Below are 53580 nucleotides of genomic sequence, written 5' to 3' on the forward strand. Positions count from 1 at the left end.
GATCCCGTTATCGAGATCAATCTGACGCCCAATCGGCCCGACTGCACATCGATCCACGGGATCGCGCGTGATCTCGCCGCTTCCGGTCTCGGCACGCTGAAGACACGGGGCGCGCCGAGCTTCGCCGTCGAAGGTGATACGCCGGTCAAGCTGACGCTCGATCTCGACGATCCGAAACTCTGCCCCGGTTTTTCGCTCCGCCTCGTGCGCGGCGTCAGGAACGGCCCGAGCCCGCGCTGGATGCAGCAGCGGCTCCTCGCCATCGGCCTGCGCCCCATCAACGCGCTGGTCGATATCACCAATTACATGACCTTCGATCAGGGCCGGCCGATGCATGTCTTCGACGCCGCCAAGGTCACGGGCAATCTGACCGTCCGCCGCGCCAGGGAAGGCGAGACCGTGCTGGCGCTCGACCAGCGTGAATACAAGCTCGGTCCGAACAACGTCGTCATATCAGATGAAGACGGCATCGAATCGATCGGCGGCATCATGGGCGGCGAACATTCCGGCTGCGACGAGAACACCGTCGACGTGCTGATCGAATCGGCCCTCTGGGACCCGATGAACATCGCCAAATCGGGCCGCAGCCTCGGCATCATCACCGATGCCCGCTACCGTTTCGAACGCGGCGTCGATCCGGAATATATGGTTCCGGGCCTCGAACGCACGACGGAACTGGTGCTTGAGCTCTGCGGCGGCACGGCCGCACGGGCCGAGGTCGTCGGCTATAAGGGCTATGAGCCGAAGGTCGTCGATTTTCCCTATTCGGAGGTCAAGCGCCTGACGGGTCTGGAGGTCTCGACTGAGGAAAGCAACGCCATCCTCGCGCGCCTCGGCTTCACGGTTTCCGGCTCCGGCGAACGCGTTTCGGTCTCGGTTCCCTCATGGCGCCCCGATGTCGACGGCAAGGCCGATCTCGTTGAGGAAGTCATGCGCATCCACGGCGTCGACAATATCAAGCCGGCGCCGCTCGAAAGCCATGCCGCCGTCAACGGCAGGATCCTGACGACGCTGCAGATCCGCACCCGCGCGGCCAAGCGCGCCCTTGCCTCGCGCGGCATGCTGGAGGCCGTCACCTGGTCCTTCATTCCGGAAGATCAGGCAAAGCTTTTCGGCGGCGGTTCCGCCGCCCTGAAGCTTGCTAATCCGATCGCCGCCGAAATGTCGGATATGCGCCCCTCGCTGCTGCCGGGCCTGCTGACGGCTGCGCAGCGCAATGCCGACAAGGGCTATGGCGACGTGGCGATCTTCGAAGTCTCCGGCACTTATGAGAACGACCGGCCGGAAGGCCAGCGTCGCGTCGCCGGCGGCATCCGCCGCGGCACGGCCTCGCTCGCCGGCGCGGGCCGCATGTGGTCGAATACGGTGAAGGGCGGCGGCAAACCGGTCGACGTCTTCGACGCCAAGGCCGATGCCCTTGCCGTCATCGAAGCCTGCGGCCTGCCGATGGGCAACATCCAGATCGAGCAGGGTGGTCCGGAATGGTATCACCCGGGTCGCTCCGGCACGATCAAGATGGGGCCGAAAGTCGTGCTCGGTTATTTCGGCGAATTCCACCCGCTGACGCTGGAAGCCCTCGATGTCTCCGGTGCTCTCTGCGGCTTCGAAGTCTACCTCGATGCCATGGCCGAACCGAAGAAGAAGGCGACGCGCACCAAGCCGGCGCTCGATCTTTCGCCCTTCCAGGCAGTCAAGCGCGACTTCGCCTTCGTCGTCGACAAGACGGTCGAAGCAGGCGCCGTCATCAAGGCTGCGACCGGCGTCGACCGCAAGCTCATCACCGGCGTCAATGTCTTCGACATCTTCGAAGGCGCATCGGTCGGTGAGGGCAAGAAGTCGGTGGCGATCGAAGTTCAGATCCAGCCGGTCGAACGCACGCTGACGGACGAGGATTTCGAGGCCCTGACGCAGAAGATCGTGGCGAGCGTCACGAAATTCACCGGCGGTGTCCTCAGAAGCTGATCTTTCGGATCCTGATGAAAGCAAGGGACCGGTTGCCGAGGCAGCCGGTCTTTTCATCTGTGCAGATGATAGAGCTTGCTGACGATCACCCAGCGGCCATCGATCTTCAGCAAGGAGAGATAGTCGGTAAAGCGCATGCCGGCGAAATCGTCGGTGACCTTGACGCTTGCCGCGTCGCCTTCGACATCGACGTTCTGGATGTCCATGAAGGGCTGCGTGCCGGGAGGAGCCGGCTCCTCCGCCAGGATGGCGGCGATGAATTCGTCCCGGGTCAGCCATTCGACGGCATTCTGGTAATAGCCGATGATCGAGCTTTGCGGGTGAAAGGCCTTTTTCAAAGCGGCCGCATTGGCGAAGGCCATGCCTTCGACATAGAGATGAACCGTCTGTTCGACTGCCTGCCTGTCCGACATGTTGTCATCCCGTTCTCCGTGATGAGATTAAATAGTTTCGCCGGCCGCGAAGGCAAGCCCGGCCGGTGTAACCGGCCAGGCTCAAGGTTCACAGATTCGTCATGGCAAGCGAGGCATCCGAATAACGCTTGCCGGCTACGTGCCCGGCAGGGATTGCCTTGTTCAACTGCTCAAGTTCCTCGACGCTGAGCGTGATATCGGCAGCGGCGACGTTCTGTTCCAGGTGGTGGATCTTGCGCGCGCCGGGGATCGGCACGATGTCGTCGCCCTGGTTCAGCACCCACGCCAGTGCCAGCTGTGCCGCCGTCACGCCCTTTTCGGCGGCAAGCTCTTCGAGCGTTGCGACAAGAGCCGCATTTGCATCGAAATTCTCCGCCTGGAAACGCGGCACCTGCCGGCGGAAATCGTCGGCGGCGAGATCCTCGACTTTGCGGATCGCTCCGGTGAGAAAACCGCGGCCAAGCGGGCTGTAGGGCACGAAGCCGATGCCGAGTTCGCGGCAGGTGGCAAGCACATCCTCTTCGGGATCGCGTGTCCAAAGCGAATATTCGCTCTGCAGTGCCGCGATCGGATGGACGGCATGCGCGCGGCGGATGGTGGCGCTGCCGGCTTCCGATAGGCCGAGCGCGCGCACCTTTCCTTCCCTCACCAGCTCGGCCATGACGCCGACCGTCTCCTCGATCGGCACGTTGGGATCGACCCGGTGCTGGTAGAAGAGATCGATGGTCTCGATCCCAAGCCGTTTCAGCGAGGCTTCGGCCACGGCCCGCACATGCTCGGGGCGGCTGTCGACGCCGGCGATGGCGGCAGCGCCCGCCTTACTGGTATCGATCTTGAAGCCGAATTTGGTGGCGATCACGATGCGGTCGCGAACCGGCTTCAGCGCTTTTCCGAGAAGAACCTCGTTGGTGAAAGGACCATAGACCTCGGCGGTGTCGAAGAAGGTGACGCCGAGATCGACGGCGCGATTGAGCGTCCTCACCGATTCCGCTTCGTCGCTGGCGCCATAGGCGAAGCTCATGCCCATGCAGCCGAGGCCGACGGCAGAGACGGTCAGATCGTTTCCGAGTTTTCGGGTTTTCATGATGCGCTCCTTTTCTGAGCTGATTTGAACCGCTGAAGGGACCAAAGCGGTACGGACAAACCATATCGGCGCAGCATCAATCAGAAAACACATGCAGTTTATAACAAGCCGTTCTATAATTTCGATCAATGAACAGGACCCAGCTCGCGCAACTTGCCGTTCTCGCCGCCGTCGCGGAGCACCGCAGCTTCCGGGCCGCGGCCAAGGAACTGCTCGTCGCGCCCTCGGCGGTCAGCCATGCCATATCGAGCCTGGAGGAGAGTCTCGGCGTGCGGCTTCTGGCACGCACCACCCGCAGCGTGGCGCCGACCGAGGAAGGCCGCCTGCTTCTCGAAAGGCTGCGTCCGGCGCTCGAGGAGATCGGCATCGCGCTGGAAGCCGTCAATGATGCGCGCGGCAAGCCGGCCGGAAACCTGCGCATCACCGCGCCGCGCTTCGCTTCCGATATCCTGCTTGCCCCGCGCCTCGGCGATTTTCTCAATCTCTATCCCGATATCACGCTGGAGATCGCCAACGAGGATGGCTTCATCGATATCGTCAAGGAGGGTTTCGACGCCGGCATCCGGCTGGAGGAGAGCCTGGAGGCCGATATGATCGCGGTCAGGATCTCGCCCAATCTGACGACCGTCATCGCTGCTTCGCCGGAATATTTCGAGCGCTACCCGAAGCCGGAGCATCCGCGCGATCTCGTCCGTCATCGCTGTATCAAGCGGCGCTTCACCAACGGCTCCATCTATCGCTGGGAATTCGAGAAAGACGGACAGGAACTGATCGTTGCGGTCGATGGGCCGCTTGTTGTCAGCGAGGACCGGCTGGCTCTCCTTGCGGCGCTGAACGGCGCCGGTCTTGCCTATCTCTTCGACATGCGAGTGCATTCTGAACTGGCAGCGGGCAGGCTCGTGCGGGTGCTGGAGGATTGGTGCGCGCCCTATCCGGGGCCGTTCGTCTATTATCCGAGCCGGCGTCAGATGCGGCCGGCACTGCGCGCCTTCATCGATTTCTTCCGGTATGTGGAGAGGGATGCGGGCGGCCGGTAAGGCTGATCGGCCGCCCATTCCCGTCATTGCGTTCAGGCAGCCTTCGCCTTCTGGTTTGCCGCCGTGGTCGCAAGCTGCGAGAGGGTCTTGTCGGTCGCCGTCTCTTCCTGCAGCGTCTGGTCGAGCAGGGCGACGACATCCTTGAGGCCGAGCGTCGCGGCCCAGGTCTTCAGTGTGCCGTAGCGGGCGATTTCATAGTGCTCGACGGCTTGCGCTGCCGAGATCAGGCCGGCGTCGAGCGCCGCCGTGCCCTTGAATTCTTCCATGATCTCTTCGCCTTCGGCGATAATGCCCTGGATTGCCTCGCAGGTCTTGCCCTGGGCGCGCTTGCCGATCTTCTCGAAAACCTGCTGCAGACGCTCGACCTGACCCTCGGTCTCTTCGCGGTGCTTCTCGAAGCCCTTCTTCAGTTCGGGGGACTGGGCGGCGCGCGCCATCTTCGGCAGCGCGCGCAGAATTTGCCGCTCGGCAAAATAGATGTCCTTGAGCGTGTCGTAGAAGAGATCTTCCAACGTCTTTTCCTTGGCCATTTTCTCGATCCTTGTTCTGGGAAAGGCCGCGAATGCGGCGACACATTAACAAGAAAAGATCGCGCAAATTGTTCCGGATCGATTTCGGGTGGACTGGAAATAGGCGCCTTGCCATGGTTCTCCGTCATTCGAGGAGGGCAATAGCCGATGCGAAAACCAGGTTCGATGAAAGGTCTCGAGGATCTCGGGCGCGTGCGGCTGTCGCAAAACTTCTTTTTCCGCGATTTCCTGCATTCCGAAATCGCCGATTTCTACCGCGTTCCCAACATCCCAGAGGATCCCGATCTCGCGATCGAGGCGGGCAGGCGGCTTTGCCAGGAATTGCTGGAGCCGCTGGAAGCGACCTTTGGTCGCTTGCATATCCGTTCCGGCTACCGCTCGTCCGCCGTCAACCGCTTCGGCAACGAGAACAGTCTGAATTGTTCGACCAATGCCGCCACGGCTGCACATCACATCTGGGATATCAGGGATTTTGACGGCTGCATGGGCGCGGCCGTCTGCATTGCCGTGCCGTGGATACTCGACCACTACAGCGATGAAGGCGACTGGCGGCGGCTCGCCTGGTGGATACGCGACCACCTGCCTTATGCCTCGCTCTGCTTCTTCCCCAAGCTTTGGGCCTTCAATATCCAGTGGCACGAACGGCCGAAGCGGGTCATCCAAAGCTATATCAACCCTCGCGGCATCCTCACCAAACCGGGCATGGCCAATTGGGAAGGCGATCATTCCGAATGGTACGAGGGGTTTCACGCAATCAGAAACTGATGCGATAGCGGATGTGGCCGTCGCTTTCGATATAGCTGTCGTAGAGCGCGCGGGCCGTCTTGTTGTTTTCGCTCGTATGCCAGTAAAGCCGCGACCAGCCCTTCGTCTTGCTGAGCGCGATGAGATCGTCCATCAGCGCCCGCCCGACACCCTTGCCGCGCGCATCGGGATCGACGAACAGGTCTTCGAGATAGCAGTCCCTGGTGCGGATCCACGTGCCCTCATGGGTGAGGTAAAGTGCAAATCCCATCAGCCGGCCATCGCCTTCGGCAACGCGCATCGCGATCGCCGACGCCGGATCGAAAACCCGGCGCCATGTCTGGTCGGTGATATCGGCATCGACCGTCACTTCATAAAAGGCGAGATAAGCCGCCCAGAGTTCGCGCCAGCGGACCTCATCCTCAGGGCGGGCATCGCGTATCGTCACAGTCATGGGCGTTCCTTCTTCAGGCGCCGGCTTCGTCGAGCAGCGCCATCGCTTCCTTGGAGAGCGGAAGTGTCGCCGATTTCACCAGGCTTTCAAGCTGCGAAAGACTGGTCGCACTGGCGATCGGCGCCGTCACGCCCTTCTTGCGCAGCAGCCAGGCGAGCGCAATTTCCGCGGGCTTGGCGCCGGTCTCGGTCGAAACCTTGTCGAGTGCTGCCAGGATGCGCAGGCCTTTGGCGTCGAGATATTGCGAAACGCGGCCTTCGCGGGCGCGGCCCTGCGTGTCGGCCTTGCTGCGGTACTTGCCGGTGAGGAAGCCAGCGGCGAGGCTGAAATAGGTGATCACGCCGATATCCTGCCTGACGCAGAGTTCGGCCAGCTGCCCCTCGAAATTGGCGCGCTCATAAAGATTATATTCCGGCTGCAGCACGTCGTATCGCGGCAAGCCGGCCTTCTCGGCGGCGTCGAAGGAGGCCTGAAGCAGCGCCGCATCATAATTCGAGCAGCCGATGGCGCGGATCTTGCCCTGCTGTTTCAGCTTGGCGAAGGCGCCGAGCGTTTCCTCGTGCGGCGTATCGGCATCCGGCCAGTGCGAGAGATAGAGGTCGATGTGGTCGGTTTGCAGCCGGCGCAGCGAATCCTCGACCGCCTTCAGGATGTAGGCTTCCTTGAGCGTTTTTCCCTGACCCATGTCCGAGCCGACCTTGGTGATGATGACGGCCTTGTCGCGGGAAATCCGTGATTGCTTCAGCCAGCGCCCGATGATCTCCTCGGAATCGCCGCCCTTGTTGCCGGGAACCCAGGAGGAATAGACATCCGCCGTATCGACCGTGTTCAGGCCTGCATCGAAGAAGGCGTCGAGAATGGCGAAGGACGTTTTCTCGTCGGCCGTCCAGCCGAAGACATTGCCGCCGAACACGATCGGCGAAATCGAAAGACCTGTTTTTCCAAGCCGGCGCATTTCCATGACGCTCTCCAAATGAATGAAATGATTTGAAATTGCGGATCGGCAGAACGCCGCCCCGGAACATGGTGCCGAAAGTGTCGGCGCTTTTCGGCCGGCACCACACTCTGACTGCCCGGCATAACCTAGCGCGCTTTCCGCATCAGGGAAGCCAAACTTCCGTGATTTCGCCCCGCGCCATTGCGCCGCAGCGGGCGCCTGAATATGGTTCGCGGAAATCAGCTTGGGAGATTGAGATCATGTTGCGTTTTGGTATCATTTCAACCGCAAAGATCGGCCGCGACAATGTCGTTCCTGCGATCCAGGATGCGGAGAACTGCGTCGTCACGGCGATTGCGAGCCGCGATCTCGCGCGCGCAAGGGAGATGGCGGACCGCTTCTCCGTGCCGCACGCCTTCGGCTCCTACGAGGAGATGCTGGCTTCGGATGTCATCGACGCCGTCTATATCCCGCTGCCGACCTCGCAGCACATCGAATGGTCGATCAAGGCTGCCGATGCCGGCAAGCACGTGCTCTGCGAAAAGCCGCTGGCGCTGAAGGCAGCCGATATCGACGAAGTGATCGCTGCCCGCGACCGCAACCGGGTGGTCGTCACCGAAGCCTATATGATCACCTATTCCCCGGTCTGGCAGAAGGTGCGTTCGCTGATCGATGAGGGCGCGATCGGCTCGCTCAAGCACGTGCAGGGCGCCTTCACCTATTTCAACCGCGACGCCGCCAACATGCGCAACATCCCCGAACTCGGCGGCGGCGGCCTTCCCGATATCGGCGTCTATCCCGTCATGAGCACGCGTTTTTCCACCGGCAAGGAGCCGCTCTGGATTCAGGCGATCACCGAGCGCGATCCCGATTTCGGCACCGATGTCTATTCCAGCGTCAAAGCCGATTTCGGCGATTTCGAGCTGAGCTTCTATATCTCGACGCAGATGGCCAGCCGCCAGGTCATGGTCTTCCACGGCACCGACGGCTACATCGAGGTCAAGTCGCCGTTCAATGCCAATCGCTGGGGGCCGGAGGAAATCGAGCTTGCCGACCGCAGCCACAATGAATCGCGCATCTTCCGCTTCCAGGACAGCCGCCAGTACAAGCGCGAGGTCGAGGCCTTCGCCCGGGCGGTAGAGGGCGGCAAGGAAGAGATCGTTACGCTGGAAAATTCGAAGCTGAACCAGAAGGTGATCGATGCGATCTACCGCGCCAGCGAGAAGGACGGCTGGGAGGCCGTCTGATTATTCCGCGCGGAAGACGAAGCGCGAATAGCCGAAGAAGCTGAAGACCATGGCGGCGACGCTGGCAACCACCATCGCCGCAAGCGGCTGCAGCGCCGGCAGCGAAAGCAGAAGCGCGGAATAAAGCCCGTAATTGACGAGCGCCGCCGTGACGCCGACCGAGCCGTAACGGAAGCCTTCGGCGGCGAGCGAGCGGCCGGAGCGATCGAAGGTGAAGTTCCGGTTGAAGACCCAGGTTGACGCCATGGCGAGGGCAATCGCGATGAGCCGCGCCAGGAAAGGTCCGAGCGGCGTCAGCGCCAGCAGCGCCGACAGCACGCCCGCATCGACGAGAAAGCCGATGCCGCCGGCAATCGCGAAACGGATGAGCTTCTTCATGCCGCGTCCGCCTTGCCGCGGCCGGCGCGGGGCGCAGACGCTGCGTCGCTATCCGGCAGCTTGGCCGCGCCTGGCGTTTCCAGGCTCATATAATGGATGCGCAGCTGTTCGGCGCGGGCGCGTGCGACGGAATCGAGAATGACGCCGGCGGTGAACAGCATGAAGGAAATCATCATCAGCGCCATCGACAGCACCCAGGTCGGCATGCGGCTGACGAGGCCCGTCTCGAAATATTCCGCCAGCACTGGCGTCATGAAGCCGAGGCTTGTCAGCATGAAGGCGGCGCTGATCGCGCTGAAGAAAGCGAAGGGCCGCGTCTCCTTCATTAGCATCGCAAACATCCAGAGGATCTTGCCGCCGTCGCGGAAGGTGGAGAGCTTGGAATGCGATCCCTCCGGGCGGCGGCCATAGTCGAGCTCCAGTTCGCTGACCGGCAGCTTCAGCCGGGAGGCATGCACCGACATTTCGGTCTCGATCTCGAAGCCGCCCGACACAGCCGGGAAGCTCTTGACGAAACGCCGCGAGAAGGCGCGGTAGCCGGAGAAGATATCGGTGAAATCAGGGCCGAAGATCGTCCGGTAGAGCAGGTTGAAAAGCCGGTTGCCGAGCGCATGGCCGTGACGGCCGGCATCGGCATGCACGCCGCGCCGCGTTCCCACAACCATGTCTGCGCGCTCCGTCAGCAGCGTGCGCACCAGTTCTTCGGCGTCATCAGGCGCATAGGTTCCGTCGCCGTCGGCCATGATGTAGATGTCGGCATCGATGTCGGCGAACATGCGGCGCACGACGTGACCCTTGCCCTGCCGCCGCTCGCGCACGACATGCGCGCCGGCCAGCATCGCCTGCAGCGCGGTCCCGTCGGTGGAATTGTTGTCATAGACATGGATCGCTGCATCCGGCAGCATCGCCCGGAAGCCTTGCACCACAGGGCCGATCGTTGCCGCCTCGTTATAGCAGGGAAGCAGGACGGCGATATCAAGATTACCGGTACGCGATCGGGCCATGACTTTACTCGTTACACAGAAGCCGTGCCGAGCCTAAACCACTCGGTGTTAATAAGACGCTATGACGCAGGCGAAATCGCCGGCAGCCGGAGGCGGCTTTACACTTTCTTGATCGGCGGGGGCTAAGGTCAGCCATCTGGAAACGAACTGCTAACCACATGAATGCCGTGCAGCCGATCGCCAATGCATCATCCGCGACCGAAGTCCATCGCAGTGGAATGCGCGGCCTGCTGACGCGGCTGTGGCCGGCCGTCACCGCCTACAGCGTCATTCTTGCCGCCATTATCGTCGTCACCAGGCTTTCCGGCGCCACTGATTATGTCGGTCCCGACAATGACGATGGCATGCGTCTCGTCGAGGTTCGCGATTTTCTCGCCGGCCAGGGCTGGTTCGATCTGATGCAATACCGCCTCGGTCTCGGCGGCGGCACGCTGATGCATTGGTCACGGCTGATCGATCTGCCGATCGCCTCGCTGATCTGGTTCTTCGGTCTGTTCGCGCCGCGCGAGACGGCCGAGGCGCTGGCGCTCGCCGTCTGGCCGGTGTCGCTCATCCTGCCGGCGATGCTTGCCATGGCCGTTGCCGGCCGGCGCATCGGCGGTGCCGCCGGCATGCATATCAGCCTCGGAATGACCTGCTTCGTGATCTATACCGGCAATCGTTTCGCGCCCGGCGCCATCGATCATCACAATGCGCAGCTGGCGCTGGTCGCGACGATGACGGCGATGCTGCTGGATCCGCAGCGTCGCGGCTGGAGCTATGCCGTTGCCGGCATCGCCGCAGCTGTCGCCATTGCCATCGGCGCCGAGACGACGCCTTTCGTCGCCGCCGTCTGCCTGGCCGTCGCCCTGCTGTGGGCATGGGAGGGCCGGGATTTCGCCGTCGCCGCCCAATCCTTCGGCTTGGCGCTGGCGATTGCGATCAGCATCCTCTTCTTCGCCACGGTGCCGCCCCGGCTCTATTCCATGGTCACCTGCGACAATCTCTCGCTCGGCTACTACAGCCTGGCGGCAATCGGCGGCGGTCTTCTGCTGTTCTGTGCGGTTTTTGCGAGCCGCCTTGCCCGCCCTATGCGCTTTCTGGCACTGGCCGTCATCGGCGCCGGCGTTCTCGGCTCGGCAATCGTGATCGCGCCGCAATGCCTGAGCGATCCGCTGGCTGGCCTCGATCCGATGCTGGTCGAGCTCTGGCTGAGGAATGTTTCCGAAGCAAAGTCGGTCTTCGCGCTGGCACGCACCGAGCCCTTCGATGTCGGCGCCTTCTATGCGGCCGGCCTCTTCGGCATCGCCGTCTGCATCTTCCGCATCGTCCAGCGGGACCGGGCCCAGATCCATCTGATCCTGCTTTTCCTGCTCGCCATCTGCTGGGGGATCGCGCTGGTGCAGGTGCGCGGCTCGCCCTTCTCCAACCTGCTCTCGATTCTGCCGCTTAGCCTGTTGATCATCGATATCAGGCGCATTTCCAACGGTGACAGCGAGAATGTCGCCGCCGCCTTCGTCTATATAATGACGGTATTTGCGAGCGTCCCGGCCGCCTGGGCGGTCGGTGGCGGGCTTTTATCGATGCAGCTGGGAAATGACGAGCAGAAAAAGGCGGCCGAACCGACCAAGGAGCATTCCTGCAACTCAAGCCAGGCGCTGGCGCCGCTTGCCGGGCTTCCCGCCGGCCTCGTCTCCGCGCCGGCGGAAATGGGTGTTTCCATTCTTCGTTTCACGCAGAACCGGGTTCTCGCGGCGCCCTATCATCGCGATCAGGGCGGCATGCTGACGGAGCTGCATATCGGCATGGCCAAACCGCAAGAGGCGGAATCTTTTCTGAAGGGAGCGGGCGTGACCGCGCTCGCTTTCTGCCCTGACGATCCGCAGACGCGCCAGCTCGCCAAATTGAAGCCGGATGGGCTCTATGCCGAACTCGGCAAGGGCAATATTCCGCCTTATCTCGAGCCGCTCCCGAAGGCGGCGGATGCAGGCGTGCAGTTCTTTCGCTATCGGCCGACGGCGAATTGACGCCGGCAGCGGTCTTTACTGAAAGACGCGCAGTGCACGAAGACGTGCGCTGGCATAGAGGCCGAGCACGAACAGGATCAGGCCGCCATTATAGCCGAGGATGGCATAGAGGAGCGCCAGAAGCGAAACCGGCCCGGGCGAAAATATCGCCGCCAGCGCGAAGGTCATCCCGATCAGCGCGGCGACCAACGCGATCACGGCGGCCGAGCGCATTTGCCCGGCGCTGATGCCCAATGCTGCTGCTGTGAGAATAATCATTTCAGCACCTTCCCAGAGAGAACGAGGGGAAGCATAGGAAGCGCCAACTAACAAAGATTTACCGGCCAAGTTCGCCGAAAAGCCTTTGCTTTACGGTGGTTAGCAATCCCTTTCAGGTAAAACGCAAAGTCTAACGATGCGTTCCGCGCGGAAACAAATTTTTCCCGATTTTGTTGTTCTCAACCAAACTGCAACGATGACATGTATTGAACCCTCAGCCTCGCAGCCGCATTACCCCGGGCGGGAAAACAGGTCTCGGCCGGCATCGCGACCTTCCTGTTTCCCGCGGATGGTCATAGAAAGAAGGCATGAGCAACGTCTTCGACAGCGATTCGCCGACCAACCTTGCCGAATATTCGGTTTCGGAGCTTTCCGGCTCGATCAAGCGCACCGTCGAAACGGCTTTCGACCAAGTTCGCGTGCGCGGCGAAATATCGGGTTATCGCGGTCCGCACTCTTCGGGCCACGCCTATTTCTCCTTGAAGGATGATCGCGCCCGCATCGATGCCGTCATCTGGAAGGGCACCTTCTCACGCCTGAAGTTCCGTCCGGAAGAGGGTATGGAAGTCATCGCCACCGGCAAGGTCACCACCTTCCCGGGTTCCTCGAAGTACCAGATCGTCATCGAGACGCTGGAGCCTGCCGGCGCCGGCGCGCTGATGGCGCTGATCGAGGAGCGCAAGCGCCGGCTTGGCGCCGAAGGCCTGTTCGATGCCGCCCGCAAGAAGCGGCTGCCTTTCATGCCCAAGGTGATCGGCGTCGTCACCTCGCCGACCGGCGCCGTGATCCGCGATATCCTGCACCGCATCTCCGATCGGTTCCCCGTGCATGTCCTCGTCTGGCCGGTCAAGGTCCAGGGGGAGGGGTCCGGCGAGGAGGTGGCGAACGCCATCCGTGGCTTCAATGCGCTGGAGCCGGGAGGCGCGATTGCCCGTCCCGACGTGCTGATCGTCGCACGCGGCGGCGGCAGCCTGGAAGACCTCTGGAGCTTCAACGACGAAACCGTCGTGCGCGCCGCAGCCGAAAGCCGGATACCGTTGATCTCGGCCGTCGGTCACGAGACCGACTGGACGCTGATCGACTACGCCGCCGATGTCCGCGCCCCGACGCCGACCGGTGCCGCCGAAATGGCCGTGCCCGTCAAGGCGGAGTTGGAGGCGCAGGCCGCCGCTCTGGCCGCCCGCCTGCAGGGCTGTATGAACCGGCAGATGGATCAGCGCCGCCAGTCCGTCCGCGCTTTGATGCGGGCTTTGCCGTCGCTCGATCAGCTTCTCGCTTTGCCGCGGCGTCGCTTCGACGAGGCCGCCGCCGGCCTTGGCCGCGGGCTGGAGCTTAACACCATCAACAAGCGCCGCGGCTTCGAGCGCGTCGCCTCGCATCTGCGCCCTGATGTGCTCTCCAACCGCATCGCCGAGCGCCGTCAGCTTCTGAGCGAACGCATGGCGCGGGCCGAACGCACCGTCGAACGCTTGCTTGACCGTTCGAAGTCCCGCATCGACCGCGCCGAGGCCATCCTCGCTTCGCTGCCGGCGCGGCTGAAGACGCAGACCGACCGCGGCCGCGAGCGCCTCGGCAATCTCACGCGCCATGCCGATACGGCGATCCGCCACCAGCTGACACGGGCCCGCGCCGAGCTTTTCGCGCAGGACCGCGTGCTGCAGTCGCTCTCCTATAAGAATGTGCTGAAGCGCGGTTACGCCGTCATTCGCGACGAAGATGACAGGCCGGTCTCGCAGGCCGCGGCTCTCTCCGCCGGCATGGGCATCGCCATCGAATTCGCCGACGGCCGCGTCGGTGCTATGACGACGGAAGGCGGCGCCCCGCCGGCCAGTGCCAAAAAGCGCAGCGCAAAACCTGCGGATCCGACGAAACAGGGAACCCTGTTCTGACGATGCGGATCCTGCTGGTGCTTGCCCATCCGCTGCCGGAAAGCTTTGCCGCCTCGGTGGCGCGCACCGCTCGCGAAGCCTTGGAAGCCTCCGGCCATGTCGTCGATCTGCTCGATCTCTATGCCGAGGATTTCGATCCGCGCCTGTCCGAGGCGGAACGCCGCGCTTATTTCGACGTGCCCTACGATACCTCGGCCGTCGCCGATGCCGTGGCCCGGCTGCGGTCGGCCGATGGGCTTGTTCTTGTCTTTCCGCAATGGTGGTTCAATTTTCCGGCCATTCTGAAAGGCTTCTTCGATCGCGTCTTCGCGCCGGGCGTGGCCTTCACCCATGATGCCGCCGGCGGCCGCATAGTGCCTGAACTCACCAATATCAGGCTGCTCTATGCGCTGACGACGACGGGCTCTCCTTGGTGGCTGGTGCATCTCTACATGGGCAATCCCGTTCGCCGCCTGCTGAAGCGCGGCATCGCCAATTTCTGCTCGAAGAAGCTCGTTTTCCGCATGCTGAGCCTGCACGATATGGATCGCGCGACCGAGACCAGGCGCAAGGCGCATCTGGAGCGCGTCCGCAAGGCGCTTGCCGCCATCTGATTATTCGAAATCCGACAGGAATTTCTTGAGCAGCCGGTCGAATTCGGCCTTGTCCTCGGCTGTCAGATTGCGCGTCAAGCGCTGCTGGTTGGCGACATGGGCGCCGACCGCCTCTTCGACGGTCGCAAGGCCCTTTTCGGTCAGCGCGATCAGCACGCTGCGCCTGTCTTCCGGATTGAGGATGCGCTCGACGAGGCCGGCTTTCTCCAGCTGGTCGATCCGGTTGGTCATCGTGCCGGAGCTGACCATCGTCATCTCCAGCAGTTCGCCCGGCGAGAGCCGGTGCGGCGCGCCGGAGCGGCGAAGCGTGGCCAGCACGTCGAAAGCCGAGGTGGAAAGCCCGTGTTTCATGAGCACGGTTTCCACTTCGCGGCCGAGATGGGTTCCGAGGCGCTTCAGCCGTCCGAGGATGCCCATCGGTTCGACGTCGAGATCCGGCCGCTCGCGCCGCCATTGCGCCAGGATTCTGTCGACGTGATCTTGCTTCTCTTCACTCATGCCGCATCGATAGCAGGAGATATCTTGACGTCAAGATAAATTGCGTTATCGTGGATTTATCTTGATGTAGAGATTCTTGATATGAAGGCAAATTCGCGATATCTCGCCGATGTGCTGATCACCGCCGTCGCTCCAGCCATCTGGGGCAGCACCTATTTCGTCACGACATCCTTGCTCCCGCATGGCTATCCGCTGACCGTTGCAATGCTGCGCGCCCTGCCGGCGGGCCTGCTTCTGCTGCTCATCGTCCGCAAACTGCCGACCGGTGTCTGGTGGGGCCGCGCCTTCATTCTCGGCGCGCTGAACTTCTCGTTCTTCTGGGCGATGCTCTTCGTTTCGGCCTATCGGCTGCCGGGTGGCGTGGCGGCCACCGTCGGCGCCGTGCAGCCGCTGATCGTCATCGCCTTGTCGCGCCTTTTCCTCGGTAAGCCGATCCGCTTTCTCGCCGTCGTCGCCGGCCTGATCGGCATGTCAGGGGTGGCGCTGCTGGTGCTGACGCCGAATGCGGCGCTCGATCCGGTCGGCGTCGCCGCCGGTCTCGCCGGCGCGGTGTCGATGGCCTTCGGCACGGTGCTGAGCCGCCATTGGCAGCCGCCCGTTTCCAGCCTGACCTTCACGTCATGGCAGTTGACCGCCGGCGGTATTCTGCTCGTGCCCGTCGCCTTGCTGCTGGAGCCGGCGCTTCCCACGCCGACGACAGAAAATATTCTCGGCATCGCCTATCTCGGTCTGATCGGCGCAGCCTTCACCTATCTGCTCTGGTTCCGCGGCCTGTCGCGCATCGAGCCCTCGGCCGCAGCATCGCTCGGCTTCCTCAGCCCCGTCGTCGCGACTCTGCTCGGCTGGCTGGCGCTCGGCCAGAGCCTGACGCCGGCGCAGATCGCCGGCTTTGCCATGGTGCTCGCCAGCGTCTGGCTCAGTCAGCGGACGATGATGCCGGTCAGGCCCACTCGCCCTGGCGCATCACCGCAACCCGCGATCCGTCAGGCTTGACGCCGTCGATATCGACCTTGTCCGAGCCAATCATCCAGTCGATATGGATGAGGCTGGAATTGCCGCCCTGCGCCTTGATCTGCTCCTGGCTCAAATTCGCGCCGTCGAGGAAGCACTTGGAGTAGCACTGGCCGAGCGCGATGTGGCAGGAGGCATTTTCGTCGAACAGCGTGTTGTAGAACAGGATGCCGCTCGCCGAGATCGGGGAGGAATGCGGTACGAGCGCCACTTCGCCGAGCCGGCGCGCGCCTTCGTCGGTATCAAGCACCTTGTTCAGCACCTCTTCGCCGCGCGACGCCTTGGCCTCGACGATGCGGCCGCCTTCGAAGCGCACCTGGATGTTGTCGATCAGCGTGCCCTGATGCGACAGCGGCTTGGTGCTTGAGACATGACCTTCGACGCGCAGCGCATGCGGCGTGGTGAAGACTTCCTCGGTCGGAATGTTCGGATTGCAGGTGATGCCGTTCTTGGCAGTGGAAGCGCCGCCATGCCATTCGTGCCCATCGGCGAGACCGACCGTCAGGTCTGTGCCCGGTCCCGTGAAATGCAGCGCGGCGAAGCGCTCGCCGTTCAGCCAGGCGGAGCGCTTGGCGAGGTTGGCATTGTGTTCGGCCCAGGCGCCGACGGGGTCGCTGACATCGACGCGCGAGGCAGCAAAGATCGCCTTGGCGAGCTTGGCGATCGCGATCGGTTCGGGATCGTCGGGGAAGACCACTTTCGCCCAGGAAGGGTTGGGATAGGAGACGATGTTCCAGTTGATGTCGAAATTCGAGATCTTTTCCAGCGCCGGCTTATAGGCGGTGGAGGTGGCGCGGTTGGCGCGGCCGACCTTGCCGGCATCCTGCTCGGACAGCAGCATCGGATTGTCGCCGGCGATTGCAAGACGGGCCGCCCCGTTGGCATAGGCCTTCGCCATGCCCTCGTAGAGCCAGCCGGAAGCGCGGTCGAAACTCTCGTCGCTGCCGTACTGATAGCGCGCCAGCGTCGTTTCCTCGTCGGTATAGAAGGCGTTTACCAACCCGGCGCCGGCCTGATAGGCGTGCTTGGTAATCAGTCGCACGAGCGGCAGCGCCACCACAGGCGCGGTGATCACCAGATCCTGGCCCTTCTGCAGCTGAAGGCCGACCTTGACGGCGACCTCGGCAAGCTTCTCCAGCTTGGCGGGATCAACGGTGTTCTGGGTCTGGGGCATGAAATTCATGGTGCAACCTGCCTCTTGTCGACGGTGGGAGGCTGGAAGACTTAGACCCGTTTGCGGCGAAATTGAAGCGTGCCGCATCCGAATTGACCGCGGCCGGATCTTGTCCGGCCGCTTAGGTGCTTCAAGCGGCGGCGGGCAGCCTGAGCAGGATCGAGTTATGTTTCTCCAGGAACTCCGTCAGCCGCTGCGGGTAGTCTTCGCCGACCGCGTCCCGAACGCTTGCCCGCGCCGACAGCGCCGTGCGCCAGCGCTTGACCCGATCGAGCCCGTCGAAGATGCCGCTGTCGCCGAGCGTGTCGAAGAGATCGAAATAGCGGAAGACCGGCGCAAAGACGGCGTCGACGAGGCTGAAGCTGCCGCCGGCGAAATAGGGTCCGTCCGCCAACGCGGCCTCGATCGTTGCGAATTTGGCCGTGAGCGCCTTGCGCTTGGCTTCCAGTTGCGCCGCATCCTGTGCCGTTTCATAGCCCCAGAGATCGGAGAGCACGGACGAGCCGAATTCCATCAAGCCGCGATGGCGGGCGCGGGCCAGCGGATCGGCCGGATGCAGGGCGGCGCCCGCCTGTGTTTCCTCCAGATATTCGCAGATGACGCTGCTTTCGAACAGCACGTCCTCGCTGCCGTCTTCCTCCTCGATCCTGAGCAGTGGCACTTTGCCGAGCGGCGAGATCTTCAGGAACCAGCCGGGTTTGTCGGCGAGATCGATGTTGATGCGTTCGAAGGGCACGCCCTTTTCGAGAAGCGCGATCGCGGCACGCTGCACATAGGGGCAGAGGTGATGGCTGATGAGGGTAAGCTTGCTCATGAAAAATCTCCTGGCGGTTCGAGAAAAAGATCGGCTGTCTCAAATTACATGCATATGCATCTAATATCGCTTGCGGCGAAATTCAAGATAGATGTAATTGCATTTATGTCCGAGAAAATGCCCAAGCCCAGTGAAACCGTTATCTCAGCCTGGACGCGCATCATGCGCGCCCGCGAGCGCCTGCTCGGTGCGATCGAGGCCGATCTGAAGGAGGCCCGCATGCCGCCGCTTGCCTGGTACGACGTCCTGTGGGAACTGGCGCGTTCGCAATCCGGCCGGCTGCGTCCCTATGAGATCGAGGAGCGGACATTGCTGACGCAGTATAATCTCTCCCGCCTGCTCGACCGGCTGGAAAGGGAGGGCCTGGTCCGGCGCGAGGTCTTCGCCGAAGATGGACGCGGCCGCTGGATCGTCATCACCGAAGCCGGGCGTCAGCTCCGCGAGCGCATGTGGGTGGTCTACGGCAGATCGATCGAGACCCATATCGGCGGCAAGCTTGCCGAAAGCGAGGCGAGGTCGATCGCCGGCCTGCTCGACCGCTTTCTGTAATGCATGTCATCGGGAAGTATGCGGCGGTTTCGGCATCATGCTCCGGTCAGGCGATCAGCGGCGCGGCGACGGCGTTGAGCACCTTCAACGCCTCCTTCGGATCGAGCCGCACCTGAAGCCCGCGCTGCCCGCCATTGATATAGACAAGCGGTTCGGCCAGGGCGGCCTCCTCGATCGCCGTCGACACCATCTTCTTCTGGCCGAAGGGGCTGATGCCGCCGACATGATAGCCCGTCAGCCGCTCGGCATCGGCGGGCTTCATCATATTGGCCGACTTGCCGCGGAAGGCGTTCGCAAGCTTCTTCATGCTCACTTCGCGATCCGACGGCACGACCACGCAGACCGGCTTGCCGTCCACCTCCGCCATCAGCGTTTTCAGCACCCGCTGCGGTGCCTCGCCCAAAGCCTCCGCCGCCTGCAGGCCGACGCGTTCGGCGCCGGGGTCGTAGTCATAGGCGTGGACGGAGAAAGCGACGCCCGCCTGGGAAAGAACCTGTGTCGCGCGGGTGGTCTTGGACATGGCTCAACGCTCGAAAGCACCGGCGTAAATCTCCGGCTTAAAGCCGACGAGCAGCTTGCCCTTTGTCTCCAGCACCGGCCGCTTGATCATCGATGGCTGGTCAAGCATCAGCGCGATCGCCTTTTCCAGCGTCAGGTTCTCGCGTTCGGCATCGGGCAGTTTGCGGAAGGTGGTGCCGGCGCGGTTGAGCACGGTATCGAGGCCGGCTTCGTCGATCCACGCTTCCAGATGGGCGCGGTCGATGCCCGATGCCTTGTAGTCGTGAAACGCATAGGCGACATCATGCGCTTCCAGCCAGCTGCGGGCCTTCTTCATCGTGTCGCAATTCCTGATGCCATAGATGGTAACGGTCATGCCCGATCGATCTCCCTGTGATGACAGCGGGATAACATGCGCGAAGGCCGGCGCAAACGCCGTGCGGCGTTTTATCCCCCGCGCGTCGATCCCGCCGGGCTCAGTTCTCCAGCGCGCCGGCCCTGCGTGAAGCCTTGCTGGGGCTACCGCAGGCGATCTTCATCAGGTCGCCGCGCCGCCGCACCAACCGGTCGGAGGTGCGGGTCAGAACAAGCCCATCCTGCGGCGCATGCAGGTCAAGGCTGCCGCCCGGCTGGCCCGGCCGGGTGACGATCGTCGCCAGAAGTTCGCCTTCCGCAATGCGCTCGCCGATATCGCGATGGAAAAGCACGGCCCCGCCTTCGGGCGCGCGAATGATCTCGATATTGTCGAGCGGCACGGCCGGACCGGAAAATGTCGCTGCCGTCGTCCCACCCCGGACGATTCCCCGTGCCGCGAGAAAATGCCAGAGCCCGTCCGCATCCTTTCTCGCCAGCACCGGATCGACGTCGCGCTTGCCGCGCAGCTCGACGGTGACGGAGAGTTTGCCGGGCAGCCGCGACCGGCGCTCGCCGGGAATTTCATATTTCCACGCAAAACCGACAGCCTCCTCGAAGGCGGAGCTTTCGCCGTCCGAAAACAGCACGGCCTCCATATCGAGCGCGGCGGCGAGATCGGCCGCCTCGGGCCAGAAGGCCTCGTCGATATAAGCATATTGCAGGGATTCGTCGTCGCAATGCAGGTCGAGGACCAGATCGGCGCCGAGCGCCATGTGCAGGAGCCGCCGCTTCAATCTATCGGTAGCCGGATAATCATCGAGATCTTCGATCAGCTCGGCGCGATCGGCAATGGAGATCAGCGGGAAATCCCGGTTGAAATTGGTGCGGGAGCCAAGGTCGAAACGGCCCTGCAACTCGCCGAAATGCGATTGCGCCGCACCGATCGGATTGGCCTGCGGCACGATGGTGATATCGCCGGCGATCCGGCCTTCGCTTTCCGCCTGCCGCAGCTTCTCGCAGAGGAAATGCAGGAGCACCGTTCCCGGCAGCTCGCCGGCATGAAGCGCGGCCTGGATATAGGTTTTCGGCGCCTTCGGATCGTCGCCCGCAAAGCGCAGCACCGGTAGCCGCCATTCCGCTCCCGGTGTGTCTCCCGGGATGATGATCTCTGAAATGTCCATGCTATTTTTGGCTCCCTGCTCGGATCAGGCTTCCCGAGCTTTATGCTCGGAAATCTGTCGAGCGCAAGCCTTGCAAGCTTGCTTGCTTCACCCAAGCAGCGGCCATCGATCGATGATGTGATGTTCGGTTTTTCCAAGGGCGCTGTGAATGAGGAGGAGTTCGTGCGCGGTCCATGAGACCGGGCAATCGAGCATCGTTTCCGGCACGGCCTTCCGGTCATAGAGCAGGGTCATGTGCGGCTTGAAGGTGCCGCTAATATTGTGCGGCAATCCGGCATTATGCATGGCAACGCCGAGCTGGACATGCAGCTTGGTCAGGGATTTCCGTCCTCCTTCGCCGCACAGAACGACGGCCTGCGCTTGCGGAAATCTCATGATCCGATCGAAGCTGATAGAAATCGGCGGGCTCTCGGCCGCAGCACCAGCTTGCAGCGCTGCGAAGATTACGTGTTCCGGCAAGTCGGGGTAATCAGCGACGCGGAGGATCGTCACATGCAGCGTCGTCAGGCGCAGGCGGCCGGAAAGGGAGAAGACATTTTTACAACCGTCGCCGATCGTCGCCACCTGTCGCTCCACGTCGGCTGGAGGGCGGAGGCCAAAGAAAAGTCGATTGCCGCTATCGTTGATCTTATTCCGCCGCCCGCGACCCTTGTGATCACGCGCGAAAGGAAAACTCGTCTGGTTCATAGGCCTCCAAGCCGTCGTGGCCTGCCCCTTATCCCAAGCGGCCAGGATATTTCGCCCGGGTGGAACGTCAAGAACAAAAAAAGAACAAGATGCGCAAGAAACGGGTTGAAACAGCGCCCGCTCCGTACGATTTTGGTGGCAATCGCAAACACGGAGGCTGCATCATGCCCCAGTCAATGCACCACTATCTCATCTTCGAAACCGCCGGCGGATTCTGCGGCATCGCCTGGAGCGAGGCCGGCATTTCCCGCTTCCAGCTGCCGACGAAAACCGCGGAGGCGACCGAACGGCTGCTGCTGCGCCGTCTGCCGGATGCGGAACCCGGCACACCGACCGCTGCCGTGCTCGAAACGGTCGCGGCCGTGAAGCGTTACTTCCAGGGCGAGGAGACCGATTTTTCCGGCGTCGCGCTTGATCTTGCCGGCCAGGACGCCTTCTTCAGGGATATTTATGCGGCGGCACGGCGCGTCGGCTGGGGGCATACGACGACTTACGGTGCGCTGGCGAAGGAGCTCGGCGTGGGGCCGGAGGCCGCCCGCGACGTCGGTCAGGCGATGGCGAAGAACCCCGTGGCGCTGATCATCCCCTGCCACCGCGTGCTGGCGGCCGGCGGCAAGATCGGCGGCTTCTCGGCCCCCGGCGGTTCGTCATCGAAGGCCCGCATGTTGGAGCTCGAAGGCGTCCAGCTCGGCCCGCCGCCGCCCGCCCAGCAGTCGCTGGGTTTCTAGGCGGCGGAGGCCTTCGTGGAAGAAGTCAGCCGACTAATGCGGGCTGGCTGTCGGCCGGATGATGATTTCGCTTACATCGACATCGTCAGGCTGGCTGACGGCGTAGAGGATCGACTTGGCGACGGCCTCGGGGCTGATCGTGACCGCCCTGAAAGCCTTCATGGCGTCTTGGGCGGTCGGGTCGGTGATCGTGTCGGCCAGTTCCGATGTCGTCGTGCCGGGCGAGATGACGGTGACGCGGATACGGTCGGTCTCCTGCCGCAGTCCGTCGGAGATGGCGCGGACGGCGAATTTCGTCGCGCAATAGACGGCGGCCGTCGGCGAGACATAGTGGCCGCCGATCGAAGACAGGTTGATGATCTGCCCCGAACCCTGCGCCTTCATGATCGGAAGGGCTGCGGCGATGCCGTAGAGAACGCCCTTGATGTTGACATCGACCATGCGGTCCCACTCGTCGACCTTGAGGGCGTCGAGCGGAGAGAGCGGCATGACGCCGGCATTGTTGACGATGACATCGAGCCGGCTGAACTCGGATCTGGCGAAACCAGCGAAGGCTTCCACCTGAGCGCGGTCGGTGACATCAAGTTTTCGGAAGCGCACGCTGCCGCCTGCGGCTTCGATTTCGCCGGTAAGCGCCTCCAGCCGGTCGGTGCGGCGCGCGCCGATGACGAGACGGGCGCCTGCGGCGGCCAGCACTTTTGCCGCGGCTTCTCCAATGCCGCTACTTGCGCCGGTGATGGCGATGACTTTTCCTTCGATATCAGACATTTTAATCTCCTTTTCTGTGCTGTCGACGCCGATGCGCCGGCGGATGGGTCGTTGGATCAGCTGGGAAAATCGGCGCTGAGCGTCGTCTCGACCCACCGGCGCCGCAGCACCATGCCGCCGTGATGCAAGGTGTTGTCGTCGACGAAATCGCCGTTTGCGGTGAAGCCGGTGTCGTCCCAATATTCGAGGTGGGTTCCGGTGAGTTCGTAGCGTCCCTGATAGGCGCTCTCCCTGCTGCCGCGGGCCTCGTCGTAACGGCCATTGGGCAGAAGCTCGTGGCGGACGCGGCCATCGTCCGTCACCCACATGCCGACATAGGGATGTTGCTGCATCGTGTTCTCGCTTGATTGTTGATGGGCAGGATTTCGGTCGTTTGCGCCATCTGCCGGGGATGCCGGCGCAGCCGCGCCGACGAGCGCCGTCACGGCCAAAAGATGCAGAACAGCGTTCTTGGATATGCTTCGCATCGTTCTTCTCCAAAGCAGGCCTGCGCACCGCTGTTGGCCGCGCTTGACCGTGAAGGGAAGATAGCGATCGCCACTGAAGTGATTAAGTTGCCAATCCGGGATAGCTTGGTTAATTCTACTAACCAATGATGGATGATCTCGAAGGCATATCGGTTTTTCTGGCAGTGTCGGAGGCGCGAAATTTTCGCCTTGCCGGAGAGCGGCTCGGCGTCACCCGATCCGCCGTCAGCCAGGCGTTGCAGCGCCTGGAGGATCGGGTCGGCGTGGCGCTCGTCCAGCGCACCACCCGCAGCGTCCACCTCACCGAAGCCGGCGAGGTGTTCCTCGAGACGGTTCGTCCATCGGTGCGGCAGGTCAGGGATGCGGTGCAGACCGTGCGGGAAATGCAGGCGCGTCCGAGCGGCTTGTTGAGGATCACAGTTTCCTCGATCGCCGAGAGCTTCCGCTCCGGCACACTGCTGGCCGGCTTCATCGAAGCCTGCCCCGATATCAAGCTCGACATCACCATCACCGATGACGAATTCGATATCGTCGAGGCCGGATTCGACGCCGGCGTCCGGCTCGGCGAGGTGATCGAGCAGGACATGATCGCAGTGCCCGTCTCCAGGGAGCAGCGGCAATGTCCGGCCGCGTCACCTGCCTATCTCGAGCGCCGCGGCCGGCCCCACCATCCCCGAGATCTGCAGAACCATGCCTGTATCGGCTGGCGGCCGCGCCCCGATACGGCGCCCTATCGCTGGGAGTTCACCGAAAACGACCGCGACTTCGACGTCGCCGTCGATCCGGCCGTGACGACGAACGACATGGGAATGATGATCCGCATGGCCTGCGCCGGAGCCGGCATCACCTTCGGCATGGTGGAGACCTTCCAGCCCTATTTCGATCGCGGCGAACTCGTGCCGCTGCTCGAAGATTTCTGCCCGCCCTTTCCCGGCTTCTATCTCTATTATCCCAGGCGCCAAAGGCAGCCGCTGAAGCTGCGTGCTTTGGTGGATTATATCAGGAGATTTGCTGGGCGTTAAATATGGTCGATCCTTGCCGAACGACGCTGTCGGATGGTGCACAGACTGCACAATCTTGCTGAAAGTCTTGCGTCTGGCTATATTACTGGAAATAGGTGGGAGATCATCATGGGAAGCTCACAGAAGCGTGCGATTCAGAACTATAGATCGCGTCTTGGCGAGCGTGGTTTGGCGCGCTTCGAAGTGCTCGGCCGGGACGCAGACCGCGACCTCATCCGATCGCTTGCCCGACGCCTGTCGGAAGACACACCCGAGGCTTCAGAGCTTCGTGCGGCTGTAAGCAAATCGATTGCGGGCGAGCCGTCGAAGCCTGGCGGGATTCTGGCCGCATTGCGTCGTTCGCCTTTGGTGGATGCCGAACTCGATCTTTCCCGGCCTCGTGAAGAGGGACGCAAGGTCGATCTGTGACGCGCTTTCTTCTGGATACCAATATCATCAGCAATATCGTCAAACCGCAGCCATCGGAATCGCTCCTGGAATGGATGTCGATACAGCGCGACGAGGATTTGTTCATCGCTTCGTTGACTGTTGCGGAGATCCGTCGAGGGATTTTGGAGAAGCCGAGCGGCAAGAAGCGCGACGCTCTCGACAAGTGGTTTTCTGGGCGTGAAGGGCCGCAGACGATGTTTGCCGGCCGCATCCTGCCGTTCGACGACAAAGCGGGCCTGATCTGGGCGCGACTGATGGCGGAAGGCAAAGCGGCGGGCAAGCCGCGCAGCGGGCTCGATATGATCATTGCCGCTATCGCCAGTGCCAACGAGTGCGTGGTGGTCACGGATAATGAAAAAGACTTTGCCGGATTCGAGATCGTCAATCCGATCCGCGGAATGACGGTCTAGACTATGTCGCGAAGACCTAAAGCGCGAAGAGCGAATCCGAAAGATCGCGACGCGCTTTAGCTAACCGCTATGCCTCACTCCCACTCGATCGTGCCGGGCGGCTTCGATGTGACATCATACACCACGCGGTTGATGCCGCGGACCTCGTTGATGATGCGCGTTGCGGCGCGGCCGAGGAATTCCATGTCGTAGTGGTAGAAGTCGGCCGTCATGCCGTCGACGGAGGTGACGGCCCGCAGTGCGCAGACGAATTCGTAGGTGCGTCCGTCGCCCATCACGCCGACGGTCTGGACGGGGAGCAGCACGGCGAAGGCCTGCCAGATGGCGTCGTAGAGGCCGGCCTTGCGGATCTCGTCGAGATAGATCGCATCGGCTTCGCGCAGGATTTCCAGCTTCTCGCGGGTGATGCCGCCGGGGCAGCGGATCGCGAGACCGGGGCCGGGGAAGGGATGGCGGCCGATGAAGCTGTCGGGCAGGCCGAGTTCGCGGCCGAGCGCGCGCACTTCGTCCTTGAAGAGTTCGCGCAGCGGCTCGACGAGCTGCATCTTCATGCGCTCCGGCAGGCCGCCGACATTGTGGTGCGACTTGATCGTCACCGACGGGCCGCCGGTGAAGGAAACACTCTCGATCACGTCGGGATAGAGCGTGCCCTGGCCGAGGAAATCGGCGCCGCCGAGTTTCTTTGCCTCTTCTTCGAAGGTTTCGATGAAGAGCCGGCCGATGATCTTGCGCTTGGTTTCCGGGTCGCTGACGCCTTCGAGCTCGCCGATGAAGCGGTCGGACGCGTCGACGTGCAGCAGATGCAGATTGTAGTGCTCGCGGAACATGGCGACGACGTTTGCCGCTTCGTCCTTGCGCATCAGCCCGTGGTCGACGAGAATGCAGGTCAGCTGGTCGCCGACGGCCTCGTGAATCAACAGGGCCGCGACGGAACTGTCGACGCCGCCCGAAAGCGCGCAGATGACGCGCTTGTCGCCCACCTGCTTGCGGATCTCGTCGACCGCCTTCTGGCGGTAGGCCGACATCGACCAGTCGCCCTTGATGCCGGCGATATTGTGGATGAAGTTGCCGATCAGCTTGGCGCCGTCGGGCGTATGCACGACTTCGGGATGGAACTGCACGCCGTAATATTTGCGCTTCTCGTCGGCGATGAAGGCGAAGGGTGCGTTGGAGGAGGTGGCGACCACCTCGAACCCTTCAGGCAGCGCGGTGACGCGGTCGCCATGGCTCATCCACACCTGATGGCGCGAACCGGAGGACCAGAGGCCCTCGAACAGCTGGCAGTCCTTGTCGACATCGAGGAAGGCGCGGCCGAATTCGCGGTGATGGCCGCTCTCGACCTTGCCGCCGAGCTGCATGCACATGGTCTGTTGGCCGTAGCAGATGCCGAAGACCGGCAGGCCGCTGTCGAAAATGATCTGAGGCGCTCGCGGCGATCCTTCCTCGACCGTCGAAGCCGGGCTGCCGGACAGGATCACGGCCTTCGGCTGCAGGCGCTTGAAGCCCTCTTCGGCCGATTGGAAGGGAACGATCTCGCAATAGACACCGGCCTCGCGCACGCGCCGTGCGATGAGCTGGGTCACCTGGCTGCCGAAATCGACGATGAGAACGGAGTCGGGATGTGCTGTGTGGGTCATGGCGAGGCTTTAAAGAAAAGCGCTTCGCCTTGCAATCCGGGAAATCGGCGGCATCAGGTTTTTATTGTTCCGATTGTCCCCGCGCGTTGGGCGCGCGGGTGCTTGATAAGTTCAGAACCAGAAAACCCCGTCTTCCAGCGCCGTGAACAGACTGTCGACGCCATAGGAGAGCTTGCGGTCGACGATGTGCAGATATTCGGTCCAGCCCGAGATATGCTGCAGCTCGACGACGCCGTCGGAAATGCCGCGCAGCCCGATCAGCGGCAGCTTGTAGCCCTGGCAGGCGCGCAGCACCGCATAGGTCTCCATGTCGACCATGTCGGCGCCGATGCCGTTATAGGCGGCCCCCGAAATGACGTTGCCGCCGGTGGAAAGGCTCGCCTCCGGGATCCCCGGGATGCGCAGCGGCAGCTCCAGCGTCACGGGCAAGTCGAGGAAGGGCGTCTGGCCTTTTTCGAAGCCGAGCGGCGAGGCGTCCATGTCGCGATAGGAAACCGAGCTCACCTGGTAAATTTCGGTCTGTTCGAGCTTGGCCGAGCCGGCCGAGCCGAGGGAGACGACGAGATCCGGAAGATCGTCTGCGGCATCGAGCCGTGCCAAGGCCTTGGTCAGCGCGATCGCCGCCTCCACCGGGCCGACGCCGGTCATCAAAGGTTCGATGCGCGAACGCAGGAAAGGGCCGTACTCCGCCTCTGCCGCCATCACGAAAAGAATGGATTTTCCCGCGACCGACTTCAGTTCGAACTTCATCCAGTAATTCCCTCTCTACCGCGAATGACCATCATCGTCCCGGTCATCGAGGCGATGAGCTTCGCCGGCCCGTCGCCGATCGCATAGCCCCGCCCGTCGGCGACGATGATGGTGGAGCCGGGCTTGGTGATTTCCCCGCGAAAGAGGAAACGATCGCCGCGCCCCGGCGACATGAGATTGACCTTGAACTCGATCGTCAGGATCGAGGCTTCGGGGTCGATGACGCTGTAGGCGGCAAAGCCGCAGGCGGAATCGAGCGCCGCGGAAATGATGCCTGCATGCAGGATGCCGTGCTGCTGCGTCAGTTTGACGTCGAAGGGAAGCTCGATCTCGACGACGCCGTGCTCGACGCGCGTCAACTCCGCGCCGATCGTCTGCATCGCTGCCTGGCGCGCAAAGTTGCGGCGGATTCGCGCGCGGAAATCGCCCCTGTCAGTCTCGCTCATGGCTACCCCTCTCGAAGCCGCGAAAGTGGCATGACACGCCGGATTCGACAAGCTGGACATCGCCGAAATCGATCTTGGCGGCGCTGGAAACGTCAAGCCGTGTCGCCCGGGCCACCTTTCGCCCTTCCTGCGGTGCGGACCCGCATCTCGAAGCCGCCGGCTTCGTGCAATGCGATTGCAGCTTCGCGCCGAGCGCGTATTCTCGTGCCGAACCTCGAAATGATGGAGCACCAGCGGCATGACGACGATATCGCAATCGGTCCGGAATTTCGAGGACTGGCTGGCCGGCGAACTCGGCGACGATCTTGTCAGAAAGGATCTGCGCGAAAAACACGAGAAGATGCGCAGCGATGGTTTCGTCTTCCTGCGCGCCACCTATTGGCGCTGGTGCGAGATCATCCTGGATATCTGCCCGGAGCTTGCAGGCGCGCCGGAAGTGCTGGCGGTCGGCGATACGCATCTGGAGAATTTCGGCACCTGGCGCGATATCGAAGGCCGCCTCGTCTGGGGCGTCAATGATTTCGACGATGCGGCCGCGATGCCCTATGCGCTGGATCTCGTTCGTCTTGCGGCAAGCGCCGTCCTGGCGCGCGGCGATAATGGCCCGTCTGTCCGCATGATCGGCGAGCTGATCCTGAACGGCTATCGCAGAGGTCTCGAAAATCCGCAGCCCGTCATCCTCGAGCGCGATCACAAATGGCTGCGCAAGGCGCTGATGCTGCCGAATTCCGAACGGCGGGAATTCTGGGAGAAATATGAAGCCTTGCCTGAAGGAAAGGAGCCGGCGCCGGCCGCCTATATCAAGGCGCTCGCAGACGCGCTGCCGCCCGGCGCGGGCTCTTTCGTGGCAAAGCCGCGCAGCGGCGGTACCGGCAGCCTTGGACGGCCGCGTTTCGTCGCTTATGCCGAATGGCAGGGCGGGCCGGTGCTGCGGGAAGCGAAGGCGCTGGTGCCGTCGGCGTGGTCGCTTCGCCACAGGCCGCAGGACGTGGCGATCCATGCGGGCGAGATTGCCGGCGGCCGGATGCGCTCGGCCGATCCCCATTACCAAATCATTAGGCGTATCCTGGTGCGCCGGCTTTCGCCGAACAGCCGCAAGATCGAGATCGACGAGCATCCGGAGATCCTGCTCTCTCCCACCATGCTCGAATTGATGGGTTTCGAGATCGGCAATTGCCATGCCGACGATGCAGAGGCCGTCGCGGCGATCCTGCACGACTTGCAGGCGCGGGGTCCCGAATGGCTCCATGAAGCGGCGAGGGCGGCCGCCTCGGCGGTCAGTGCCGAGCAGAAGGCCTATGCGCGCGCCGGCTGAGAGATCCGCACGATGTGCTGATCCCAGGCGACGTCGCTGCGGGTCGAGCGGAAGTCGCCGTCATAGGAGGAGACGGCAAAGCCTTCTTTTGCCGGCGCGATGCCGGCCGCATCGGGAACGGCGGTCTCGGCCAATACCTTGCCGGTCCTCGCATCGATCGTCACCGAGGCGCCGCCCTTCGGCGAGGTGACGCCGACGAGACCCTCGCGGCGATTGACGGCGATGGCGCCGACATAATTGGCAAGCCTGCGCGTCGTCTCCTCGGGCAGGTCGACGAAGGAAAGATCCTCGCCCTTGGCGAAATGGCCGACGAGCGGCGGCAGATCGTTGCGATGGCCTTCATACTGGCATGCGAACCAGATGCGGCCCTCGCTGTCGAGATCGACATGGCGGGTGGAGAGCGCCGACCATTGCGCCGGCAGCACGTGTTTTTCGACCAGGGCGCCGGTCGCCGCATCGATCAGCGCCAGCGACGGCTGCATCGCCCCGAGATTGAGCTTGGTACGGCCGAAATCCGGATGGGTCTCGATGCCGCCATTGGCGACGATGAGAAGGCGCCCGTCATCGGACACCGTCATGTCGTGCGGGCCGATGCCGTATGTCTCGAATTCGCCGATGCGGGTGAAGCGGTCGGTGGCGTTGTAGATGCCGATCATGCCGCGATTGCCGTCGAAGTCGTTCTCGCTGGCGTAAAGCAAACGGCCGTCGGGAGAGAAGGCGCCGTGGCCGTAGAAATGCCGGTCTTCCCTGGAACTGATGACGACCGGCTCACCCTTGTTCCTCGGGTCGAAGATCATCGCATAGGTGCCGGGGCGGCGCGCGAAGGCGACGGTCTTGCCGGTGGCGGCACTGAAGGCCATGCCGTGTGCCCGTGCCGGAAGCGCCACCTGATCGATGATTTCGCCGCTCTCGGCCACCGTCGCGACCGCAAACGAGCCGTCGGCGGCGCGAATGCCCGAGGCATAGACCGCCTCGGCCCGTTCGAGAGCCATCAGCGCTCTCGGCGTCAAGCTCGCGAGGAAACCGAGACCTGCCGCCTTGACGAAGCTGCGTCGGTCGATCGCGGCACTTCTCCACATCGCATCAATCTCCGTCGGAAAAGGAAAAGCCGGCCGAAAGCCCGATGGCCGCACCATAATCGTCGCTGATCTTGGTGATCAAATTGCGGCTGTCGGCCAGCAGCGCATCGAGCTTGGCTTTCTCCGCATCGCTGGTTGCGGCCTCGATGTCGGGATTGAGCTTCGGAACGGTCTCAAGCAGCGATTTGAAATCCTCGTCGATCGCGGCGGCGACCGCCTGTTTGTCCGCCGGCAGAAGCTCGGCCATGCCGGCCTTCTGCCAGAGCGTGCGCAGGCCCTCCAGGTTGGCGGCCATCGACTTCCAGGTATTCTTGGAGCGCCAGTAGATCGCCATGCGCGGGCGCGGCGCAGTATCCTTGCCCTTGTAGAACTGCTCCAGCCGCTGATCGCGGACATTCTCCGCGCCGTGGACGAGAATGCCGAGCAGGGCGGTGACGGCCTCCTTGTTATCCATGAAGTCGTCACTCTGCGGGCCGGGATGTTTCCAGCTCGCCTGCACGCCGTCCGGCTTTTCCCAGGCGGCGACCACTTCGCCGGCCTCGCGCTGGATATTGCCGGCGACGGCGGCGCCGTAAAGGCAGCGGAAGCCGCCCTTCTGCTTGATCAGATCGTCGGAGCCGTTGCCGTAAAGCACATATTCCAGCGCCGTCAGGCCCTGCAGCGCCACGCTCTTGCCGGCGATCGCATCGACCGTCGCGTCCTTCGGGTCGGCCTTGGCGATCAGCGCCTGTACCTGCTTGAGGCCGACGCCCTTGCGGTCGGGATAGAACAGGATGTGCTCGAAGAGATTGTCCTGAATGACAGGGCCGGTCTGGACGATCTCGATGATCGACCAGTAGCGGACCGTATCGTCGAAGGCGGATTTCGCCTTGTCGAGCGTCTGCTGCGTGCCGCCGTCGCAGAGGTCCTTCATCGCCGTCGTCAGCCGTGCGGCCGATTGCTGCATGTTGCGGTAGCCGGGACGGATCACCTCGTCGACGGCGCGCTGCATGACGGCAGGAACGGCATCCTCGTTCAGCCCTGCCGGAGGAGCGGCGGTCTGGGCGGCGGCCGATGTGGCGAGGCCGATCAGAGTGAGGCAGAGCAGGGGGTGCCAAAGGCGCATCAAAGTGACTCCAGGAATGTAATCAGGGCCGCCCTGTCGTCTTTGGTCAGGGCGGAGAAAGCGTTGCGGGCCTTTTCCGCTTCACCGCCATGCCAGAGGATCGCCTCGGTGAGATCCCGCGCACGGCCGTCATGCAGGAAGAAGCTGTGTCCGCTGACAGTTCGGGTCAGTCCTATACCCCATAGCGGCGGCGTGCGCCATTCACGTCCGCTTGCAAGGCCGACCTGTTGCCCGTCGGCAAGGCCGTCGCCCATGTCGTGCAGAAGAAAATCGGAATAGGGCCAGATCAGCTGGAAGGACTGCGCCTTCTCAGGCGTATCCCGCCGGGTGACGAATTTCGGCACATGGCAGGAAATGCAGCCGGTTTCATAGAAGATCCGCTTGCCCCGCAGCGTTTCGGCAAAGCTCGCCTTGCGCCGCGCCGGCACGGCAAGGTTTTCCGAATAGAAGGTCACGAGATCGAGGATCGGACCCGGCGCCTCTTCCGCGCCCAGCCGTTTCTGCACGCCGGTCGGCATATCAAGGCATTTTTCTTCCGCCTTGGTGCAGTCGCCATGCGCGTCCGGCTCGTCGGGCGTCGAGATGCCGATATCGTTGGCGAAGGCGTCGGCGCTCTGGTCGCGCACCGTGGCGTTCTGCGCCTTCCAGCCGAAGCGGCCGAGCGTGACCTTGCCGCTGCGATGGTCGCGCACGACCGCCGCCTTGCCCGAGATGCCGTTGCCGTCTGCATCGTCGGGGTCGGCATGGGCAAGAATATCGGCTTCTGGAATGGCCTCGATCAGGCCGAGGCCGATCATGGCGGGGGCAACGCGCGCCGAAATGGTCGTCGCTGCGTCGAGCGGTCCGTAGGCAAGGTTCGTCGCCGCATAATGCGGCCGGCGCAGCGACACCGTTTCGCCGTCGCCGAGCGTCACCGTCTCTTCGTCATAGCGGATCGCCATCTTGCCTTCGGCGGCAAGCCCGGGAACTGCGAGATCCTGCAGCTGACGGCCGTAGACCGGATCGGGGAAGTTGACGACCTCGGCATCGGCGATCGCCTTTTCCTCCTCCGGCGTCCTTGCCGCGCGCGAAAGCCGCAGGAACATCGAGGTGGCGCTCGCGCCTCCCTCCGGCGGTTTGCCGCGGCCGTCATTGACATGGCAGCTCATGCAGGAGCGGGCGTTGAAGAGCGGCCCAAGGCCATCGGAGGCCTGCGTCGAAGAGGGAGAGGAGACCCAAAGCTTGCGGAAGAGCGCGTTGCCGAGCTTGAAATTCTGCTCTTCCTCGAAGGGGATATTGGCCGAAATATGCGAGAAGCTGTCTTCGGTGACGGGATCGACCGAGGTCGCGGCACCCGCCTGCATCGCTTCATATTGTTCGGCCTTGGAAAAATCCTGGGTCGGCCGCGTGACATCCGCGACGCGTTTGAGATCGGCCTCGGAAAGGTCGGCGCGTTTCGTCGCCAGATCGAAACCGGCGGCAATCGTTGCGGGCGCTACCGCAAGGGCAGCGAAAGCGGCGATGCGTAGGGGTAAGCGGAGTTTTGGGAAAAAGCGATGGTGCCTCGCGGCATGTTCGAGGGTTCTGGCGCGCGCTTCCCTTTCCGCGCCCTCATTCCTGTGCTCGTCACAGGAATCCAGTGCGCCCAAGTCCTTGGGCGTGGAAGACCCCCCTTTGACCGAGTCATTCACGGCGCCGACGCGCCGTGGCTGGATTCCTGTGACGAGCACAGGAATGAGGGAGGCAATAGATGGCATTTCAGGGTTCGGGCCGCCCCGATGGAGCGGCCCGCCTTTTTGCTTATTTGAAGACGGCGTTAGGATTATCCAAGCTGTCGGAACCTTCAAGCTGAACCGTGCCGAGATCGAGTGCGGCAATAACGCGCTGGATCGATTTCGTCTGGTCGATCAGCCCGTCGATGGCCGCCTGGACGACGGCGTTGCCTTCCTTGTTGCCCTCGCCGATCATCTGGTCGTACTTCTCGACCGTCTCGCCGCGCTTTGCCATGGCGTTCATGGCATCGAGCGTCTTGTTGAGCTTGCCGTCCATCTCGGCATCGAGCGCCTTGTCCTTGGCGGCAACGAGGTCGTGCAGCGACGGGCCGCTGAGCTTGGTGCCGTCGACGCGGGTGTAGTTGCCGGTATAGGCGGCGGCAATGCCGATCGCGTCGTTCAGATGCGAGTTGTAGGTGTTGTCGGAGAAGCAATCATGCTCTTCCTCGGGATCGTGCAGCAGCAGGCCGAGCTTCATGCGCTCGCCGGCAAGCTCGCCATAGGAGAGAGAGCCCATGCCCGTCAGGATCGCAACGAGGCCGGCCTTCGGATCGGCCTCGACGTTCTTCGTCGCTGCTCCGTCCGGCTTCCAGTTGTCGGTCATTTCCTGCAGGTCGGAAACGAGCAGGGTGGATGCGGATTTCAGATATTCGGCGCGGCGGTCGCAATTGCCGTGCGTGCAATTCTTGAGGTCGTAATCCGTTGCCGGGCGGTTGCCGGCGCCGGGACCGGTGCCGTTCAGATCCTGGCCCCAAAGCAGGAATTCGATCGCGTGGTAGCCCGTCGCCACATTGGCTTCGATGCCGCCGGCTTCCTGCAGCGTGCCGGAGAGGAATTCCGGCGTCAGCTTCGAGGCGTCGACATCCTTGCCGTCGATCTTGATCGTCTTGTTGGCGATGACATTGGCCACATAGAGCGAATTCTCGTCGCTTTCGCTGCCGTAGGAGGCATCGACATAGTCGATCAGGCCTTCATCGAGAGGCCATGCGTTGACCTTGCCTTCCCAATCGTCGACGATCGGATTGCCGAAGCGATAGACTTCCGTCTGCTGATAGGGAACGCGCGCCTTGATCCAGGCATCCCTGGCGGCCTTCAGCGTTTCGTCGGTCGGCGCCTTGAGGAACGCGTCGATGGCAGCGTCGAGCGCCTTCGCCGTGGTCAGCGAATCCTCGTATTTGGCGTGCGCCACCTCGGCATAGTGTTTCACCACGGCGGCAGCATCGGTCTCGGCCTGCGCGGGAAGGGCGAGCAGTGCTGCGGGGGCAATCGCCAGCACGGCTGCGCGGAATTTGCGGTTAAGCGTCATGATCCTCTCCTGTGACGGATATTCCGTCTAATGGGGCTCAGTCTCTTCGCGCAAAAGCAAACTGGTGTCAAATGCTCTAGTTTGGAATGATTTTAAGGACCCGAAAGCGCTTCCAGACCGCTCGTTTGAAAGGCGCCGGCCCAGGAAAATCAGCGGCAATCGCGCGATCGCCCGGCATTCGTCGAACCGCGTCAGCCCTTCCGCTGCATGCGGCAGAAGAAGAAGCCGTCCGTATCGGTAGAGGCGGGCGTCAGCGTCACCGAAAGGCCGTCGGAGGAGTGCGGGCGGGGCGCGTTCTTGCCGAACAGGGCGTCCCAGGCGGGCAGGGCGCTGACGATCTGGAAATCGGGCTTGCCGGCGGTGAAGCGGCGCACCTGCTCTTCGTTTTCCTGAGGCAATACCGAGCAGGTGACGTAGATCAATTCGCCGCCCGGCTTGACGAAGCCGCTTGCCTGCGCCAGCGCGTCCTGCTGCTGGGCGGTGCGCTCGTCGAGGTTCTTTGCCGTCAGCCGCCATTTCGTATCGGGGCGCCGCCGCCATGTGCCGGTGCCGGTGCAGGGCGCATCGACCAGCACCTTGTCGCAGCGTCCGGAAAGGCCGGAGAGTGCTTTGACGTCGTCATGCACCTGGACATTGCGGGTGCCTGCCCGCTTCAGCCGCTCGATGATCGGCGCCAGCCGCTTACGGTCGGCGTCGTAGGCGTGAACCTGCCCCTTGTTCTGCATGGCGGCCGCCATGGCGAGCGTCTTGCCGCCGCCGCCGGCGCAATAATCGAGGATCTGTTCGCCATCCCGTGCCAGCACCAGATCGGCGACGATCTGCGATCCCTCGTCCTGGACCTCGAACCAGCCTTTTTGGAACGAAAGCTCGGCAGTCACGTTGGGAAGACGCGAAGCGCCTTCGCCTGCGGCAATCCGGATGCCGTAGCGGGCGATCTTCGCAGCATGCGCGCCGGCTCTTTCGAGCGCCTTGACGGCCTTGTCGCGGGAGGCTTTCAGGATGTTGGCGCGCAGATCGAGCGTCGGGCGGGCGGCGAGCGCCTGTGCCTCGGCAAGCCAGCCTTCACCGAAGGCCTTTTCGAAGGAGGATTGGACCCATTCCGGGATATCGCCCTGCACATGCGGGGGTGCATCGTCGAGCAAGCGGCTTTGGAAAGCCGCGATGACGTCAGGCGAAAGCGTCGCCGGCGCAAATTTGTCGTCGGCCAGTTCGGCGGCAAGGCTGGCTGGTGTGAAGCCCCATTGTCGGAACATGACAGCATGGGCAATGGCCGAGGCGCTGTCGTCATTCATGAGCCAGGCATGCGAAAGTCGCATGCGCAGCGCGTCATAGACGATGTTGCCGATCGCGGCGCGGTCGCCGGAGCCGGCAAAGCGATGCGCGAGGCCCCAGTCCTTCAGCGCGTCGGCGACGGGTCGCTTGCGGGCATCGATGTCCGCGAGCACAGAAATCGCCCCTTCGAGGCGGCCGCCCAGACGCATTCACATGTCTCCTGTTGCCGTGGCATGTGGACGATCCGCGCGCAGAAGGTCGCGGGACGGATTGTGCACAGGTCTCAACCGCGTGGTACCCGCGATTGGCGGCAAGAGCAAGCGCCGCTGGCGGCGCAGCTGGCTGCGAGGCGTAAGCCTTAGCTGATCACTTGGTAGCAGACCTTCGCGGTGCCCGAGCTCACCATGCCGATATTCTGCGCGGCGGCCCGCGAGAGATCGAGCACGCGTCCCCGGATGAACGGACCGCGATCGTTGATGCGAACGACGACGGTGCGGCCATTGTTGCGGTTGGTGACCTTGACCTTGGTGCCGAATGCGAGCGAACGATGTGCGGCAGTCAAAATCGCAGGGTTCATACGTTCTCCGGAAGCAGTTTTGGAGCGAAGTGCGTACCATGAAGCACCGCCGCAGCCATTTCCAGCAAAACTCTCTGCCGGAAGCAGGCAAGAGGCGGCTGCAATAGTTACGGCAGCGATAATAGAACGACGTATTTTCTTCAAAACAGAGTATCCCTCAACTATTGAACTCACGCCCTTGCAGGCGGCGGGGCTTAAATCTGTGAAAAAGTGGCGAAAAAGTGCCGCATGTGATCACGGAATGTTACAAGATGTAACATTCGTGAGCGTGGTGACAGAATTTCGGAAGCGGGCAGTGATCGTTGAGCCAGAAAAAACGCTGTGAAATCAGCTAAAATCCGAACGAATTTTTCAGTGGAGCGGTTAACATCCCCGCGTTCACAAAAATCGCGAAAATTTTTTTCCGGCTTCGCCATATTTTCTGCCACATTTGCGCAAATTTAAAGGCCGTTAACCATAATATACGGCCAAAATCGTTCCGCCAAATGGGGAAAGTAGGTATTTCCTACTCATTTTGGGTGCTGATGTTGGTTATATGAAACGCTTGGGCTCTAACCCCGCCAGCAGCCGTCCCGCCACAATTGCGCAAGCGACATCGGATAGTTCGGGAAGGAGAATTCGAAGCCGGCGGCCTTGAGTTTCGCATTCGAAACCCGCTTGTTTTCGCCGTAGAAGGAGCGCGCCATCGGCGTCAGTTCGGCGGTCTCAAACGCCTGCTCCGGCGGCGGCTCGACGCCCATCAGCCGGGCCGCCTCGACGATCACATCCTGCGGCGGACCGGGCCGATCGTCGGTGACATTATAGATGCCGCCGAGGCGCTGGTCCGACAGGAAGCGCGTCGCCGCGCCGATATCCTCGACACGGATGCGGTTGAAGACCTGGTCCTTCTTGATCAGGCGCCGCGCCGTGCCCTTTTCCAGATTGCAGAAGGCATTGCGGCCCGGTCCGTAAATGCCGGAAAGACGCAGCACCGCCGCCGGTACGCCGCGCTCCCGGCCCATTGCCAGCCAGCCCTCTTCCGCTTCGAGCCGCTCCTTCGATCGCCCGGAGACGGGAACGCATGGCGTTTCCTCGACGATCCATGCGCCCTTGTGATCGCCATAGACGCCGACGGTCGAGAGATAACCGATCCATTCAAGCCCGGGTGGCAGGCTTGCGCCGTTTTCGCCAAACAGCCGCAGCAGCGGATCGGCCTTCCCCGGGGCGATCGACTGCACGAGATGGGTGACATCAGCCAAGGCTTCGACGAGCCGGTCTTCCATGGTTTCGCCGTCGAACAGGAATGCTTCGATGCCGGCGCGGCGGAGCGCTTCGATCTTTTCCGCCGAGCGCGTCGTGCCGGACACGCGCACATTCTCACCAGCGAAGGCCTTGGCGATCGCCATGCCGGAATAACCGCAGCCAAAAATCATCACATGCATCAGCCCACTCCCGCCAGCCGCCATTCGTTCAACACGTCGTCATCGCTCTCCTCAGCCCTTTGTGCGGCAAAGGACGAAAATTCGCCAGCCTCCATCAGCCGCGAAAGCGCCCACACCGCCATCCCCCGCACCACCGGCGAGGCATCACCGGCGAGCATGCGACATTGCGGGATCAGCGTTCTCTCGCCGGAATTACCGGCGGCGATCAGCACGTTGCGGATGAAGCGGTCGCGGCCGATCCGTTTCACCGGCGAGCCACTGAAGAAGCTGCGGAACGCGGGATCATCGAGGGTCAGCAGAACGGCGACCGACGGTTCCTGCAGATCCTCTCTCGCCTTCAGCTTCATCTCCGAAGCGGCGCTGGCGAACTTGTTCCAGGGACAGGCGGCAAGACAATCGTCGCAGCCATAGATGCGGTTGCCGATCAGCGGCCGGAGATCGGGATCGATCGGTCCCTTGTGCTCGATGGTGAGATAGGAGATGCAGCGGCGCGCATCGATCTGGTAGGGCGCCGGGAAGGCGGCAGTCGGGCAGATGTCGAGACAGGCGCGGCAGGAACCGCAATGATCGATCTCGGGTGCGTCGACGGCGAGATCGGCGGTGGTGAACATGCTGCCGAGAAACAGCCAGGAGCCGTACGTGCGGCTGACGAGATTGGTGTGTTTGCCCTGCCAGCCGAGGCCGGCGGCCGCCGCCAGCGGCTTTTCCATGACGGGCGCGGTATCGACGAAGACTTTCACATCGGCGCCCGCCCGCGCCGCAAAACGCGTGGCGATCTCCTTCAGGCGGCCCTTGATGACGTCATGATAATCGCGATTGCGAGCATAAACCGATATCGCCGCTTTATCAGGCTTGCCGAGGATGCCGCGCGGATCTTCGTCCGGCGCGTAATTGAGGCCGAAGACGACGACGGAGCGAACCTCGCTCCAGAGTGTGCGGGGGTCGCCGCGCCGGTCGCGCGTCTCCGCCATCCAGTCCATCGTCCCGTGGCGCCCGGCGTCGATGAACTCGCCGAGACGTTCCTTGGCTTGCGGAATTGCGTCCGGACGCGTGATGCGGCAGAGATCGAAGCCCTTGGCGGCAGATTCCGCTCTGACGAACTCGGTCAAATTGTCGCGGCGGCGGCGCTCTTTATCATCATTGTCGGGCATGAAGCGCCCTCGTCAGAAATCCAGATCGGCATAATGCGAAACCGGGGTCAGGCCGCGCACGCGCTCCGTCAGCATCGGCCGGAAGGAGGGGCGCGACTTCAGCCGCTGGTACCATTCCTTGACGACAGGCGCGTCGGCCCATTCGATCTCGCCGAGGTAATCGAGGATCGAGATCGAGGCGGCGGCGGCAAGATCCGCATAGCTCATTCGCTCTCCCGCCAGCCACTGGCGCGAGCCGGCGAGCCAGGTGAGATAGCGCATATGCTGGCGGATATTCGCGCGGGCCGTGCGCAAAATCTTGGAATCAGGCGCTCCGCCACCCTGATCGGATGTCATCTGCAACTTATAGACGCGCTCTCGGGCGAGCGGCTTCGTCACGTCATTTTCCATCTTCTGCATGAACCACTCGGTCAGCCGGCGGATCTCCGCCCGCTGGAAAGGGTCCTCGGCAAGCAGCCGCCGGTCGCGCTTCAACACGCCGTGCGTCTCGTCCAGATATTCGGAGATGACGGTCGCGCCGCAGAGCGCGCGCATGCTGTCGTCGACATAAACAGGCAGTGTGCCGGCAGGATTGAGGGCCAGGAAATCCCGGCGCTTCTCCCATGTCTGCTCTTCGATCAGATCCGCCTGATAGCCATATTCCGCCAGGATCAGCCGGACGAAGCGAGATGCGGATGACATGGGATGGTGATAAAGCGTGGGCATCGATACTCGTGCTTTATGATTGCTGTTACAGGACTGTGCGGCAGCTCATTTATAGCGCCCTAGTCATGACTCATTGGTTGAAGCTATAGGAGCTTGGCCGGGGCAATACAAGCGAATCGGATCTCACACCACCTGAGAGGGGATAAAACACGCTTCTTACGCACGCGGATAGAGGCAGCGCCTGATCGGCTCAAGCGCAGCCTGGAGCATTTCCAGCGGGAAATGCCCGGTCCGAACGACCTTTAAACCGGAGACAATTTATGGACTATATCAATGCGATTATCCTCGGTATCGTAGAGGGGATCACCGAGTTTCTGCCGATCTCGAGCACCGGCCACCTCATCATTGTGGAGCAATGGCTCGGGCACCGGTCGGATATGTTCAATATCGTCATTCAGGCCGGCGCCATTCTCGCCGTCACCATCATTTATTGGCGTCGCCTGGTGGATCTCGTGCTCGGCTGGCGGGAGCCGCAGAATCGCGATTATGCCGCCAAGCTGATCGTCGCTTTTCTCATCACCGCAATCCTGGGCCTTGTCGTCAAGAAGCTTGGCTTCGAGCTGCCGGAGACGGCGACACCGATCGCCTGGGCTCTGATCATCGGCGGCATCTGGATGATCTTCGCGGAATGGGCTGCCGCACGCAGGCCACCCCATAAAGAGATTACCTGGCTGGTCGCCATTCTGGTCGGTATCGCCCAGATCGTTGCCGGCATCTTCCCGGGAACGTCGCGCTCCGGCGCCACGATTTTCGTCGCCATGCTGGCAGGCACGGGCAATCGCGCCGCGGCCACGGAATTCGCCTTCCTCGTCGGCATCCCCACAATGTATGCCGCGAGCGGCTATGAGCTGCTGAAGACCTTCAGGGACGGCGGCGCGGCCGGCGAAGACTGGACGTCCCTCGGGATTGCCTTCGTCGCCTCCACGATCGTCGCTTTCATCGCCGTCAAATGGCTGCTCGCCTATATCAGGAGCAACCGGTTCACGTTGTTTGCCGTATACCGGATCATTCTCGGCGTCCTGCTGCTCGGCATGGCCGCCGGCGGCCTGATCCCCTAAAACCGGTTTCTCATCGCATTCGCGCAGCTCCCAGGCGCGAATGCAATATCGGGGCGGCCTCGCGAACGGACACGCGATGAGGGGGTAGGGGGCCGATTTTCAGATGGATAAAATTGAGAGGCAGATGCCTGCCGCCGTCTCGCGGCGGGCAAGATCGAGCATTCATTTGGAAGCGCGCTTTTTCAGGCGCTTCGACCGTTGCTCGTCTCTATGAGGATGCCGATAAGCCCGGCATTTTCGTCAATGGGCGATCGAGGCCGTAGAGCAAGGATCGACGCCGTAAGCCGGCGAGCAGTCGCCCTTCACAGCCGCGACCGAACCGGGCGCAACGAAGGAGCCTGCAAGGATAACCAGCGCCGCACACGCAAACAGGAGCGCGATTGACTTGCCCATCGAGAAATGCCTTTCACAGTGATTGCCGCACGCTTTTCGCAGGCGTTGAGTCCTTTCGAGGACGCGCGGGTTTGGTAGTCAGTGGAATGACAAATAGCAATAAACGTTCCTGCTAAATTTGGCGTTAATTCCACAAAATTTCCGATGCGTCTTTTATGCAACGCCGCTCAATATGGCGGCAGGAAAACATCGCAAACTTGCGCCGGCTTTGCGTGCCGCGACCGACGGCAAAACGCCGCCCGCGGCATGCGCGGACGGCGCTATCAATAACCCAAGGGATGATGATCAGGCGGCCTTGCCGGAGCCCGTATACTGGCCGTGCGGCCGGTACTGCACGAGGTAGGACTCAAGCACCGATGCCGGCATGGTTGGCGTGATGCCGAGGCCGCTCAGCGTGCGGCCTTCCGCCTCGGCTTCCCTCGAGACGATGTTGTCGTGCTTGAGAAGGCGCACCTGGTCCGGCGTGATCGGCGGCGTGATGAAAGGAACAAGCGAAGCGATGCTGCCGATCAGCGAAGCGATGCCGAAGGGCAGGGAGACGAGCGGGTTCTTGCGGCAGGTCACTTTCAGCATCATCTCGAGACATTCGCGGAAGCTCAGCACTTCGGGCCCACCGAGTTCATAGATCTTGCCGCCGGCGACCTTGCCGTCAACGGCGCGGGCGACGGCCTCGGCGATATCCTCGACATAGACCGGCTGGAACTTCGTCTTGCCGCCGCCGACCAGCGGCAGGACCGGCGACATGCGCGCCATGTCGGCAAACTTGTTGAAGAAGCTGTCCTCCGGTCCGAAGACGATCGACGGGCGGAAGATCACCGCATCGGGTTTGATGGAGAGAATGGCTGCTTCCGCGCGGCCCTTGGTGCGGCCATAGTCCGAATCGGAATGCGCATTGGCGCCGATCGCCGAAATATGGGCGAGCGTGGCGCCGGCGCCGCGGGCCGCCTCGGCAACCGCCCGAGCGCCGAATTCCTGCACCGCGTCGAAGGTGTTGCGGCCGGTCTCATGCAGAATGCCGACGCAGTTGACGACGTGGCTCGCACCGTCGACAGCACGGTCGATCGAGCTGCGGTAGCGCAGGTTCGCCTGAACGAAGGAAATCTGGCCGACATTGCCGAGCGGCTGCAGGAAGCCGGCGAGATCCGGGCGGCGCACGGCGACGCGGATGCGATAACCGCGCTTGGCGAGCGCCCGAACCACGTGCCTGCCCACGAAGCCGGACCCTCCGAACACGGTAACGAGCGGCGGCAGGTTGGCAAGGGTCATGGCAGGCTCCTCGAAAGGCTTTGCAGGATGCTGATCGGCCCCGTCTTAGCCGAATCCCGGCGCGACGGGAAGGCCCATCGCGCTGCGAGTTTGCGGGATGTGAAGCCGCCTAACGCATCGTGCTTTCCGAAAATCGGAATCGATTTTCGGAAAGCACGATGCTTGGATTCAAAGTGCTCAAGCGTCCTTTGTGCGTCCGAAAGGACGCACGGCGCTCTAGACGCCTTCGACGACGACCATTTCCGCATCCGCCACTTCCTGGCGGATTTTCGCGGCAATCTGGTATTCCGGTGAATTATAGCAGTCGACCGCATGCTGCATCGAGGGGAACTCGATCACGACATTGCGAGCGCGCGCCTTGCCTTCCAGTTCGGTGAAGGCGCCGCCGCGCGCCAGGAAATTCGCGCCGTATTTTTCGAAGGCGGGCTTTGCCGCCGCCACGTAATCCTTATAGCGCTCGGCGTCGCGAACGTCGACGCGGGCGATCCAATATCCCTTAGCCATGGTTTCCTCCTTCTCTGCTTTTAATTCAGCGGTTTGCCGGCCAGAGCGCGCTCACCATCTCGTTGAGGACCGCGCGGGCCGCCTCTTTCGGATCGGGCGCCTTGACGATCGGCCGGGCGACGACGAGATGCGTGGCGCCGGCCTTCAGCGCGTCGAAGGGCGTCATCACCCGCTTCTGGTCGCCCTTGTCGCTGCCGGTCGGGCGAATGCCGGGTGTGACGATCGCCATGTCGGGCCCGAGGATCTCGCGCACCTCGGCCGCCTCCGCAGCCGAGCAGACGATGCCGCCCATGCCGGCCGCGCGCGCCTGAGCGGCACGGCGCAGCACCAGGCTGTGGGGATCCTGGCTGTAGCCGGCGTCGATAAGATCATCGGAATCCATCGAGGTGAGCACGGACACGCCGAGCAGACAGAGGCCGGAACCGGCCGCGGCCTCGACCGCCGCTTTCATCGCTTTAGGGTAGGCGTGCAGCGTCAGCATCGACATGCCCATCTTGGCGATGTTCTCGACGCCTGATGCAACCGTATTGTCGATGTCGAGCAGCTTCATGTCGAGAAAGATCTTCTTGCCGCTTGCGGCAAGATCGCGGGCGAATTCCAGGCCGCCGGCAAAGACGAGCTGATAGCCGATCTTATAGAAGAGAATGTCGTCGCCGAGCGTGGAAACCAGTCTTTCCGCTTCGCCGATCGTTGGAACATCCAGGCCGACGATCAGCCGCTCGCGTGCGTCCATTTCAACTCACCCCCGCCAGTCTTCGATGGCTGTCCAGTCGCATGATAGGCGGCGATCCGCAAGGCCGAAAGCATAGAGATTGCCGCCTCCGCCCGGCTGGTCGCGGTCGCGGTCGATCGCCTTGCCCGCCAGATGGCATTTGAGCAGCGTACCGACGCCGCCATGGCCGACGAAGGCGATGGGCGCTGTCGCATCATGCGTGGCGAGCACGGCATTCACCGCCCCGACGATGCGTGCTTGCGCATCGATGGCGCGCTCCCAGCCTTTGAAGCTTTCCTCGGGATGAGCAAAGAACCAGTCGGCCGCCTCTTCGAATTGCGGCGGCGGCAGGAAGCCGGTGGCCGAACGGTCGTTCTCGTGCATGGCGTGGACAATCTCGATCGTCACGCCGGAGGCTTCCGCCAGAATCTCGGCCGTCTCGATCGCCTTCGTCTCGTCGCTGGAGATGATGCGCCGCAACTGTTTGACCCAGCCGCTCTCGGCTGCTTTGCGGGCGCGCGCCGCGCCGATATCGGAAAGCCCCCATTTCGGCACGGGGACATCAGCATCGATCTTGACTTGCGGATGGGTGATATAGAGCCCGAACATCAGCCGCGCCGATAGATCCAGAGCTGCGCCGGCGGGATGTTGCGGACGACGAAATCGAAATGCTGAATGTGGTAGCGGTCGGGATTGGCGGCGATTGGCGAAATCGCGCCGTAGGAAATCTGCACCACCGGCCGGCCTGCCGGCAGCCGGTCGAGCAGGCTTTCGAGCAGCGAGATGCGCATCTCCATCGGAAAGTTCAGAAGCGGAATGCACGAGATGACGCAATCGAACGTCTGGTCGCCGAAGGCGCCAAGCGTGGTCTTGAGGTCGAAGGCATCGCCGTTGATGAAGTGCACGCCCGGATAGGTCCGGAGCAGATGCTGGTGGAAATCCGTCGAATATTCGATCGCGACCAGATTGTCCGGCTTCACGCCGCGGCCGAGAATGGCCTTGGTGATGGCGCCCGTGCCCGGCCCGAGTTCGAGCACCGGCAGGCCGGAATTGAGGTTGATGACGCTTGCCATGCGTTTGGCGGTGATGGAGGAGGTCGGCACGATGGAGCCGACCGTCTTCGGTCCCTGCATCATGCCCCGGAAGAAACGGATTTCTTCATCGAATTTCTTCCCGAGGTGTTCCCTCACCTTGACCCTTAAGCGCATTCTCCACCCATCCGCATGTTGATCGACTGTGTTAATATGCTCTTTGTCGCTGTCAGGACAAGAATTTTCGCAACGAAGACACCGGCATCAACAGCTCATGCCGCCTTCCGGTCGGATCGAGGCATGAGATCCGCAAGCCTGTCGCTGAGATGATCGGCGTCGATGGGTGCGCGCAGCTTTTTGTCGGTATTATCGAAATAAAGATAGACGTCCCGGCCCTTGGCTCGCGCCGGCAGCGGCTCCAGCACCCGCGTCGCGTTCTCGGGTTCTCTGCCCTTCGCCCAGGCGCGGATGCGCTCGGCCCACAGATCGAGCGCTTCATCCTCATAGCCACTGACATAGAGTTGCTCGGAACCATGCAGGCGGCAATAGATGAAATCGGCGGTGATGTCCATCAACAGCGGCCACTCCACCGTGTCGGCGCAGACGAGCGCGACGTTGTGACGCCTCAGCATCTCGATGAAGGCGGGCGAGCGAAAGCTGTCGTGGCGGATCTCGAAAGCATGGCGGATCGGCTGATCGGCGTCGCTTTTGAGCCAGGCTCGTCCTTTGAGACGGCCGTCATGGCGTTTCGCAAGCGCTGTCGCCGCATCGTGGTCATGCGGCAGCAGCGACAGGAAATTTTCGAAACGATCAGGGTCGAAGGCCATGTTCGGCGGAAACTGCCAGAGGATAGGCCCAAGTTTGGGGCCGAGCCGCAACAGGCCGGAGGCGAGGAAATTGGCAAGCGGCGTCTCGATCTCCCGCAATCGCTTCATATGAGTGATGAAGCGCGAGCCCTTGACCGCGAAGACGAAATCCTCGGGCGTTTCGTCGCGCCAGCGGCCGAAGCTTTCGGGCCGCTGCAATCCGTAGAACGTGCCGTTGATCTCGATCGAACGGAAGTGGCGAGCGGCGTAGGAAAGCTCCTGCTTCTGCGGCAGACCCTTGGGATAGAATTGGCCGCGCCAGGGCGCATAGGTCCAGCCGGATATGCCGATGCGCACCGCTCCCGTCTTCTTCATTCTGGCATCCTCCTGTTCCACAGGAGGAAAACCGAAAATAGGCGCCTTCGTTCCCGTCAGACGCGCATCGGCATCAGCACGTAGAGCGCGTCGTCGCCGGCGGTATCGCGGATCAGCGTCGGCGAGCCGGCATCGGCCAGCAGGAAGATTGCTTCCTCACCGGAAAGCTGCGCGGTGATGTCGAGCAGGTACTTGGCATTGAAGCCGATTTCCATCGAATCCGTATCGTAGCCGACGGCGACTTCTTCCGTGGCGCTGCCGGAGTCCGGATTGTTGACGGTCAGCATCAGCTGTCCGTCGGAAAGCGCCAGCTTCACCGCGCGGCCGCGCTCGGAGGAGATGGTCGAGACACGGTCGACGGCCTGGGCGAAGGTCGTGCAGTCGACGCGCATTTCCTTGTCGTTGCCGGTCGGGATGACGCGCTGATAGTCGGGGAAAGTACCGTCGATCAGCTTCGAGGTCAGAACGATCGAGCCGATCGTCATGCGGATCTTGGCGTCGGAAACTTCGACGGTCACGATCGCTTCCGGGTTGTCGACCAGCTTCTGCAGCTCTCCGACCGTCTTGCGCGGAATGATGATGCCGGGCATGCCCTCCGAGCCCGAGGGCGCATCGACATCGGCGCGCGCCAGGCGGTGGCCGTCGGTGGCGACTGCCCTGAGCTTCAGGTCGCCCTTGCTCTCGATCGTATGGAAGAAAATGCCGTTGAGATAGTAGCGCGTCTCTTCGGTCGAGATCGCAAACTGCGTGCGGTCGATCAGCATCTTCAGATCGGTCGCCTTCAGCTTGAAGGAATGCGTGAAGGTGCCGGCGGTGAGATCGGGGAAGTCCGATTCCGGCAGGCACTGCAGCGAGAATTTCGAGCGGCCGGACTGCACGGTCATCGAGCCGCCGTCGGTGCTGGTGGCAAGCAGCACTTCGGAACCGTCGGGCAGCTTGCGCACGATATCGTAGAGAAGATGGGCCGGAACGGTGGTGGCGCCGGCCTGCTCGACGCTCGCCGGCGTCGCCTCGGTGATCTCGAGGTCGAGGTCGGTCGCCTTCATGTCGAGGTTCTGGCCGTCGGCCTTGAGCAGTACGTTGGACAGGATCGGGATCGTGTTGCGACGTTCGACCACGCGGTGGACGTGGTTCAGCGATTTCAACAGGTTTGACCGCTCAATAGTAATACGCATGGGATGCTACCGCTTTCGACCGTGACTGTCCGGGCGCTTCGAGCACCCGAAGAATGCCTGTCCCGACTTGAGGCCGGGGGAGTGGACGGGCAAAATGGCAGACTTCAGCACCGGTTTGCAAGAGGCATGGACGGCTCCGTGCCCGCATTTCAGGTTTTCCGGAGCAATCCTCACAGAAATCCGGACCCTTGCCGAAGCAGTGCCGCTCGCCCATAAAGGCCGATGAACCGGCAAGGCGCCGGCGGGACGGAAAGCAATCGGCATGAATGAGGAAACGACAGCGGAAGCCGCCGGCCGGAAAAGCTTCCGCCTGCACAATATGGCAGTGCCGGCGCGGCCGCTGGAGCCGGCGCTCTATCTGGTGGCGACCCCGATCGGCAATCTCGGCGACATCACGCTGCGCGCATTGGAAACGCTGGCCGGCGCTGACGTGCTCGCCTGCGAGGATACGCGCGTCACCCGCGTCCTGCTCGATCGCTACGGCATCCAGAACCGCCCCTTCGCCTATCACGAGCACAATGCCGACGAGGCCGGGCCGCGGCTGTTGCAGGCGCTGGAGGCGGGCCGCTCGGTGGCGCTGGTTTCCGATGCCGGCACGCCGCTCGTCTCCGATCCCGGCTATCGGCTTGCGCAGCAGGCGATTGAGGCAGGTTATCGCGTCATCCCCATTCCAGGCGCCTCGGCGCCGCTCGCGGCCCTTGTCGGTTCCGGCCTGCCGAACGACGCCTTTCTCTTCGCGGGCTTCCTGCCGGTCAAGGACAAGGCCCGCCGTGACCGTCTCGGCGAACTTGCCGCAGCACCCGCGACGCTGATCTTCTTTGAATCGCCGCATCGCATCGGCGCGACGCTTCTCGCCGCGGCCGATGTGCTGGGCGGCGGCCGGCCGGCCTCCGTCTGCCGCGAACTGACCAAGACCTATGAGGAGTTCCGCCGCGGCACGCTGGCCGAGCTTGCCGCGCATTATCAGGAGGTGGATAACGTCAAGGGCGAGATCGTCCTCGTCGTCGGTCCGCCGGAGCCGGCGGAAACGCCCGCAGCCGATGTCGAAGCCATGCTCGCCGATCTCTCGAAGACCATGCCGACGGCAAAGGCGGCGACCGAGGCCGCCCGTCTCACTGGTCTGCCGCGCAAGCTGCTCTATCAGCGCCTGCTGGAGATGAAGGACGCCGATGGGCGATAACAATCTTGCCGCCATCAGAAGGAAGGCGCTGCGCCGCGGCCGCGTGTCGGAATATGCCGCGGCCGTCTTCCTGATGCTGAAGGGCTACCGCATCCTCGCCCTGCGCCACCGCACGAAACTGGGCGAGATCGATATCATTGCCCGCAAGGGCGATCTCGCCGTCTTCGTCGAGGTCAAGGCCCGCCATGGCGAGGCGGCGGCCGTCGATGCCGTCTCCATCGCCTCACAGAAGCGCATAAGGGCGGCAAGCGACCTCTGGCTCGCCCGCCAGACCGATCATGCCCGTCTTTCGCAGCGCTACGATATTGTGGCGATCATGCCCGGCCGGCTGCCGCGGCACTTTCCGGATGCCTTCTAGGGCATGATGCCGAAAAGTGTGAGCGGTTTTCGGACGACATCATGCTCCAAAGCCCGTCGTGCAAAGATCGCGACGTGCTTTCGCCCAGTGCCTTTTCGGTTCAACAGTTCGAGATCGTTAAAATTTTACTTCCGGCTTGAACGGCCTCCTTACGACTCTCTGCTATCTCCCGCCTTGGTAGGGTGGCAATTGGGGGTTGATTCATGGCCTTGAAGATGATGCTTGCAAGCGCGGTCGCCATGGCGGCGCGATCGGTGCCTTATGTCGCGCTGAAGCCGGCCGGGAAATCCTTCGTCGCCCATGCGAGCGACATGCTGCCGCTGAAATCGACGCCGATCAATCCGGACTGGATCATCAGCGGCAATCCCGAGGCCCGCACCGCCGAGCATTCGCGCGGCCATGACGAAGCATCGCTGACGGCGATCTGGGATTGCACGGCGGGCGAATTCCGCTGGTATTTCGGCTGGGACGAGACCGTGATGATCCTCGAAGGCGAGGTCCATATCACCGCCGAGGACGGGACGGAGCGAACCCTCAGCGTCGGCGACGTCGCCTTTTTCGCAGGCGGAACCTGGGCAAGCTGGCGGGTCGACAACTACGTCCGCAAGGTTGCCTTCCTGCGCAAGCCTTTCCCGAAGCCCCTGGCGATCGCCTATCGTCTCCGCAACATGCTGCGCAATGGCGGCAACCAGGGCATCGCCGCCTGATATAAGCCGCCGGTGGCGGCCGGTCATGCGTTAATCGGGCTGAGGCGGCGCGGTCGTCTCCCCCTCCAGAAGCTCGCAGGGAAACAGGATCGGATTGTCGAGGGCAGGCGCTGTGCGCTTGTTCAAAAGAACGGCCACTGCGGCTGCGGCGACATCCTGAATCGGCTGTTTCACCGTCGTCAGCCGCGGCGTCGTCATGCTGGCGAGCGGGATGCCGTCGAAGCCGACGATGGAAAGCGCTGCCGGAATCGGGATTCCGAGATCGTGGGCCGCCCTCATGCAGCCGATCGCCTGCTGGTCCGAGCTTGCGAATATCGCCGTCGGCCGCTCGTTGCGGGCGCGCGCCAGAAGATAATTTCCTGCGGAACGGCCGCTCTCGTAGTCGAACGCCGCCTCGGCGATCAGCGGCGGTCCGGCCAGTTTCGGGCCGCCCGCCTGTTCCATGGCGTCAAGATAGCCCTTGAGGCGGTCATTGGCCGGGACGGAATCTCCAGGTCCCGAAATGAAGCCGATGCGGCGATGGCCGAGCTTCAGAAGATGCTCGACGCCGAGACGAACGCCGTTGCGGTGGTCGGAGGCGATGCCGGAATAGCCGGGCATGAGACGGTCGACGACCACGATCGGCAAGCCTTTCGGCAGCTTGATCGTGTGGAAATCATTGCTAGGAACCAGAATGATGCCGTCCACCTTCCGGCTCGTCAGCTGTCTGATGCGATCAGCCTCCTTGGCGGCATGATCGAGCGAGGTCATGACGATGATATTATAGCCGTGATTGGCCGCCGCCTGTTCCGCCGATTGCACCAGTTCCGAGAAGAACGGATTGGTCAGATCGGGAATCACGATGCCGATGAGGCGGCTGACCTTGCTGCGCATGCTTCTCGCGGAAGGGTCGGGCATGTAGCCGAGTTCCTTGATGATGTCGCCGACGCGCGCCCGCAATTCCTTCGTCACCGAGGGATGATCGTTCAAAACCCTCGAAACGGTCCCGGTGGAAACACCCGCAAGCCTGGCAACGTCCCTGATCCCGACCTTTGACATGACAGAAATGGATGCCCTTCATCTTCGCCTTCGAAAGAACGCCCGAGGCGCCTGATCGAGGCTTTCAGCTAATGGTCTTTGCCGCCCTCGTCAAAGGGCTGCCGTTCATTTCGATGGCCAGTTTCCACGGCGATGCGGCGAACATTACATGGAAACGGTTCATCATCCAGCTTTCCCCGGCGGCGATCAATATAGCTACAGCGAGCGATTTGCACCGATTTCGCCAGCTTGACAATTTCTGGAGGCGTGTTACCCATTCGGCGTTGGAAACGGTTCATTTGCCGCGGGCAACTCAGATGGAGCTGAGCCCAGGGCCGTTCGGGAGGAAAAATGTCCAATTTTAAGAATGAATCCGCCTTGATCAATGCACCGCGCCGTGCGGCCTTGAAGCTCGGCTTCGCCGGCACCCTGGTGCTGGCGCTGTCCTGCGGCGTGTCGCCGGCCTTTGCGGCCGAGAAGCCGAAGGTCGGCCTGATCATGAAATCCTTGTCGAACGAGTTCTTCAAACAGATGAAGGCCGGTGCCGACAAATATGCGGCTGAAAACAAGGACAAGTTCGATTTCAAGGCCGTCGGCATGAAGGACGAGCGTGATTTCGCCGCTCAGGTCGATGCCGTCGAAAACTTCGTCACCCAGAAATACGACATCATCGTCGTCGCGCCCGCCGACTCGAAGGCGATGGCCACCCCGCTGGCAAAGGCGGTCAAGGCAGGCGTCAAGGTCATCAATATCGACGTGCCGCTCGATGCCGATGCCAAGAAGGCGGCCGGCATCGATCTGGCTTTCTTCGGCCCTGACAATAAGGAAGGGGCAAAGCTTGCGGGCGATGCGCTTGCCAAGGATCTGGGCCCGGGCGCCAAGGTCGTCATCCTTGAGGGCAATCCCGAGGCCGACAATGCCAAGGAGCGCAAGCAAGGCTTCATGGAATCCGTCAAGTCGGGCAAGCTCGACCTTCTCGACAGCAAGACCGCCCATTGGGAGACGGAGGAAGCCAACACCGTCATGACCAATTTCCTGACGAAGTATAAGGACATCCAGGGGGTCATGGCCGCCAACGATTCCATGGCTCTCGGCGTCGTCAAGGCTCTCGATGCGACCGGCCAGGCCGGCAAGATCAAGGTCGTCGGCTTCGACAACATTCCGCCGGTTCAGCCGCTGATCAAGGATGGCAAGATGCTCGCCACCGTCGAGCAGTATGGCGCGCAGATGGCGGTCATGGGCATCGACTATGGCATGCGCGAACTTGCCGGCGAAAAATTCACCGGCTGGGTCAAGACCGACGTGAAGCTGGTCACGTCGGCGGATCTGAAATAGTCGGGACGCCCGGCTGCAAACCATAGAAAGCGCCGGCCGTGGGCCGGCGCCGACTGCTACCAACCGATTGATGCGCTGATCGCTGCGGACGAGGCTTGCTTGCAAGTCTCCGATGCGGGCTGCGCGCAAGATCGTTCAGAGCATGCATGAGGGTCGACGTGTCAGACGCAGCAGATAACGACATCCTGAGGCTGGAAGAGATCGGCAAGCGCTTCCCGGGCGTCGTGGCGCTCAAGGATGTTTCCATGCGGATCGGCCGCGGCAAGGGGCATGTTCTCCTGGGCGAGAACGGTGCCGGAAAGTCGACCCTGATCAATCTGCTCGGCGGCGTCTTCAGGCCGGACGACGGCCATATTCTATTCGACGGCAAGCCCTATCATCCGGCCTCGCCCCTGGAGGCGTTCAAGGCCGGCATCCGTGTCATTCACCAGGAACTGCACCCGCTTTCCAACCTGACGGTTGCCGAAAACCTGCTGTTCGAGCATCTGCCGCGCCGATATGGCCTGGTGAACTACAAGGCGATGAACGCCAGGGCGGCGGAACTGCTGGAAGAAGTCGGCCTTGACGTCGCTCCGACGACATTGGCAAGCCGCCTCAGCGTCGCGCAGCTGCAGCTGGTCGAGATCGCCAAGGCGCTTTGCTACGAAAGCAAGCTTCTCGTTCTCGACGAACCGACGGCAACCCTGACCTCCAAGGAGGTCGATCGCCTCTTTGAAATTCTGAAGCGTCTGAAACGGCGCGGCGTCACCACGCTCTATATCTCGCACCGGCTGGAGGAAATCTTCGAAGTCGGCGACGATGTGACGGTGCTGCGCGACGGCCAGCATGTGATCACCCGGCCGCTCCCGGGACTTGAGATTCCCGACATCGTCGAGCTGATGGTCGGACGCAAGCTTGCGGATCACGGCATATTCAAAGGCGACAGCACCCTATCCGGCGAGGCGCTCGGTGTCTCCGGCCTGAAGGTGACGCGCAACAGTCCGGAATTGTCCTTTTCCGTCGCAAAGGGCGAAATCGTCGGCATTGCCGGCCTCGTCGGCAGCGGCCGCACCGAGGCGGTTCGGGCGCTCTTCGGCGCCGACGTCAAGGCATCAGGCGAAATCCGTCTGAATGGCGAGCCGGTCGAGATCAATTCGCCTAGGGATGCCGTTGCCGCCGGGCTGTGCCTTGCCACCGAAGACCGCAAGATGCAGGGCCTGATGCTCGACATGAGCTGCGCCGAAAATTCGACCATCACCGATCTCCCCAAGATTTCCCGCAACGGCCTGATCATGGGCAAGGTGGAGGATGATCACGCGCAGCGCCTGGTGCGCGAGCTCAGGATCAAGACTCCCTCCATCCATCAGGCCGTCCGAACCTTTTCCGGCGGCAACCAGCAGAAGGTCGTCATCGCCAAATGGCTGTTCCGCGGCCCCAAGGTGCTGATCTTCGATGAGCCGACCCGCGGCATCGATGTCGGCGCCAAGGCCGAGATCTATGAACTGCTGTGGAAGTTTGCGGCCGAAGGAAAAGGTGTTCTGGTCGTCTCTTCGGATCTGCCGGAGCTGATCGGCATTTGCCATCGCATCATCGTCTTTTCCGACGGCAAGATCTCGGGCGAAATACCGCGGGAACAATTCGACGAGAGCAGGATCCTTTCGCTCGCCTACAAGGAGTACAGCCGTGTCCGCCAGCATTGAAAAACAGACCGAGGCGAAAGAGGCGCGCTTCTGGGACAAGCTCATCCGGATCTCGATGAAGGAGGCGGGCGTCGCCATCGCCCTCGTCCTGATCCTGGCGTTTTTCTCGGCGACGGCCCCCTATTTCGCCACGCCGGAGAACTTCCTGAAGATCTTCGTGCAGATCGCCATCAATACGGTGCTCGCCTCGGGAATGACCTACGTCATCCTCGTCGGCGGCATTGATCTTTCCGTCGGCTCGCTGCTTGCCCTTTGCACGGTGATCGGCGCCACGATCATGATCGATCCGCGGCTTTCTCCGTGGCAGGCGATCGTGCTGGCCTCGCTGGCGTCGATGGGCACC

61 protein-coding genes (2 of these 61 only partly in view) are annotated in these 53580 nt (G+C 62.5%); 23 read left to right on the forward strand and 38 right to left on the reverse strand.

Going from position 1 to position 53580, the window contains the following annotated elements:
- Positions 1–1962, forward strand: partial view of a phenylalanine--tRNA ligase subunit beta gene (gene pheT / locus ATY76_RS20330; RefSeq protein WP_088676517.1) — the 3' portion only. 462 nt of this gene lie to the left of the window's left edge; 1962 of the gene's 2424 nt are visible here — the last part of the coding sequence; the start codon falls outside the window, past its left edge; its stop codon occupies positions 1960–1962.
- 53 nt (positions 1963–2015) lie between these two features.
- Here the strand turns inward: pheT and ATY76_RS20335 are convergent, their stop codons facing one another.
- Positions 2016–2375, reverse strand: coding sequence for a nuclear transport factor 2 family protein (locus tag ATY76_RS20335; protein ID WP_088676518.1), 360 nt, complete (start codon positions 2373–2375; stop codon positions 2016–2018).
- An 88-nt stretch (positions 2376–2463) separates the two neighbouring features.
- Positions 2464–3459 (reverse strand): aldo/keto reductase, encoded by a 996-nt coding sequence (locus ATY76_RS20340; RefSeq protein ID WP_088676519.1) that lies wholly within the window; start codon positions 3457–3459, stop codon positions 2464–2466.
- Positions 3460–3587: 128 nt separating this feature from the next.
- Here ATY76_RS20340 and ATY76_RS20345 point away from each other — a divergent pair, with 128 nt between their 5' ends.
- Positions 3588–4496 (forward strand): LysR family transcriptional regulator, encoded by a 909-nt coding sequence (locus ATY76_RS20345; protein WP_088676520.1) that lies wholly within the window; start codon positions 3588–3590, stop codon positions 4494–4496.
- Positions 4497–4528: 32 nt separating this feature from the next.
- Here ATY76_RS20345 and ATY76_RS20350 read toward each other — a convergent pair whose 3' ends face one another.
- Entirely contained in the window at positions 4529–5026 is a 498-nt protein-coding gene (locus ATY76_RS20350; RefSeq protein ID WP_088676521.1) for a ferritin-like domain-containing protein, read from the reverse strand.
- A gap of 147 nt (positions 5027–5173) precedes the next feature.
- Here ATY76_RS20350 and ATY76_RS20355 point away from each other — a divergent pair, with 147 nt between their 5' ends.
- Positions 5174–5791 (forward strand): hypothetical protein, encoded by a 618-nt coding sequence (locus tag ATY76_RS20355; protein WP_088676522.1) that lies wholly within the window; start codon positions 5174–5176, stop codon positions 5789–5791.
- Here ATY76_RS20355 and ATY76_RS20360 read toward each other — a convergent pair.
- Positions 5781–6224, reverse strand: coding sequence for a GNAT family N-acetyltransferase (locus ATY76_RS20360; RefSeq protein ID WP_088676523.1), 444 nt, complete (start codon positions 6222–6224; stop codon positions 5781–5783). The two genes, ATY76_RS20355 and ATY76_RS20360, sit on opposite strands and share 11 nt — an antisense overlap.
- 13 nt (positions 6225–6237) lie before the next feature.
- Entirely contained in the window at positions 6238–7185 is a 948-nt protein-coding gene (locus ATY76_RS20365; protein WP_088676524.1) for an aldo/keto reductase, read from the reverse strand.
- A gap of 236 nt (positions 7186–7421) precedes the next feature.
- Between ATY76_RS20365 and ATY76_RS20370 the strand changes: the two genes are divergently transcribed.
- A complete protein-coding gene (locus ATY76_RS20370) occupies positions 7422–8408 on the forward strand; it encodes a Gfo/Idh/MocA family oxidoreductase (RefSeq protein ID WP_088676525.1) in 987 nt (328 codons plus the stop codon).
- Here ATY76_RS20370 and ATY76_RS20375 read toward each other — a convergent pair whose 3' ends face one another.
- Complete coding sequence (locus ATY76_RS20375) at positions 8409–8786, reverse strand: GtrA family protein (RefSeq protein ID WP_088676526.1); 378 nt, start codon at positions 8784–8786, stop codon at positions 8409–8411. It lies immediately after the preceding gene.
- Complete coding sequence (locus ATY76_RS20380) at positions 8783–9790, reverse strand: glycosyltransferase (protein ID WP_088676527.1); 1008 nt, start codon at positions 9788–9790, stop codon at positions 8783–8785. The genes ATY76_RS20375 and ATY76_RS20380 overlap by 4 nt, the downstream gene beginning before the upstream one ends.
- A gap of 158 nt (positions 9791–9948) precedes the next feature.
- Here ATY76_RS20380 and ATY76_RS20385 point away from each other — a divergent pair, with 158 nt between their 5' ends.
- Positions 9949–11796 carry a hypothetical protein gene (locus ATY76_RS20385; protein ID WP_088676528.1) on the forward strand — a complete coding sequence of 616 codons (1848 nt, stop codon included), beginning with the start codon at positions 9949–9951 and terminating at the stop codon, positions 11794–11796.
- A gap of 15 nt (positions 11797–11811) precedes the next feature.
- On the opposite strand, the gene ATY76_RS20390 is transcribed toward ATY76_RS20385, so the two are convergent.
- Entirely contained in the window at positions 11812–12054 is a 243-nt protein-coding gene (locus ATY76_RS20390) for a hypothetical protein (protein ID WP_088676529.1), read from the reverse strand.
- Between the two features lie 308 nt (positions 12055–12362).
- Here ATY76_RS20390 and xseA point away from each other — a divergent pair, with 308 nt between their 5' ends.
- Both xseA and ATY76_RS20400 read left to right on the forward strand, forming a co-directional pair.
- Positions 12363–13943 (forward strand): exodeoxyribonuclease VII large subunit, encoded by a 1581-nt coding sequence (gene xseA / locus ATY76_RS20395; RefSeq protein ID WP_088676530.1) that lies wholly within the window; start codon positions 12363–12365, stop codon positions 13941–13943.
- A gap of 2 nt (positions 13944–13945) precedes the next feature.
- On the forward strand, positions 13946–14536 hold the full coding sequence (locus ATY76_RS20400) for an NAD(P)H-dependent oxidoreductase (RefSeq protein ID WP_088676531.1): 591 nt from the start codon (positions 13946–13948) through the stop codon (positions 14534–14536).
- Here ATY76_RS20400 and ATY76_RS20405 read toward each other — a convergent pair whose 3' ends face one another.
- The gene (locus tag ATY76_RS20405) at positions 14537–15034 is read right to left on the reverse strand and encodes a MarR family transcriptional regulator (RefSeq protein ID WP_037115255.1); all 498 of its coding nucleotides are present in this window, start codon (positions 15032–15034) and stop codon (positions 14537–14539) included.
- 81 nt (positions 15035–15115) lie between these two features.
- Here ATY76_RS20405 and ATY76_RS20410 point away from each other — a divergent pair, with 81 nt between their 5' ends.
- The gene (locus ATY76_RS20410; protein WP_088676532.1) at positions 15116–16027 is read left to right on the forward strand and encodes an EamA family transporter; all 912 of its coding nucleotides are present in this window, start codon (positions 15116–15118) and stop codon (positions 16025–16027) included.
- On the opposite strand, the gene ATY76_RS20415 is transcribed toward ATY76_RS20410, so the two are convergent.
- Both ATY76_RS20415 and ATY76_RS20420 read right to left on the reverse strand, forming a co-directional pair.
- Positions 15975–17228 carry an aminopeptidase gene (locus ATY76_RS20415; protein WP_088676533.1) on the reverse strand — a complete coding sequence of 418 codons (1254 nt, stop codon included), beginning with the start codon at positions 17226–17228 and terminating at the stop codon, positions 15975–15977. The genes ATY76_RS20410 and ATY76_RS20415 overlap by 53 nt on opposite strands.
- A 121-nt stretch (positions 17229–17349) precedes the next feature.
- Positions 17350–18033, reverse strand: coding sequence for a glutathione S-transferase family protein (locus tag ATY76_RS20420; RefSeq protein WP_088676534.1), 684 nt, complete (start codon positions 18031–18033; stop codon positions 17350–17352).
- 105 nt (positions 18034–18138) lie between these two features.
- Here ATY76_RS20420 and ATY76_RS20425 point away from each other — a divergent pair, with 105 nt between their 5' ends.
- Positions 18139–18582, forward strand: a complete 444-nt coding sequence (locus ATY76_RS20425) for a MarR family transcriptional regulator (RefSeq protein WP_088676957.1) — start codon at positions 18139–18141, stop codon at positions 18580–18582.
- A gap of 46 nt (positions 18583–18628) precedes the next feature.
- On the opposite strand, the gene ybaK is transcribed toward ATY76_RS20425, so the two are convergent.
- The 4 genes from ybaK to ATY76_RS20445 all read right to left on the reverse strand — a co-directional run bounded on the left by ybaK (position 18629) and on the right by ATY76_RS20445 (position 21302).
- Positions 18629–19102, reverse strand: a complete 474-nt coding sequence (gene ybaK, locus ATY76_RS20430) for a Cys-tRNA(Pro) deacylase (protein WP_088676535.1) — start codon at positions 19100–19102, stop codon at positions 18629–18631.
- 3 nt (positions 19103–19105) lie between these two features.
- On the reverse strand, positions 19106–19456 hold the full coding sequence (locus ATY76_RS20435) for an ArsC family reductase (RefSeq protein ID WP_088676536.1): 351 nt from the start codon (positions 19454–19456) through the stop codon (positions 19106–19108).
- 100 nt (positions 19457–19556) lie between these two features.
- Positions 19557–20615 carry a succinylglutamate desuccinylase/aspartoacylase family protein gene (locus ATY76_RS20440; protein ID WP_088676537.1) on the reverse strand — a complete coding sequence of 353 codons (1059 nt, stop codon included), beginning with the start codon at positions 20613–20615 and terminating at the stop codon, positions 19557–19559.
- A gap of 87 nt (positions 20616–20702) precedes the next feature.
- Positions 20703–21302 (reverse strand): 2'-5' RNA ligase family protein, encoded by a 600-nt coding sequence (locus ATY76_RS20445; protein WP_088676538.1) that lies wholly within the window; start codon positions 21300–21302, stop codon positions 20703–20705.
- A gap of 164 nt (positions 21303–21466) precedes the next feature.
- On the opposite strand from ATY76_RS20445, the gene ATY76_RS20450 reads away from it, so the two are divergent.
- Positions 21467–22030 carry a methylated-DNA--[protein]-cysteine S-methyltransferase gene (locus ATY76_RS20450; protein ID WP_088676539.1) on the forward strand — a complete coding sequence of 188 codons (564 nt, stop codon included), beginning with the start codon at positions 21467–21469 and terminating at the stop codon, positions 22028–22030.
- 33 nt (positions 22031–22063) lie between these two features.
- Here ATY76_RS20450 and ATY76_RS20455 read toward each other — a convergent pair whose 3' ends face one another.
- Together ATY76_RS20455 and ATY76_RS20460 are read right to left on the reverse strand one after the other, a co-directional pair.
- Complete coding sequence (locus ATY76_RS20455) at positions 22064–22798, reverse strand: SDR family oxidoreductase (RefSeq protein WP_088676540.1); 735 nt, start codon at positions 22796–22798, stop codon at positions 22064–22066.
- Positions 22799–22854: 56 nt separating this feature from the next.
- Entirely contained in the window at positions 22855–23265 is a 411-nt protein-coding gene (locus ATY76_RS20460; protein WP_088676541.1) for an Atu4866 domain-containing protein, read from the reverse strand.
- Between the two features lie 125 nt (positions 23266–23390).
- Between ATY76_RS20460 and ATY76_RS20465 the strand changes: the two genes are divergently transcribed.
- The 3 genes from ATY76_RS20465 (at position 23391) to ATY76_RS20475 (ending at position 25126) form a co-directional block, all read left to right on the forward strand.
- The gene (locus tag ATY76_RS20465; RefSeq protein ID WP_088676542.1) at positions 23391–24287 is read left to right on the forward strand and encodes a LysR family transcriptional regulator; all 897 of its coding nucleotides are present in this window, start codon (positions 23391–23393) and stop codon (positions 24285–24287) included.
- A 108-nt stretch (positions 24288–24395) separates the two neighbouring features.
- A complete protein-coding gene (locus ATY76_RS20470; protein WP_088676543.1) occupies positions 24396–24695 on the forward strand; it encodes a hypothetical protein in 300 nt (99 codons plus the stop codon).
- Positions 24692–25126 (forward strand): type II toxin-antitoxin system VapC family toxin, encoded by a 435-nt coding sequence (locus ATY76_RS20475; protein ID WP_088676544.1) that lies wholly within the window; start codon positions 24692–24694, stop codon positions 25124–25126. The genes ATY76_RS20470 and ATY76_RS20475 overlap by 4 nt, the downstream gene beginning before the upstream one ends.
- Before the next feature lie 74 nt (positions 25127–25200).
- On the opposite strand, the gene guaA is transcribed toward ATY76_RS20475, so the two are convergent.
- The 3 genes from guaA to ATY76_RS20490 all read right to left on the reverse strand — a co-directional run bounded on the left by guaA (position 25201) and on the right by ATY76_RS20490 (position 27959).
- A complete protein-coding gene (guaA, locus tag ATY76_RS20480) occupies positions 25201–26763 on the reverse strand; it encodes a glutamine-hydrolyzing GMP synthase (protein ID WP_088676545.1) in 1563 nt (520 codons plus the stop codon).
- A 111-nt stretch (positions 26764–26874) separates the two neighbouring features.
- Positions 26875–27513 (reverse strand): 5'-methylthioadenosine/S-adenosylhomocysteine nucleosidase, encoded by a 639-nt coding sequence (locus tag ATY76_RS20485; RefSeq protein WP_088676546.1) that lies wholly within the window; start codon positions 27511–27513, stop codon positions 26875–26877.
- Positions 27510–27959, reverse strand: coding sequence for a PaaI family thioesterase (locus ATY76_RS20490; protein WP_088676547.1), 450 nt, complete (start codon positions 27957–27959; stop codon positions 27510–27512). The genes ATY76_RS20485 and ATY76_RS20490 overlap by 4 nt, the downstream gene beginning before the upstream one ends.
- A 238-nt stretch (positions 27960–28197) precedes the next feature.
- Between ATY76_RS20490 and ATY76_RS20495 the strand changes: the two genes are divergently transcribed.
- Positions 28198–29274: a DUF2252 family protein gene (locus ATY76_RS20495; RefSeq protein ID WP_088676548.1), complete on the forward strand. Its 1077-nt coding sequence runs from the start codon at positions 28198–28200 to the stop codon at positions 29272–29274.
- On the opposite strand, the gene ATY76_RS20500 is transcribed toward ATY76_RS20495, so the two are convergent.
- The 6 genes from ATY76_RS20500 to ATY76_RS20525 all read right to left on the reverse strand — a co-directional run bounded on the left by ATY76_RS20500 (position 29256) and on the right by ATY76_RS20525 (position 36499).
- Positions 29256–30353, reverse strand: coding sequence for a DUF1513 domain-containing protein (locus ATY76_RS20500; RefSeq protein ID WP_088676549.1), 1098 nt, complete (start codon positions 30351–30353; stop codon positions 29256–29258). The genes ATY76_RS20495 and ATY76_RS20500 overlap by 19 nt on opposite strands.
- A 4-nt stretch (positions 30354–30357) precedes the next feature.
- Complete coding sequence (locus tag ATY76_RS20505; RefSeq protein WP_088676550.1) at positions 30358–31458, reverse strand: imelysin family protein; 1101 nt, start codon at positions 31456–31458, stop codon at positions 30358–30360.
- Positions 31458–33194 carry a di-heme oxidoredictase family protein gene (locus tag ATY76_RS20510; RefSeq protein ID WP_190233703.1) on the reverse strand — a complete coding sequence of 579 codons (1737 nt, stop codon included), beginning with the start codon at positions 33192–33194 and terminating at the stop codon, positions 31458–31460. The genes ATY76_RS20505 and ATY76_RS20510 overlap by 1 nt, the downstream gene beginning before the upstream one ends.
- 43 nt (positions 33195–33237) lie before the next feature.
- Entirely contained in the window at positions 33238–34515 is a 1278-nt protein-coding gene (locus ATY76_RS20515; RefSeq protein WP_088676551.1) for an imelysin family protein, read from the reverse strand.
- Positions 34516–34706: 191 nt separating this feature from the next.
- Positions 34707–35996, reverse strand: coding sequence for an RsmB/NOP family class I SAM-dependent RNA methyltransferase (locus ATY76_RS20520; protein ID WP_088676552.1), 1290 nt, complete (start codon positions 35994–35996; stop codon positions 34707–34709).
- A gap of 149 nt (positions 35997–36145) precedes the next feature.
- The gene (locus tag ATY76_RS20525) at positions 36146–36499 is read right to left on the reverse strand and encodes a septal ring lytic transglycosylase RlpA family protein (protein ID WP_245310025.1); all 354 of its coding nucleotides are present in this window, start codon (positions 36497–36499) and stop codon (positions 36146–36148) included.
- Between ATY76_RS20525 and ATY76_RS34285 the strand changes: the two genes are divergently transcribed.
- Entirely contained in the window at positions 36384–36689 is a 306-nt protein-coding gene (locus ATY76_RS34285; RefSeq protein ID WP_245310030.1) for a hypothetical protein, read from the forward strand. The two genes, ATY76_RS20525 and ATY76_RS34285, sit on opposite strands and share 116 nt — an antisense overlap.
- Before the next feature lie 226 nt (positions 36690–36915).
- Here the strand turns inward: ATY76_RS34285 and ATY76_RS20530 are convergent, their stop codons facing one another.
- Genes ATY76_RS20530 through ATY76_RS20540 form a run of 3 tightly spaced genes read right to left on the reverse strand, consistent with a single transcriptional unit; the run spans position 36916 to position 39641 of the window.
- The gene (locus tag ATY76_RS20530) at positions 36916–37785 is read right to left on the reverse strand and encodes an SDR family oxidoreductase (RefSeq protein WP_088676554.1); all 870 of its coding nucleotides are present in this window, start codon (positions 37783–37785) and stop codon (positions 36916–36918) included.
- A complete protein-coding gene (gene queG, locus ATY76_RS20535) occupies positions 37785–38936 on the reverse strand; it encodes a tRNA epoxyqueuosine(34) reductase QueG (RefSeq protein ID WP_088676555.1) in 1152 nt (383 codons plus the stop codon). The genes ATY76_RS20530 and queG overlap by 1 nt, the downstream gene beginning before the upstream one ends.
- A 12-nt stretch (positions 38937–38948) precedes the next feature.
- Positions 38949–39641 carry a glutathione S-transferase family protein gene (locus tag ATY76_RS20540; RefSeq protein ID WP_088676556.1) on the reverse strand — a complete coding sequence of 231 codons (693 nt, stop codon included), beginning with the start codon at positions 39639–39641 and terminating at the stop codon, positions 38949–38951.
- Between the two features lie 260 nt (positions 39642–39901).
- Between ATY76_RS20540 and ATY76_RS20545 the strand changes: the two genes are divergently transcribed.
- Positions 39902–40699 (forward strand): undecaprenyl-diphosphate phosphatase, encoded by a 798-nt coding sequence (locus ATY76_RS20545; protein ID WP_088676557.1) that lies wholly within the window; start codon positions 39902–39904, stop codon positions 40697–40699.
- A 240-nt stretch (positions 40700–40939) separates the two neighbouring features.
- On the opposite strand, the gene ATY76_RS33775 is transcribed toward ATY76_RS20545, so the two are convergent.
- From ATY76_RS33775 to dnaN, 8 genes are all read right to left on the reverse strand, one after another.
- On the reverse strand, positions 40940–41092 hold the full coding sequence (locus ATY76_RS33775) for a hypothetical protein (protein WP_088676558.1): 153 nt from the start codon (positions 41090–41092) through the stop codon (positions 40940–40942).
- A gap of 285 nt (positions 41093–41377) precedes the next feature.
- On the reverse strand, positions 41378–42358 hold the full coding sequence (locus tag ATY76_RS20555) for a complex I NDUFA9 subunit family protein (protein WP_088676559.1): 981 nt from the start codon (positions 42356–42358) through the stop codon (positions 41378–41380).
- Positions 42359–42574: 216 nt separating this feature from the next.
- On the reverse strand, positions 42575–42862 hold the full coding sequence (locus tag ATY76_RS20565) for a DUF1330 domain-containing protein (protein WP_017966663.1): 288 nt from the start codon (positions 42860–42862) through the stop codon (positions 42575–42577).
- A gap of 25 nt (positions 42863–42887) precedes the next feature.
- Complete coding sequence (gene pyrF, locus ATY76_RS20570) at positions 42888–43595, reverse strand: orotidine-5'-phosphate decarboxylase (RefSeq protein ID WP_088676561.1); 708 nt, start codon at positions 43593–43595, stop codon at positions 42888–42890.
- A gap of 6 nt (positions 43596–43601) precedes the next feature.
- On the reverse strand, positions 43602–44183 hold the full coding sequence (locus tag ATY76_RS20575; RefSeq protein WP_088676562.1) for a histidine phosphatase family protein: 582 nt from the start codon (positions 44181–44183) through the stop codon (positions 43602–43604).
- Positions 44183–44782: a phospholipid N-methyltransferase PmtA gene (pmtA, locus tag ATY76_RS20580; RefSeq protein WP_088676563.1), complete on the reverse strand. Its 600-nt coding sequence runs from the start codon at positions 44780–44782 to the stop codon at positions 44183–44185. The genes ATY76_RS20575 and pmtA overlap by 1 nt, the downstream gene beginning before the upstream one ends.
- Before the next feature lie 95 nt (positions 44783–44877).
- The gene (locus ATY76_RS20585) at positions 44878–45786 is read right to left on the reverse strand and encodes a DUF72 domain-containing protein (protein WP_088676564.1); all 909 of its coding nucleotides are present in this window, start codon (positions 45784–45786) and stop codon (positions 44878–44880) included.
- A 56-nt stretch (positions 45787–45842) separates the two neighbouring features.
- A complete protein-coding gene (dnaN, locus tag ATY76_RS20590) occupies positions 45843–46961 on the reverse strand; it encodes a DNA polymerase III subunit beta (RefSeq protein WP_088676565.1) in 1119 nt (372 codons plus the stop codon).
- A 262-nt stretch (positions 46962–47223) separates the two neighbouring features.
- On the opposite strand from dnaN, the gene rsmI reads away from it, so the two are divergent.
- From rsmI to ATY76_RS20605, 3 genes are all read left to right on the forward strand, one after another.
- Complete coding sequence (gene rsmI / locus ATY76_RS20595) at positions 47224–48141, forward strand: 16S rRNA (cytidine(1402)-2'-O)-methyltransferase (protein ID WP_088676566.1); 918 nt, start codon at positions 47224–47226, stop codon at positions 48139–48141.
- The gene (locus ATY76_RS20600) at positions 48131–48499 is read left to right on the forward strand and encodes a YraN family protein (protein ID WP_088676567.1); all 369 of its coding nucleotides are present in this window, start codon (positions 48131–48133) and stop codon (positions 48497–48499) included. The genes rsmI and ATY76_RS20600 overlap by 11 nt, the downstream gene beginning before the upstream one ends.
- Before the next feature lie 203 nt (positions 48500–48702).
- A complete protein-coding gene (locus ATY76_RS20605; RefSeq protein WP_088676568.1) occupies positions 48703–49206 on the forward strand; it encodes a cupin domain-containing protein in 504 nt (167 codons plus the stop codon).
- A gap of 30 nt (positions 49207–49236) precedes the next feature.
- On the opposite strand, the gene ATY76_RS20610 is transcribed toward ATY76_RS20605, so the two are convergent.
- Positions 49237–50244, reverse strand: coding sequence for a LacI family DNA-binding transcriptional regulator (locus ATY76_RS20610; protein WP_088676569.1), 1008 nt, complete (start codon positions 50242–50244; stop codon positions 49237–49239).
- An 11-nt stretch (positions 50245–50255) separates the two neighbouring features.
- On the opposite strand from ATY76_RS20610, the gene ATY76_RS20615 reads away from it, so the two are divergent.
- From ATY76_RS20615 to ATY76_RS20630, 4 genes are all read left to right on the forward strand, one after another.
- A complete protein-coding gene (locus tag ATY76_RS20615; protein ID WP_088676570.1) occupies positions 50256–50588 on the forward strand; it encodes a hypothetical protein in 333 nt (110 codons plus the stop codon).
- Entirely contained in the window at positions 50575–51558 is a 984-nt protein-coding gene (locus ATY76_RS20620) for a sugar ABC transporter substrate-binding protein (protein WP_088676571.1), read from the forward strand. Before ATY76_RS20615 ends, ATY76_RS20620 begins: the two co-directional genes overlap by 14 nt.
- A 146-nt stretch (positions 51559–51704) precedes the next feature.
- Positions 51705–53237, forward strand: coding sequence for a sugar ABC transporter ATP-binding protein (locus tag ATY76_RS20625; RefSeq protein WP_088676572.1), 1533 nt, complete (start codon positions 51705–51707; stop codon positions 53235–53237).
- On the forward strand, positions 53221–53580 hold the 5' portion of the coding sequence (locus ATY76_RS20630) for an ABC transporter permease (RefSeq protein WP_088676573.1). 669 nt of this gene lie beyond the right edge of the window; only the first 360 of its 1029 coding nucleotides appear in the window; the start codon lies at positions 53221–53223; its stop codon lies beyond the right edge, outside the window. The genes ATY76_RS20625 and ATY76_RS20630 overlap by 17 nt, the downstream gene beginning before the upstream one ends.

The organism is Rhizobium sp. R339, assembly GCF_002211395.1.
In the GTDB taxonomy this organism is placed as follows: domain Bacteria; phylum Pseudomonadota; class Alphaproteobacteria; order Rhizobiales; family Rhizobiaceae; genus Rhizobium.

Excerpts from the sequence above, each read along its gene's own strand:
- ATY76_RS20585 (WP_088676564.1), bottom strand. The coding sequence starts at position 45,786 with ATGAAGAAGACGGGAGCGGTGCGCATCGGCATATCCGGCTGGACCTAT.
- ATY76_RS20520 (WP_088676552.1), bottom strand. The coding sequence starts at position 35,996 with ATGCGTCTGGGCGGCCGCCTCGAAGGGGCGATTTCTGTGCTCGCGGAC.
- ATY76_RS20375 (WP_088676526.1), bottom strand. The coding sequence starts at position 8,786 with ATGAAGAAGCTCATCCGTTTCGCGATTGCCGGCGGCATCGGCTTTCTC.
- ATY76_RS20510 (WP_190233703.1), bottom strand. The coding sequence starts at position 33,194 with ATGCCATCTATTGCCTCCCTCATTCCTGTGCTCGTCACAGGAATCCAG.
- dnaN (WP_088676565.1), bottom strand. The coding sequence starts at position 46,961 with ATGCGTATTACTATTGAGCGGTCAAACCTGTTGAAATCGCTGAACCAC.
- guaA (WP_088676545.1), bottom strand. The coding sequence starts at position 26,763 with ATGACCCACACAGCACATCCCGACTCCGTTCTCATCGTCGATTTCGGC.
- ATY76_RS20515 (WP_088676551.1), bottom strand. The coding sequence starts at position 34,515 with ATGACGCTTAACCGCAAATTCCGCGCAGCCGTGCTGGCGATTGCCCCC.
- ATY76_RS20490 (WP_088676547.1), bottom strand. The coding sequence starts at position 27,959 with ATGAGCGAGACTGACAGGGGCGATTTCCGCGCGCGAATCCGCCGCAAC.
- ybaK (WP_088676535.1), bottom strand. The coding sequence starts at position 19,102 with ATGTCCAAGACCACCCGCGCGACACAGGTTCTTTCCCAGGCGGGCGTC.
- ATY76_RS20530 (WP_088676554.1), bottom strand. The coding sequence starts at position 37,785 with ATGCATGTGATGATTTTTGGCTGCGGTTATTCCGGCATGGCGATCGCC.
- ATY76_RS20405 (WP_037115255.1), bottom strand. The coding sequence starts at position 15,034 with ATGAGTGAAGAGAAGCAAGATCACGTCGACAGAATCCTGGCGCAATGG.
- ATY76_RS20435 (WP_088676536.1), bottom strand. The coding sequence starts at position 19,456 with ATGACCGTTACCATCTATGGCATCAGGAATTGCGACACGATGAAGAAG.
- ATY76_RS20465 (WP_088676542.1), top strand. The coding sequence starts at position 23,391 with ATGATGGATGATCTCGAAGGCATATCGGTTTTTCTGGCAGTGTCGGAG.
- rsmI (WP_088676566.1), top strand. The coding sequence starts at position 47,224 with ATGAATGAGGAAACGACAGCGGAAGCCGCCGGCCGGAAAAGCTTCCGC.
- ATY76_RS33775 (WP_088676558.1), bottom strand. The coding sequence starts at position 41,092 with ATGGGCAAGTCAATCGCGCTCCTGTTTGCGTGTGCGGCGCTGGTTATC.
- ATY76_RS20370 (WP_088676525.1), top strand. The coding sequence starts at position 7,422 with ATGTTGCGTTTTGGTATCATTTCAACCGCAAAGATCGGCCGCGACAAT.
- ATY76_RS20335 (WP_088676518.1), bottom strand. The coding sequence starts at position 2,375 with ATGTCGGACAGGCAGGCAGTCGAACAGACGGTTCATCTCTATGTCGAA.
- ATY76_RS20440 (WP_088676537.1), bottom strand. The coding sequence starts at position 20,615 with ATGGACATTTCAGAGATCATCATCCCGGGAGACACACCGGGAGCGGAA.
- ATY76_RS20355 (WP_088676522.1), top strand. The coding sequence starts at position 5,174 with ATGCGAAAACCAGGTTCGATGAAAGGTCTCGAGGATCTCGGGCGCGTG.
- queG (WP_088676555.1), bottom strand. The coding sequence starts at position 38,936 with ATGCCCGACAATGATGATAAAGAGCGCCGCCGCCGCGACAATTTGACC.
- ATY76_RS20345 (WP_088676520.1), top strand. The coding sequence starts at position 3,588 with ATGAACAGGACCCAGCTCGCGCAACTTGCCGTTCTCGCCGCCGTCGCG.
- ATY76_RS20555 (WP_088676559.1), bottom strand. The coding sequence starts at position 42,358 with ATGACCCTTGCCAACCTGCCGCCGCTCGTTACCGTGTTCGGAGGGTCC.
- ATY76_RS20420 (WP_088676534.1), bottom strand. The coding sequence starts at position 18,033 with ATGAGCAAGCTTACCCTCATCAGCCATCACCTCTGCCCCTATGTGCAG.
- ATY76_RS20380 (WP_088676527.1), bottom strand. The coding sequence starts at position 9,790 with ATGGCCCGATCGCGTACCGGTAATCTTGATATCGCCGTCCTGCTTCCC.
- xseA (WP_088676530.1), top strand. The coding sequence starts at position 12,363 with ATGAGCAACGTCTTCGACAGCGATTCGCCGACCAACCTTGCCGAATAT.
- ATY76_RS20505 (WP_088676550.1), bottom strand. The coding sequence starts at position 31,458 with ATGCGCCTTTGGCACCCCCTGCTCTGCCTCACTCTGATCGGCCTCGCC.
- ATY76_RS20385 (WP_088676528.1), top strand. The coding sequence starts at position 9,949 with ATGAATGCCGTGCAGCCGATCGCCAATGCATCATCCGCGACCGAAGTC.
- ATY76_RS20445 (WP_088676538.1), bottom strand. The coding sequence starts at position 21,302 with ATGAACCAGACGAGTTTTCCTTTCGCGCGTGATCACAAGGGTCGCGGG.
- ATY76_RS20460 (WP_088676541.1), bottom strand. The coding sequence starts at position 23,265 with ATGCGAAGCATATCCAAGAACGCTGTTCTGCATCTTTTGGCCGTGACG.
- ATY76_RS20470 (WP_088676543.1), top strand. The coding sequence starts at position 24,396 with ATGGGAAGCTCACAGAAGCGTGCGATTCAGAACTATAGATCGCGTCTT.
- ATY76_RS20340 (WP_088676519.1), bottom strand. The coding sequence starts at position 3,459 with ATGAAAACCCGAAAACTCGGAAACGATCTGACCGTCTCTGCCGTCGGC.
- ATY76_RS20545 (WP_088676557.1), top strand. The coding sequence starts at position 39,902 with ATGGACTATATCAATGCGATTATCCTCGGTATCGTAGAGGGGATCACC.
- ATY76_RS20540 (WP_088676556.1), bottom strand. The coding sequence starts at position 39,641 with ATGCCCACGCTTTATCACCATCCCATGTCATCCGCATCTCGCTTCGTC.
- ATY76_RS20390 (WP_088676529.1), bottom strand. The coding sequence starts at position 12,054 with ATGATTATTCTCACAGCAGCAGCATTGGGCATCAGCGCCGGGCAAATG.
- ATY76_RS20450 (WP_088676539.1), top strand. The coding sequence starts at position 21,467 with ATGCCCCAGTCAATGCACCACTATCTCATCTTCGAAACCGCCGGCGGA.
- ATY76_RS20620 (WP_088676571.1), top strand. The coding sequence starts at position 50,575 with ATGTCCAATTTTAAGAATGAATCCGCCTTGATCAATGCACCGCGCCGT.
- ATY76_RS20500 (WP_088676549.1), bottom strand. The coding sequence starts at position 30,353 with ATGTGGAGAAGTGCCGCGATCGACCGACGCAGCTTCGTCAAGGCGGCA.
- ATY76_RS20350 (WP_088676521.1), bottom strand. The coding sequence starts at position 5,026 with ATGGCCAAGGAAAAGACGTTGGAAGATCTCTTCTACGACACGCTCAAG.
- ATY76_RS20365 (WP_088676524.1), bottom strand. The coding sequence starts at position 7,185 with ATGGAAATGCGCCGGCTTGGAAAAACAGGTCTTTCGATTTCGCCGATC.
- ATY76_RS20485 (WP_088676546.1), bottom strand. The coding sequence starts at position 27,513 with ATGAAGTTCGAACTGAAGTCGGTCGCGGGAAAATCCATTCTTTTCGTG.
- pmtA (WP_088676563.1), bottom strand. The coding sequence starts at position 44,782 with ATGCGCTTAAGGGTCAAGGTGAGGGAACACCTCGGGAAGAAATTCGAT.
- ATY76_RS20600 (WP_088676567.1), top strand. The coding sequence starts at position 48,131 with ATGGGCGATAACAATCTTGCCGCCATCAGAAGGAAGGCGCTGCGCCGC.
- ATY76_RS20605 (WP_088676568.1), top strand. The coding sequence starts at position 48,703 with ATGGCCTTGAAGATGATGCTTGCAAGCGCGGTCGCCATGGCGGCGCGA.
- ATY76_RS20615 (WP_088676570.1), top strand. The coding sequence starts at position 50,256 with ATGCCCTTCATCTTCGCCTTCGAAAGAACGCCCGAGGCGCCTGATCGA.
- ATY76_RS20455 (WP_088676540.1), bottom strand. The coding sequence starts at position 22,798 with ATGTCTGATATCGAAGGAAAAGTCATCGCCATCACCGGCGCAAGTAGC.
- ATY76_RS20565 (WP_017966663.1), bottom strand. The coding sequence starts at position 42,862 with ATGGCTAAGGGATATTGGATCGCCCGCGTCGACGTTCGCGACGCCGAG.
- ATY76_RS20400 (WP_088676531.1), top strand. The coding sequence starts at position 13,946 with ATGCGGATCCTGCTGGTGCTTGCCCATCCGCTGCCGGAAAGCTTTGCC.
- pyrF (WP_088676561.1), bottom strand. The coding sequence starts at position 43,595 with ATGGACGCACGCGAGCGGCTGATCGTCGGCCTGGATGTTCCAACGATC.
- ATY76_RS20425 (WP_088676957.1), top strand. The coding sequence starts at position 18,139 with ATGTCCGAGAAAATGCCCAAGCCCAGTGAAACCGTTATCTCAGCCTGG.
- ATY76_RS20495 (WP_088676548.1), top strand. The coding sequence starts at position 28,198 with ATGACGACGATATCGCAATCGGTCCGGAATTTCGAGGACTGGCTGGCC.
- ATY76_RS20410 (WP_088676532.1), top strand. The coding sequence starts at position 15,116 with ATGAAGGCAAATTCGCGATATCTCGCCGATGTGCTGATCACCGCCGTC.
- ATY76_RS20415 (WP_088676533.1), bottom strand. The coding sequence starts at position 17,228 with ATGAATTTCATGCCCCAGACCCAGAACACCGTTGATCCCGCCAAGCTG.
- ATY76_RS20610 (WP_088676569.1), bottom strand. The coding sequence starts at position 50,244 with ATGTCAAAGGTCGGGATCAGGGACGTTGCCAGGCTTGCGGGTGTTTCC.
- ATY76_RS20625 (WP_088676572.1), top strand. The coding sequence starts at position 51,705 with ATGAGGGTCGACGTGTCAGACGCAGCAGATAACGACATCCTGAGGCTG.
- ATY76_RS20360 (WP_088676523.1), bottom strand. The coding sequence starts at position 6,224 with ATGACTGTGACGATACGCGATGCCCGCCCTGAGGATGAGGTCCGCTGG.
- ATY76_RS20575 (WP_088676562.1), bottom strand. The coding sequence starts at position 44,183 with ATGTTCGGGCTCTATATCACCCATCCGCAAGTCAAGATCGATGCTGAT.